The organism is Bradyrhizobium sp. cir1 (genome assembly GCF_014198245.1).
Taxonomy (GTDB): Bacteria; Pseudomonadota; Alphaproteobacteria; order Rhizobiales; family Xanthobacteraceae; genus Bradyrhizobium.
This window is the reverse complement of sequence record NZ_JACIHE010000008.1, coordinates 1-57,671: the sequence shown is the minus strand read 5'-3', so window position 1 is coordinate 57,671 and position 57,671 is coordinate 1. Positions and strand designations below refer to the sequence as shown.

The window sequence follows — 57,671 nt, the reverse complement described above, 5'->3', positions numbered from 1 at the left end:
ATTCCCGGCCCCGGCATTTTCTACGTGGCGGCGCGAACCTTGTCGGAAGGACGCGCGAGCGGCTTTGCCTCGACCGCGGGCACGGCGCTGGGCGGGATGGTCCATGTCGTGGCCGGCAGTCTCGGTATCTCCGCGATCATCCTGGCCAGCGCGGAACTGTTCACCGTGGTCAAATTTGTCGGCGCGCTTTATCTGGTCTGGCTCGGCATCAAGACGTTCCGCGGCGCCGGCCGCGCGCTGTCGCTGGAGAGCGACGCCGTCGGCGACAAGCGCGCGTTTCGCGACGGCGTGCTGGTCGAGGCGCTGAACCCGAAGACTGCGGCGTTCTTCCTCGCCTTCATTCCGCAGTTCCTCGATCCCGCGGGATCGAACCCGACGCTGCAATTCATCATGCTGGGTGCAATCTCGGTGGCCCTGAACACGCTCGCCGATGTCGTCGTGGTGCTGATGGCCTCCGCGACGCGCACGCAGCTGATCGGACGGCCGCAGCTGATGCGGCGCCTCACGCAAGGCTCGGGCGTCTTCATTGCCGGCCTCGGCCTCTCGCTCGCCCTGGCGCGGCGGCCGGCCAATGGCTAGCGCCCCGCAAGACCGCTTCTATGAATCGCACGGCCTGCGGCTGCATTATGCCGATTGGGGCAACGAGGGCGCGCCGCCCCTCATCCTGGTCCATGGCGGCCGCGATCATTGCCGCAGCTGGGACGCTATCGCGCGCTCGCTGCAGCCGCATTTCCACGTGATCGCGCCGGATCTGCGCGGTCACGGCGATTCCGACTGGACCAAAGGCGGCAGCTACGCGCTGACCGAATATGTCTACGATCTGGTCCAGCTCGTCCGCACCATCGCAGCGCCTCAAGTGACTCTCATCGGCCATTCCATGGGCGGCATGGTGAGCCTGATCTTCTCGGGATCGTTCCCGGAGCTGGTCTCGAAGCTAGTCGTGCTCGACGGCGTCACCATGCTGCCGGATGCGCCGAAGCCGCCGGCGCACGAGCGCATCAGTAAATGGGTCAGCCAGCTCGACAGACTGCACGACCGCACGCCGCGCCGCTATGCGACCCTCGAGGATGCGGCCGCACAGATGGTGCTGCACAACAAGCGCCTCGCCCGCGATCTCGCACTGCATCTTGCCACGCACGGCGCGCGGCAGAACGAGGACGGCACCTACAGCTGGAAGTTCGATCCCTATCAGCGCGCCAGTGCGCCGCACCGGCTCTGGGCGGATGATCACGTCGCACTGTGGTCGCGCATCGCGTGCCCGACGCTGCTGCTCAATGCCGGCGAAAGCTTTCTGGCCGGCGCCAGGGCGGCGGGCCTAGAGCGCTATTTCCAGGACGCGCGCATCGAGACCATCGCCGAGGCGGGACACTGGCTGCAGCACGACAAGCCGCAGGAGGTGCTGGGCGAGATCCGAAAGTTTCTCGGACTGACCGAGCAAGGCGGATTAGCCCCGCTGCCGTAGGGTGGGCAAAGCGAAGCGTGCCCACGCTTCTGTCGCCCTAGCGGAAAGATGGTGGGCACGGCGCAAAGGCGCCTTTGCCCACCCTGTACCTGTCTTTGAGGAGATACCTAGCTCAACGTCCCCGCATGCACCCACCAGCCGGGATGGTCGCGCCGGATCTTCTCGGCCGCGGCATGCGCATCACTGGGCGCGCCATAGATCGCAAAGCACGTCGCCCCCGAGCCGGACATGCGGGCGAGCTTGACGCCGGCGGAGGAGCGCAAGGCGTCCAGCACCTCGCCAATCACAGGCTCGATCCGCAGCGCGGGCGCCTCGAGATCGTTGGCGACGGTTTCGAGAACCTCGACCCAATCGGCGATCGACCCGCCCTCCTCCGGCCAGGCCGGAGCTTCGAGAACCGAGGTGGCGCCAACCAGGAGCTCGCCGTTGCGCAGGCCCAGCGCCTGGAACACGTCCTTGGTCGCGACCGGCACGCGCGGATTGACCATCACGCAAGGCATGCTCGGCAAGGCGAGCGGCAGCAGCTGCTCGCCGACGCCGGTCATGTCGCAGGCGCGCGAGAACAGGCACACCGGCACGTCGGCACCGGTCGCGAGCGCGACCTTCTGCAAGCGGGGATCGTCGAGCGAGAGATTGTTGAGGCGCGCCAAGAGGCGCAGCGCCGCCGCTGCATCGGCCGAGCCGCCGCCGATGCCGGCGGCCACAGGAAGCACCTTGTCGAGCGCGAAGGCGCCGAGCTTCAGGCCCGGCACGGCCTCGGCCAGAAGCTTGGCCGCCTTGAACACGAGATTATCGGCGGTATCGCCGCAGGCGGCTGCGAGTGGCCCGGTGGTGGTGAGCTTCAGCTCGCCGCCGGGCTCCAGCGTGAGCCGGTCGGCGCAATCGGCGAACGCGACCACGCTCTCGAGATCATGATAGCCGTCAGCACGACGGCCGACGACGCGAAGGCTCAAATTGACCTTCGCCCGCCCTTCTTCAATCAACGCCGACATTGGCGATCAGCCCCCAAACGCTCTCTTAGCCGCCCTTGCCGTCGTCCTTCTTCTTCTCGGCCTGGGCCGCGGAAGAGTTGGAATTGTCCTCGGTCAAACCGTTGGCGATCTTGGCCTCGATCTTCGGAAGATCATCCGGCTCGGGCTTGAGATCGCGCGCATGCGACCACTGGAATTTGGCTTCCAGCGTGCGGCCGACGCGCCAATAGGCATCGCCGAGGTGATCGTTGATGGTGGGATCTTCCGGCTTGAGATCGATCGCGCGCTCGAGGTTCTTCACCGCCTCCTCGTAATTGCCGATGCGGTAATAGGCCCAGCCGAGGGAATCGACGATGTAGCCGTCGTCGGGACGCTGCTCGACGGCGCGCTTGATCATCTTCATGCCATCGTCGAGGTTCACGCCCTGGTCGATCCAGGAATAGCCGAGATAGTTGAGGACATGCGGCTGGTCGGGCTGCAGCTCGAGCGCCTTCTTCATGTCGGCTTCGGCCTTGGCCCACTGCTTGGAGCGCTCCTCGCAGATGCCACGATAATAGTACCAGACGCTGTTGGCTTTGTCGTTGCCGGCCGGCAGCACCTCGACGCCTTGCGAATAGGTCGCGCCGCAGTCGCCGAACCGCTTGCGGCCGCGCTCGATGTTGCCGAGCGCCATGATGGCCTCGAGATCCTTGGCATCCTCCGAGGTGACGCCCTTGAGGATCTTGATCGCCTCGTCGGTGCGGTCGGCCGAATCGAGGTCGATGGCGAGCTGGATCTGCGCGTTGCGCTTCAGCGGCGAGGTCGCGGGCACGCGCTCGTAGACCTTGATCGCCATCTGCGGCCGCTTCACCGATTCATAGAGATCGGCGAGCGAGAGCAGTGCCAGCGGATGGGTCGGCTGGAGGTAGAGCGAGAGCTGGAGGTAGACCAGCGCCAGATCCTCGCCGCCGCGACGGGTCAGCGTGGCGCCGATGCCGTAGAGCGCCTCGGCGGCGCCGGCCTGCGCGGAATCGACCAGCGGCGGCAGCTTCTTGCCGGCCTTGGTGTCGCGCAAACCTTCCACGATCAGCGGATGGCGGGCGAGCTTCTTGTCGAAGGCCTGATAGACATTGGTCGCCGCGGCCGAATCCTTGTTGCGCGACAGCCAGCGCGCATAGGCTTCGGTGACGCGCAGCATGGAATCGTCGAGCTTGTAGGCGCGCTCGAAGCGGGTGCCGGCATCCTTCTCCTTGCCGGCGAGCTCGAGGATCATGCCGGCGTGGAGATCCTTGAACAGCGGATACCACTCGGGACCTGCGAGCTTGTCGATGGTGGCGACGCCGCCCTTGGCATCGCCGGCGCCATAGGCGGCCCAGCCCGACAGCAGCGTGGCGACAAGATCGGTGATCGGACCGCGGATCGACTGGTTGATGTTGCTCTGCGCGGTCGCATACTTCTTGAACTTCAGATCGTGCACGCCGACGACGAGACGCGCGACGCGGTTGGTCTTGTCGATGGTGAGGATGCGCTCGGCGAGCTTGACGGCCTCGTCGATGTCGCCGTCGGCGACCGAGGAGATGAAGGCGCGGTCGAGCAGCTCGTTGTTCTTGGGATCGGAGCGCAGCGCCGAGCGGTAGAAGGCGGCGGCCGAGGCCGCATCGCGCTCGACGCTGGCGTGGCGGGCGGCAAGATAGCTGCCGGAGGTGGTGAGCGATTTCAGATCGTTCCGGGTCGGAAACTGCGCCGCCGTATCGGCCGGGTGATCCGGCGTCTGCGCCAGGACCGCGCCGGGGACCACCGCAATCGCTGTGCCCATGAGGGCGATGGCGGCAACAGTCCAGCGGTTGAAACGATTTGAGAACATCAGGGCTCGCCTTGAGTTGGTAGTGCCTGGGTTTGCAGCAGAAGGCCGTCTCGCATGCGAACGCGGCCGGTGGCATCGGGACCCGGAACCGTCGGGCCGACAATGCCGCTTTTGGCGGTTCACCGCAAGGATTCGGACCGGGCGATCCCCTCCGCACGCCCCAAATCGGCCAACTGACCGGTCAAGAGCGCCCCAAGACGCCGCTACTATGGCCTTATCGTGACCGCGACAGGTAGCCGCGGCCCGGTTCTCACGCGAACGTGCGCCGGATCACCCTATGCGACCAGTTCTTACATCGCCTCGTAGTTCGGGCCGCCGCCACCTTCCGGTGGAACCCAGGTGATGTTGCCGTTGGGGTCCTTCACGTCGCAGGTTTTGCAGTGGACGCAGTTCTGGGCGTTGATCTGGAAGCGCGGACCCGAACCCTCCTCGATCCACTCATAGACGCCGGCCGGGCAATAGCGATTCGAGGGGCCGGCGAAGACGTCGTGCTCGGACGTCTTCTGGAGGTTCATGTCCGTAACCTTGAGATGGACCGGCTGGTCCTCTTCATGATTGGTGTTGGACAGGAATACCGAGGACAGCTTGTCGAACGAGATCTTGCCGTCCGGCTTCGGGTAGTTCTTCGGGGCGTGCTGCTTGGCCGGATCGAGCGTGGCGCGATCGGGCTTGGCGTGCGCCTGGGTGCCGAACAGCGAAGCGCCGAACAGCGTGTTGCACCACATGTCGAAGCCGCCCAGCGCAACGCCGAGCACGGTGCCGAACTTCGACCACAGCGGCTTGACGTTGCGGACCAGGAACAGATCCTTGCCGACCGACGAGGAGCGCCAGGCGTTCTCGTAGTCGACAAGCTCGTCATTGGCGCGATCGGCGGCGAGCGCGGCCGCAACATGTTCAGCAGCCAGCATGCCGGTGCCCATCGCATTGTGCACGCCCTTGATGCGCGGCACGTTGACGAAGCCGGCCGCGCAGCCGATCAGCGCGCCGCCGGGGAAGCTGAGCTTCGGTACCGACTGATAGCCGCCCTCGGTGATCGCACGCGCGCCATAAGCGAGCCGCTTGGCCCCTTCGAAGGTCCCGCGGATCGAGGGATGGGTCTTGAAGCGCTGGAATTCGTCGAACGGTGACAGATACGGATCGTCGTAATTGAGATGCACGACGAAGCCGACGGCGACGAGATTATCGTCGTAGTGATAAAGGAACGAGCCGCCGCCGGTCTTGAGGTCAAGCGGCCAGCCGAACGAATGCTGGATCATGCCCTTCTGGTGCTTGGCGGGATCGATCTGCCAGACTTCCTTCAGCCCGATGCCGAACTTCGGCGGCTCGCTCTTGGCATCGAGCGCGAACTTGTTGATGAGCTGCTTGGTCAGGCTGCCGCGCGCGCCTTCGGCGAACAGCGTGTACTTGCCGAGCAATTCCATGCCGCGCGTGAAGGAATCCTTCGGCTTGCCGTCGCGGCCGATGCCCATGTCGCCGGTGGCGATGCCCTTGACCTTGCCTTCCTCGTCGTAGAGCACCTCGGCCGCGGCGAACCCCGGATAGATCTCGACGCCCAGCGCCTCCGCTTTCCGCGCCAGCCAGCGGCAGACATTGCCGAGCGAGCCGATATAGCAGTGATGGTTATCCATCAGCGGCGGCATCACGAAGTTCGGCAGCTTGATCGCGCCGCCGCCGGTCATCCAGTAGAAGCGGTCGTCCTTCACCTGCGTCTTCAGCGGGCAGTCGGCATCCTCGCGCCAGTCCGGAACGAGCTTGTCGAGCCCGGCCGGGTCGATCACGGCGCCCGAAAGAATGTGCGCGCCGACCTCGGAGCCCTTCTCCACCACGACGACGTTGAGATCGGCGTTGAGCTGCTTCAGCCGGATCGCGGCCGACAGGCCCGACGGGCCGGCGCCGACGATGACGACGTCGAATTCCATGGATTCGCGCGGGGGAAGTTCTTCGGTGCTCATCTGATCTCAGCCCTTGAGACGGTCCTTGGTCGTTTGCGCCCTCTTGTTTCCGATTTTTCCGGGTAGGACAACCTCGGAATCACATTTCGCCGGGATGCAAGGCGCCCCGGAATGATATAAAAGTCAGACTTTCCCATGATACCCGAACCCGCACCCACCGTCCGCGAGCTGCTTGCCTTCTATCTGGAGGCCGGAGTCGACTGCGCGCTCGCGGAGGAACCGATAGACCGCCTGGCGGAAATCGATGCGCCACCGCCGCCCCCGCGCGCGGCGCCGGTCGAGGCGCCGCGGCCGGTTGCGGCGCCCGCGGTGATGCGCGGCGAGGCCGCGCCTGCACCCGACGTCGCCATCGCTTCGGCGCGCGAGGCCGCGCGCACCGCGCCGACGCTGGAGGCGCTGCGCGAGCTGATGCAGAATTTCGAGGGCTGCGCGTTGAAGCACACGGCGACTCGGCTGGTGTTCGCCGACGGCAACCCGCAGGCGCGCATCATGTTCGTCGGCGAGGCGCCGGGCCGCGACGAGGACATCGAGGGGCTGCCCTTTGTCGGGCGCAGCGGCAAGCTGCTCGACCTCATGATCGGCGCGATCGGGCTCAACCGCACCACCGCCTACATCGCCAACGTGATCCCGTGGCGGCCGCCCGGCAACCGCACGCCGACGCCGCAGGAGACGCAGGTGTGCCTGCCCTTCATCCAGCGCCAGATCGAGCTGGTAAACCCGGATGTGCTGGTGACGCTCGGCAATCCCTCGACGCAGACGCTGCTGTCGACGCGCGAAGGCATCATGCGCACCCGCGGGCGCTGGTTCGACTACGACACCGGCCAGCGCACCATCCGCGCGCTGCCGACGTTCCATCCGGCCTATCTGTTGCGCTCGCCGTCCTACAAGCGGCTGGCCTGGCAGGACCTGCGGGCGATCGCGAAGGTGCTGGCGGGATAGCGAGGGGCAGAACGCTCTCTCCCCGTCATTGAGAGCGCAGGCGAAGCAATCCAGAATCTTTCCGGAGAGGGACTCTGGATTGCTTCGTCGCAAGAGCTCCTCGCAATGACGACGAAGAGAGCGCGTCACGTCCCCTTCGGCCGCACGATGGCCCAGCCGATGCGCAGCAGCTGCTGGCGGCCATTTACGAGCCATTCGAAGGCGCGCGGCACTTCCGGCACGATGCCGGGGAAGCGCTTGAGAATCTCGGGCGGCGGGGTGCCGGCGGTGTCGGAGGCACGCCAGACCACGACGCCGCCGGTCTCGCTGAACCTGGTCTGGCTCATCCACGGCGTGCGCGCGGGGTCGGCGTCGATGAAGAGATGCGGCCGGCCGGAATGCAGCGTGATCAGGCTGGCGAGCTGGGTCTCGCCGGCAACCGCGCGCAGGCGATGGTTGGTGCGGCGGGCGAAGCTCTCGTCGAAGAAATCCGAGATCGCGCGCGCCGGCATCGAGGTCGCAATCTCGCCAGTGCCGGTCCAGGGCAGGAACAGCACGGCGAGCACCACGCCGGCGGCGGGCGCGACGACAGCGGCAGCCCATACCATGCGCAGCATCCGCGCACGGCGCATCGCGATGAGGTCGCCGGCCGCGACGACCACGGCAAGCCCCGACATAACCAGCACGGCACCGGAGCCGCCGACGACGGAGTCGAGGCCGAGCAGGCCAGAGATCAGCACCGCGCCGAGCGCCGGCGCCAGCGCGAAGAAATAGACGAAGTTGCGCGCGAGCGGCTCGACCGGCGGCCGGTAGATGATCGGCGCCTCCTCGCCCTTGGCGACGAACAGGCGGGTGTTGAGGAAGGTCAGCGCCGGGATCGCGGCAGCCCCGAGCACGAGCCCTCCGAGCAGCCAGGCTGCGTGGATCGCACGGGCGCTCAGCTCGGTCACCTGCGGCAGGGCCGGCAGCACCAGCGTCTGGGCCCGCATTAGCCAGACGGCATAGGGCAGCGCCAGCACGGCGACGACGATCAGGGCGAACAGCGGATCGAGCGCGCGCAGCGTGCGGCGGCCGCCGGCGGTCGAGACCGCGAAGACGACGAGCAGGAGCAACAGGAAGACCGCAGCAGGCGTCGTCAGCAGCAACAGGCCCGCCTCGATCGACCAGGCGAACCAGGCATTGCCGCGGCGCTGGCCGATGATCTGCCAGGAGTGCAGCAGCAGCAGCGCCCAGAGGGGGCGGGCCAGCACGAGCGGGCCGAAATCGAGCGCGGCCGAGGAGAACGCCAGCACCGTCATGGTCAGGAGCACGGCGAGCACCGCCTGCTGCGAGCCGACCACGGCGCGGGAGAGATGATAGAGCGCGATGAAGGTCGCGATCTCGCAGAGCTCGGCGAGCACATAGACGCCGAACATGTGGCCGCCCGCGAGGCGATAGGCGATGTCGGCGAGCCAGATCGGCAGGGGCGGGCCGAGATCGGTGCCGACTTGGTATTCCCTGCCGAACGCCAGCAGCGTCGCCAGCGAGCCGGGCGGGCTGCGGTAAAACACCAGCGCCACGAACAACCACATCGCAGCCTGCAGCAGGACGGCGATCCACACGATCAGCCGCGGCCGGGCGCGAATGAGCTCGATGACCAGGGAGGTAAACCGCATGCAACGTCCGAAAGATGCAGCCAACCCGTCCAGCCGGCCCTATTCGCTCGCATCTGTTTTGATAAAGGGCGTCGCGCGTCGTGGCAACTTCGGTCTGCTCCCTCTCCCCTGCGCTCTCTCCTCTTCCTCTCCCCGCTTGCGGGGGCACGACGAGCTTCGCTCGCGCTGGGAGAGTTGGGGGGAGTGTCCGCAAGGACGGTAGCAGTGAGACTCGCGGAGGCTCCCTCACCCGCAGGCGGGGAGAGGCGAAAGAGCGCCGCAGCGACAGATGAATGCTTAAAGGCCCGTAGACGCGCCGATCTCAGCGCCCGCTTCCACCTGCACCTCGACTTCGGCGACCTCGAACAGGTCCTGTACCGGCTCGACGGTCCAGGGCATGTGCTTGGCGCGGGCGGCGGCGACGGGGGCGAAGAAGCTGCGGTGATGGACGGTCGGGCCGAGGCGGTCGAGGGCATCGAGATGCTCGGGGACGGCATAGCCCTTGTGCTGCTCGAAACCGTAGCCGGGGCAGTCCTGCGCCAGCGCGCACATCAGCCGGTCGCGCGTCACCTTGGCGACGATCGAGGCCGCCGCGATCGACAGCACGATGCCATCGCCGCCGATCACGGCCTCGCAGTCGCAAGGCGTGTCGAGGCGGTCGCGGCCGTCGACGAAGACATGCTGCGGCGGCTGAGGCAATGCCACCACGGCGCGCTTCAAGGCCCATAGCGAGGCGCGCAGGATGTTGTCGCGGTCGATTCGCGCGGTCGAGGCGACGGCGACCGAGACCTGCGCGGTGGCGCAGATCTTGTCGAAAAGCTTCTCGCGCTCCTCGGCGGTCAGGCGCTTGGAATCGTCGATGCCGCGCGGAATGCGGTCGGGGTCGAGAATCACCGCGGCCGCCACCACGGGACCAGCCAGCGGACCGCGGCCGGCCTCGTCGCAGCCCGCGACCGGCCAGATGCCACGCTTGATCAGCGCACGCTCGCGGCGGAAGCTCGGCGGCGCAATCGCGATAATGCCTTTCTTGCCGGCCGGAACTCTGGCCGCCTTGGCAGGCGCTGCCTGCTTCGCAGCATCCTCTTGTGGCGCGCCTTTGGCCGGCTTCCTGGCGGACTTGTCCCGAATCATGGCCGGGATCGTGCGCAAGCAGCCCAGCCGGCGCAACCGGGAACCACGGATAATTCCCGTTATTCAGGCTTGATCCAGGCTTGCCGCCCTACTCCGCCAGATGCACCCGCCGGTCCTCGCCGACCTCGATACCGGGCGCCACCACGGCCTCCCAGACGTGACCATCGGGATCGGCAAAATAGCCGCAATAGCCGCCGTAATCGGTCTCGCACCCGGCTTTCAGCAGCCTTGCTCCCTTGCTGACGGCGAAAGTCAGCACCGCATCGACCTCATCGCGCGTGCGGCAGTTCCAGGCGAGCGTCGTGCCGCGGAAGGCCGCCGGCCTCGGCTGGTCCGGCAAGGTCGCGTCCGCCGCGAGTTGATCCCAGGGATACAGCGCCAGCACCGGACCGCCGGTGTCATAGAACGCGACCGCCTCGCCGGTCGCCTTCAGCCGGCGCGAGAAGCCGAGGGCGTCGTAGAAGGCGATGCTGGCGCGGATGTCGCCGACGCCGAGCGTGATCACGGTCAGCCGCGGCACCGGGGCCGTGAGTTCCTTGCTCATGCTGTGCCTCTTCCACTTTCCCGATCAGAACTTGCCCGGTCAGAACAGGCTGAGCTGATCGCCGTTCCGCTTCGGCCGCGCAAAGTGATCCGTGGTCAGCTTGGAGCGGCGCTTGTTGAGCCCGAGCCGGTCGCAGGCGATCTCGAAGCGGCGGCCGATGGTCCAGGCCATCGGTCCGGTGCCCTTCATCCGCTCGCCCCATTTGGCGTCGTAGTCGCGGCCGCCGCGCATATCGCGGATCAGCGTGAAGACGTGGCGGTAGCGGTCCGGGTAATTTGCCATCAGCCATTCGCGGAAGAGATCGCGCACCTCCAGCGGCAGCCGCAGCAGCACATAGGAGGCTTCCTTGACGCCGGCATGGGCGGCAGCATCGAGGATGCGCTCGATCTCGGAATCGTTCAGCGCGGGGATCACGGGCGCGACCATCACGGTGGTGGGAATACCGGCCTCCGAGAGCTGCTTCAGCGCCTCCAGCCGCTTCGGCGGCGTCGAGGCGCGCGGCTCCATGGTCCTCGCCAGCTTCGGATCGAGCGAGGTGACGGAGATCGCGACCTTGGCGAGGTTGCGCTTGGCCATGCGCTGGAGAATGTCGATGTCGCGCACGACCAGCGCCGATTTGGTGACGATGCCGACGGGATGCCCGGTGCGCTCCAGCACCTCCAGAATGCCGCGCATGATTTTGCGCTCGCGCTCGATCGGCTGGTAGGGATCGGTGTTGGTGCCGATCGCGATCATCCGCGGCTCGTAGCCGGGGGCGGCGAGTTCCTTTTCCAGCAGTGAAGGCGCCTCGGGCTTCACGAACAGTTTCGACTCGAAGTCGAGCCCCGGCGACAGGCCGAGATAGGCGTGGGTCGGCCGCGCGAAGCAATAGACGCAACCGTGCTCGCAGCCGCGATAGGGATTGATCGAGCGGTCGAAGCCGATGTCGGGGGAATCGTTGCGGGTGATCACCTTGCGCGAGGTGTCGACACCGACACTTGTCTTGAACGGCGGCAGCTCTTCCAGGCTCTGCCAGCCGTCATCGAAAGCGACGCGCGCCTCGGCCTCATAGCGGCCGCTCGCGTTGGACTGCGCGCCCCGGCCTCGCCTGCGTGCACGGTCGATGGCGACGCCAAGCTCGGGAAAATCAGAGTCCGCACCCGCCGGCTCGGAGGGCGCCTTGACCGGCGGGTGCTTGAGAGCATGAGAGGATGCTGCTGGACTCATGAAGCCAAGATAGCACGCATGAGGAACAAATCAAGAACACAAACAAAAAACTCGAAAACAACCCCATGCACAGTAGAGCTGCCCAAACTTCGCGCGCCCGCCTTTGACCTCACGCAACACCGGTGTCACGACCATCCCGTTTCATGACCGACGGATCGATCACGCCGGAACCGGGTTGGTGACGATCGCTGTGTGAAGGTCGGCAAGAACATGACAATCCAACAAAAAACAGCCGCCGCGAGCGGCGACCTTGATCTCCTCGATCGCTACTGGCGCGCTGCCAACTACCTCTCGGTCGGGCAAATCTACCTGCTCGACAACCCGCTGCTGCGGGAGCAGTTGCGGGCCGAGCACATCAAGCCGCGTCTGCTCGGCCATTGGGGCACGACGCCCGGTCTGAACTTCATCTATGCCCATCTCAACCGCGTCATCCACGCGCTGGATCTCAACGTGCTCTATGTCTGCGGCCCCGGCCATGGCGGGCCGGGCATGGTCGCCAACACCTATCTCGAAGGCAGCTACAGCGAGATCTATCCGGATATCGCGCGCAATGCGGACGGATTGCGGAAGCTGTTCAGGCAGTTCTCCTTCCCCGGCGGCATTCCGAGCCACGCGGCGCCCGAGACTCCCGGCTCGATCCACGAGGGCGGCGAGCTCGGTTATGCACTGGTGCACGCCTATGGCGCGGCGTTCGACAACCCTGATTTGATCGTCGCCTGCGTCGTCGGCGACGGTGAAGCCGAGACCGGACCGCTCGCGGCGTCCTGGCACTCCAACAAGTTCCTGAGCCCGGCCCATGACGGCGCGGTGCTGCCGATCCTGCATCTCAACGGCTACAAGATCGCCAACCCGACCGTGCTCGGGCGGATGCCCGACAGCGAGATCCGCGATCTGTTCCGTGGGCTAGGCCACGAGCCGCTGTTCGTCGAGGGCGACGATCCCAAATTGATGCACCAGACCATGGCGGACGCGCTCGATGTTGCGTTCGCCAGCATCCGCTCGATCCAGCAGCACGCCCGCGACGGACGCAAGACGGTCGAGCGGCCGCGCTGGCCGATGATCGTGCTGCGCAGCCCGAAGGGCTGGACCGGTCCGAAGGAGGTCGACGGCAAGAAGGTCGAAGATTTTTGGCGCGCGCATCAGGTGCCCGTTGCCAGCTGCCGCGAGAACCCGGCGCATCTGAAGATCCTCGAAGACTGGATGCGCAGCTACGAGCCGGAAAAACTGTTCGACGCGAGCGGCGCGCTCGTCCCCGAGCTTCAGGCGCTCGCGCCTGAAGGTAACAGGCGCATGGGCGCCAATCCGCATGCCAATGGCGGCCTCCTCAGGAAGGAGCTGAAGCTGCCGGACTTCCGCAGCTTTGCCGTGGACGTGCCGCAGCCTGGCGGCGTGATCGGAGAAGCGACGCGCGAGCTCGGCAAATTCCTGCGCGACGTCATTCGCCTCAATGCCGAGGCTCGCAACTTCCGCATCATGGGTCCGGACGAGACCGCGTCAAACCGGCTCGATGCCGTGTTCGACGCGACCGAACGCGTCTGGATGGAGCCGACGGAGCCTTACGACGTGCATCTCGCACAGGACGGGCGCGTGATGGAGGTGTTGAGCGAGCATCTCTGCCAGGGCTGGCTCGAAGGCTACCTGCTCACCGGACGCCACGGCTTCTTCTCCTGCTACGAGGCCTTCATCCACATCGTGGATTCCATGTTCAACCAGCACGCCAAATGGCTGAAGGTGACGCGGCATCTGCCGTGGCGGCGTCCGATCGCCTCGCTGAACTACCTCTTGACCTCGCATGTCTGGCGCCAGGACCACAACGGCTTCAGCCACCAGGATCCCGGCTTCGTCGATCTCGTCGCCAACAAGAAGGCCGACATTGTCCGCATCTATTTCCCGCCGGATGCCAACACGCTGCTGTGGATCGCCGACCACTGCCTGCGCACCTACAACCGCATCAACGTCATCGTCGCCGGCAAGCAGCCGGCGCCGCAATGGCTGTCGATGCAGCAGGCCGCGACGCATTGCGATGCCGGCATCGGCATCTGGACCTGGGCCGGCAACGAGGACACGAACGCCGAGCCCGACGTGGTGATGGCCTGTGCCGGCGACGTGCCGACGCTGGAGACGCTCGCCGCCGTCGATCTCCTGCGCAAGGCACTGCCCGATCTGAAGATCCGCGTCGTCAACGTCGTCGACCTCATGACGCTGCAGCCGAGGGATCAGCATCCGCACGGACTGTCCGACCGCGACTTCGACAGCCTGTTCACGCGCGACAAGCCCGTCATCTTCGCCTATCACGGCTATCCCTATCTGATCCACCGGCTGACCTACAACCGCACCAACCATGCCGGCCTGCATGTGCGCGGCTTTGCCGAGGAAGGCACCACGACGACGCCGTTCGACATGGTCGTTCTCAATGAGCTCGACCGCTATCATCTCGCGATCGAGGCGATCGAGCGCGTTCCGGGCCTGGCGACCAGGGCCGCGCCGGTGAAGCAGCGGTTCCGCGACAAGCTGATCGAGCATGCGCGTTATGTGCGCGAGCACGGCGAGGACATGCCTGACGTCCGCGACTGGGTCTGGCCCAACAACTCCGGCGGCCATACGCCGCGCGAAGCCGGCGATTGACGGCAAGTCATGTCGGATACGGTCCTCGTCCTCAATTCGGGATCGTCGAGCATCAAGTTCGGCCTGTTCGAGATTGCGGCGGCCGACCCCATCCTGCTGTGCAAGGGCCAGCTCGACGAGCACGAGGCAAAACCTGGGCTCGTCGTGAAGAGCGCCGCGGGCGAGGACCTGTTCGAGACGCGGAAAGACGCGTCGGATGCCGGCGGCGGTCATCTGTTCGCCGAGGTGCTCGCCTTCATCGAGGACCGGTTCGGTCAAGGCCGCTTGCGCGCGGTCGGCCATCGCATCGTTCATGGCGGTCCGGATCATTCGGGTCCGATCATGTTGACGGACGAGGTCACGATGAGGCTGGAGGCGCTGACGCCGCTGGCGCCGCTGCACCAGCCGCGCTGCCTCGCGCCGGTCCACACCATCTCGGCGATCCGGCCCGCGCTGACGCAGATCGCCTGTTTCGACACCGCCTACCACCACAGCCTCGCGCCGGCGGTTAGCCGTTTCGCCATTCCGAGGCGCTTCGAGGCGCGTGGCATCCGGCGCTACGGCTTTCATGGCCTCTCCTTCGAATACGTCGCGCGCCGCCTCGCCGAGATCGCGCCCGAGCTTGCGTCCAAACGCACCATCATCGCCCATCTCGGCAATGGCGCTAGCCTCTGCGCGTTGCGCGACGGCCGCAGCGTCGACACCACGATGGGACTGACGCCGCTCGACGGCCTCGTGATGGGGACGCGATGCGGCGCGATCGATCCCGGCGTGCTGCTCTATCTGCAACAGCACGAGAAGATGTCGGTCGAGGATGTCCAGCACCTGCTCTATCACCAGTCGGGCCTGCTCGGCGTCTCCGGCCTCTCCGCCGACATGCGTACGCTGCTCGCGAGCCGCGAGCCAGCGGCGCGCGAGGCGGTCGATCTTTTTGTCTTTCGTGCGGCGCAGGAGATCGCGCTGATGGCGACCACGCTTGAAGGGCTCGATTGTCTGGTCTTCACCGGCGGCATCGGCGAGCACGCGAAAGAGATCCGCAGCGCGATCGGCGAGCGTCTCGCCTGGCTCGGCGTGCGTATCGATGCACAGGCGAACGATGCCACGCGCGAGCGCATCAGCGACAGCGATAGCTCGGTTGATGTCTTCGTCATTCCCACCAATGAAGAGATGACGATCGCGCGCCATTGCGCGGCGCTGCTCCGCGAGCAACACGCCGCATGACGATTTTATGAATGATCTGGCGCAATGCCGCCACCGCTACTTCGCGGCATAGAGACGGCATCAATCCTCGTGCGGACAGATCATGAAAACCCAGATCATCGAAGAGCTCGGACAAGGCGACATCCTGTTGCCCACGCTGGTGGCGGAAGGGCTTGCCGCCAACGACCGCATCAAGGTGCGGATGAGCGCACTCCAGGCGGCAGCTCAGCATGCGCGAGACCCTGGTCACCCGGCCAGCGAGCTCGCGGTCGAAAGTCATGCCGCCGGGATTGCGCCTGCCGCGATCGCAACGCTCATCGGCGGCGCCCATTTGATCGGACCGTCCCGCCTCGCGGCGCCGAACCTCGCCAAGCTGATGAAAGAGATTCAGGACGATGCCGCGACGATGATCCGCGCCGTCGGCGCCGGCGCGCCTTCCGAAGGCGAGAAAGCCAACGCGCGGCTGACGGCCGTCCGAAGCGAGGGCCTGCTCGATGCCACCAACGAAATCGATCTCTCCCGCATTGCCCGTCTGACCGGTGTCGCCGAGGCCGCCGGCGACAGCCTCCACCGCCTGGTGATGGATCTCCACAAGGCGATGAACAAGCTCGCGGCGAGCTGTTCCGAGGAGACGCTCGATGGCGCTCATGTGTTCGGCCTGCATGGCGAAGATCGCAGTGCAGTGGAAGCCTTCATGAAGGGGCTCAACCAGACGCGCGGGCTGAAGTTCAACCACCCCGGCCTCGACACCATGGCGACCCGCTCGGGCGGCCGGCTCCTGATCCAGAATGACATCGGCACCACCGACGCGCATGTCGTGGTGATCGCGGTCAAGAAGAACGCGGTTACCGTCACCTACACCGACGTGCATCTGGCACGGGCAAAATTCTTCATCTCGCTGTTCGACAAGTTTGACGCGACCTGGAGCGGGCTCGACCGGCACACCGCCGCTGGGCTTGGCGAAGACAATTCATTCTATCTCGTCACCGGCCAGTTCCAGACCGGTCACGCCGTGGATCGCAACGAATTCCTCGCGGCGGTGGGCGCCGGACTGGTGTTCCTGATCGACTGGAACAAGGCGCGCAAGCTGCTGCGGACCTGGGTCGCCAAGGACGACGCCACACGAATCCTCGAATGGGCGGCGCGGCAGCGGATCGGCCACCGCGGCTTTCTCGAGCTCGGCGGCAACGAGCTGCTGGGGTCTGCGGTCAGGAACGCGGCACCCGCGCGCATCGGCTTCGGCGAGCGACTCGACCAGGCACTCGGCCGCACCGCCGCGATCGATTTCCTGAAGGCATCGATGCGCGTCTCCACCGAGGCGCTGCTCGAAGGTCACTCCGTCAGGATGGTGCGGGACCAGATCGAGGCCGATCTGGTGCGGCACCTCGAGCGTGTCGACGGCGCCCTGCTCGCCGCCGTGCTGCGTCAGATCGGACTTGCCCATGATCTCGTCGCGGCAATCTCCCGGCATATTGCGGCGTTGCGCGCCGGCCAGCCCGCCGACCGCAAGCTGCTCGCGCAACGCTGCGGCGCGATCGAGCAGAAGGCTGACCGTATCGCGCTCGAAACCCGCAAGGAAATCGCCCGGCTCAACGCCCGGCCGACGATCGGGCAGTTGATTGACCGCGCCGAAGAAGCCATCGACGAGCTGGAGCAGGCGGCCTTCATCGCCTCGCTGATGCCGGAGCGAACCGACCCGTCATTGCTGGCTGCGCTCGCCGAGCTTTGCGCGGTGGCGATGACCACGACCGAGGTTGCGGCCAGCGGCATCGCCGCGGCAACCGACGTGCCGGACGGGCGACGCGCGGATTCGGAAGATGCGCTGACGGCCGTGACCCGCCTGATCGATGCCGAACATGCCGCAGATAGCCAGGAGCGGGCGACGACTGCGCTGGTCTTCGGCGGCGGCTTCGACATCGCGACCTCGCTCTCGGTGCTTGAGCTCGCCCGCGCCATCGAGCGCGCCACCGACCGCTTCGCCGGATTCGGGCATCTGTTGCGCCGGCACATCATGATCGATCTCGCAGCCTAGAGGAAAGCGCCATGCATATCGTGCGTATCGGCACTGAGGCGACCGAATTGCGCTCCGCCGAGGAGATCGGCGCCAAGGCTGCCAACCTCGCCCGGATGGCGGCGCTGGGCCTGCCGGTGCCGCCGGCTTTCGTGCTGCCGGTCGAGCTCTGTGCCGACATCATCGCAGGGCACGCACATGCCGAGCGCCATCTGCGCGACGGCTTGCAGGAAGGAATTGCTTTCCTGGAAAGCGCGACCGGAAAGCGCTTCGGCGACCGCCGGCTGCCGCTGCTGGTCTCGGTGCGCTCGGGCGCGGCGCGATCGATGCCGGGCATGCTCGACACCGTTCTCAATGTCGGCTGCACGTCGGATGCCGTGCACGGCCTGATCCGTGCGACCGGCCGGCCGCGGCTCGCCTGGGACTGCCGGCGTCGCTTCCTGGAGAGTTTTGGCGAGACCGTGCTGGGACTCGATGCCGCTGCATTCGCGGCGCGCATCTCGGAACTGGTCACAGCCGAGGGCGCCGACAGCGATCGCGAACTCGACAGCGAGGCGCTGGAGCGGCTTGCCGGCGACGAACAGGTGCTGGTCGAGGATCGCGCCGATGACTGGCTCGAGGATGCCGTCGCGCAGCTCGAAGCCGCCTCGCGAGCCGTCTACCAATCCTGGACGAGCGACCGGGCCCGGACCTATCGGAAACTCCAGCAGCTCGAAGCACTCCAGGGCACCGCCGTCACCGTGCAGGCGATGGTTTTCGGCAATGGCGGGCTGGCGTCCGGCGCCGGCGTCGCATTCTCGCGCGATCCATCGACGGGTGCTCCGCGCCCGATGATCGATCTCGTGCTCGATGCACAGGGCGAGGACGTCGTGTCCGGGCGCCGGACCCCCGATGCCGAAGACGCGATCGCGCGCGCGCTGCCGCGGACCGAGGTCGAGCTGGGCGATATCCTGAAGCGGCTCGAGCGTGAATTTGGCGACGTGCAGGATGTCGAGTTCACCGTCGAGGATGGCCGGCTCTGGATCCTCCAGACGCGCTCGGCCAAGCGGACGCCGCGTGCCGCGGTCCGGATCGCGATCGACCTCGTGCATGAGGGTCTGATCACGACGGACGAGGCGCTGATACGGATCGCCGAAATCGACCTCGCTTCCCTCACTGCGACATCGCTGGTTGCTCCCGGCAAGCCGGCAACGACCGGCATCGGCGCCTCCGGCGGCATCGGGATCGGACGCGCGGCCTTCGATTCCGAAAGCGCCGGCCGCCTGTCGGCCGCAGGCGAGCCGGTCATCCTGCTGCGTCCCGACACCAGCACCGCCGACGTCGCCGGCTTTGCGGTGGCGGCCGGCATCGTCACGGCAGTCGGTGCGCGCACCTCGCACGCGGCATTGGTGGCGCGGCAGATGGGCAAGCCTTGCGTGGTCGGCTGTCGCCAGTTGAAGATCGATCCCGTTACGCGGCAGGCGCAGCTTGCGGGCGCGGTGCTCCGCGAAGACGAATGGGTCACGATCGATGGCGATACCGGAGAGCTCTATCTCGGGCGCTGCGAGACCGTCGAGACACGGCCGGAGGCCGAGCTCGCCGAGATCGCCGCGTGGCAATCGCCGGCCGAGCGCTCCGCACCGCACGCTGCGGCTCAGTGAGTCCCCGACAGGATCTGGACGCAGCCGATCACGACCTCGATCACGATCAGCACCACGACCGCGATTTCGAGGCGAAGCGAGCGCTGGGTGTCGATGATGTCGGTCAAGGCGTTGGCGGTCTCCGACACGGCGGTGAGCTTGCGCTCGAGCGTGTCGAGGCGCTCCTTCAGCTCGTACTCGTCCTCGAGGCGGGCATAGAGCCGGTCGAGCTCGGGCTTCTCCCAGAGCACGTCGGGCTTCTCGGCCACCGCAACACGGCCGGCAACGCGCTGCTGCACCAGCAGCGCGTTGCCGATCAGCTGCAGGATGCCCTTGCGGCGGCGCGGCGTGCGGCCGTACTCGGCGAGCTCGCGCGCGAAAGGCTCGATGACGTCGAACACGGCAGCGACCCGCCGCTCGTCGCGGGCCAGCGACGTGCTCTTGGCGAGCGCGTCCGCGACCAGCAGCAATCGCTCATCGGAGAATTTGGCGAGGCAGATCGGGCCGCCCGGCTGGATCGCTTCAGCGCTTTCATCCTTGCACAGCTGCGCCTGCGCGATCTCCTCCTCGTAGGGGCTGAGCTCGCCGATCACGCGAGACTTGAGGCTGTCGATCAGCACCTTCTCCTCCGAAGGGAGCAGGCCGATCAGCACCACGACGCCGTAGCGGAAGATCACCGCGAGGCCGGCGTGAACGCGGAAGGCGGCCGGCGTCGACGACACCAGCGTGCCGATCTCGAGGCCGGACGCATTGATGCGGTCCCCCAGCATCAGCGCCCGGATCCGCAAGCTCGGCGCGGCGTCCGGCCGCGGGGATGTCGGGGGCGCGCTAACGGCGGCTTGATCAGCGTTCATGCGGGGCTCTCGTCAGCGCTATGGTTGCAGGCTTTTACCGTTCCCGGGTGTTGGTCCGCCCGCATCCTCCACATGCAGGATTGCGGTGGCCTGCATGTTGCGCAAAGATTGCAGCGAAACTCCGGGATAACACCGTCACCGCGAATTCGCGCCGAAATATTCGGAAACATTGCCACCCCGCACGGGACATATTTGGATGCGATGGCTTTGGCAGTTTACCATCGAACAGCGAAGGCCCGCCGAAAAGTTGCGCTCGGCAATGCCGCGTGTTTATGACAACATTATAATGAGTTACGCTTCACTCGAAGCGCGGACACTGAAGCTTCAATCATGCTGAGCGTCATCATTCCGACCGAAGGCGTCGAGCAGACGGCGGTCGCAACCCTGGCCGCGTTGGTGCCCGGCGCCGCCGCCGGCGTCATCCGGGAAGTGCTGCTGGTCGACGGCACCCGCAACGGGGTCATCGAGCGCGTCGCCGACGTCGCAGGCTGCCGTTTCATCGGCGTCGAGGGTTCCTCGCAGGGCGCGGCGCTCGCCGCCGGCGCGCTTCAGGCGCGTTCGTCCTGGCTGATGTTCCTGCCCGCAGGCGCGGTGCTGGAAACCGGCTGGATCGAGGAGACCACCCAGTTCATCCAGACCGTCGCGACCAGCGGCCGGGACCGGGCGGCGGTGTTCCGCTATGCACGCACGCCTTACGCCGATACCCGATTCCGCGACGTCCTCCGGGCCGTGGCGCGCAAGCTGGTCGGCCCGTTCGGCGATCAGGGCCTTTTGATCGCGCGTGATCATTACGACCGGATCGGCGGTTATCCGCCCCAGGCCCGCCGTTCCGAGGCGCGACTGCTGCGACGGCTCGGCCGCTCGTCCCGGACCATGCTGCGCAGCCGGATCGTCATGGTCGGCTGAGGCCATCTGATACGCGTGATACGCGCTCTTGATACTTGCCAAAGTCAATCAATTATTTGACAATGGCAAGTATCGAGGTGGGCCATGTCATTCAACGGTACCGAAGACCACATCGCAGCAGTCCGCGCCTTCAACCGCTTCTATACCCGCAGGCTTGGCGTGCTCGACCAGCACCTTGGAAAAACCCCGTTTTCGCTCAGCGAGGCCCGGGTGCTCTATGAACTCGCGCATCGCGACGACCTTGCGGCCAAGGAGATCGGAAACGAGCTTGGTCTCGACCCCGGCTATCTCAGCCGCATCGTGCAAAGCTTCGACGAAAAGGGGCTGATCACGCGAAGGCCCCTGCCCGCAGATCGCAGGCAATACCAGCTCAGCCTGACCGCCAAGGGCCGCCAGACCTTCGCCAAGCTGAACCTGAGCTCGCAGAACGAGGTCGCCGCAATGCTGGCTCGGCTTTCGACCGGCGATGCAACGCGGCTCACGCAGGCCATGGCGACCATCGAGGCCGTGCTGGAGCAGCGCCGAAGCCAGCCCGTTTCTTTCATGTTGCGCAGCCATCGCGTCGGCGACATGGGCTGGGTCATCTCCCGGCAGGCCGCCGCCTATGCCGCGGACTACAACTGGGACATCAGCTACGAGGCGCTGGTCGCCGAGATCTGCGCGCAGTTCATCAGGAACTACGACGCCGCGCGCGAGCACTGCTGGATCGCGGAAGCGGGTGGCGAGCCGGTCGGCTCGATCTTCCTGGTCAAGGCCACGGACGAGATCGCCAAGCTGCGCCTGTTGCAGGTGGAGAAGAAAGCGCGCGGGCTCGGCGTCGGCCGCGCGCTGGTCGAGCAATGCATCCAGGGCGCCCGCGAGAGGGGCTACAGCAGGATGACGCTGTGGACGCAGAGCATCCTGGTTGCCGCGCGCGGCATCTATCAAAGTGCAGGGTTCAGGCTCGTGAAGGAAGAGAAGCACCACAGCTTCGGTGCCGACCTGGTCGGGGAGACCTGGGAGCTGGATCTCTGATCCTGCTTCAGGCGCGATGCGCGTTGTTGTGCCCTCTCCCCTCATGTCCGCCGAAGCCTTGGTGAAGGCGGATGCGGGAGCGGCCTGCGACGCCGGCAGACGCAAACTCGCTTGAGGGACGAGTCTCTCTCTCTCCACGAGTCCGGAATCGTAGGGTGGGCAAAGGCGCACTTGCGCCATGCCCACCTGTCCAGCATTGCGACAGAAGTCGTGGGCACGCCTTCGCTCTTCGAGCTTCGGCGGACAAGTCGCTTTGCCCACCCTACGATACCTTGTGCTTGGCTTACGAATGATGCTCGCGCACCAGCGCGCCGCTACACCGTCGCGCCTTGCGCCTTCGGCCGGCGCAGATGCTCATCCAGCCTTGGCATGATCTCGACGAAGTTGCAGGGGCGCGTGCGGTAGTCAAGCTGGGCGGCGAGGATGCCGTCCCAGCCGTCGCGGCAGGCGCCGGGCGAGCCCGGCAGGCAGAAGATGTAGGTCGCGCCCGCGACGCCTGCGGTGGCGCGGCTCTGGATTGTCGACGTCCCGATCTTGGCGTGGCTCAGCAGGTGGAACGCGATCGAGAAACCGTCCATGCGCTTCTCGAACAGCGGCTCGATCGCCTCCGGCGTGACGTCGCGTCCCGTAAAACCGGTGCCGCCGGTGGTGATGACGACGTCGACGCCGGCATCTGCAATCCAGCGGCGGATCACCGCGCGGATCGCCTCGACATCGTCGGTGACGATCTCGCGCGCGGCGAGATGATGGCCCGCCGCGGTGAGGCGATCGGCCAGCGTCTGGCCGGACTTGTCGTCCGCAAGTGCGCGCGTGTCGGACACGGTGAGCACCGCGATGTTGAGCGGGATGAACTGTTTTGTTTCGTCGATGGAAGCCACGACTTCACTCCTGTTTCCCGCCCACCGCCGTCATCCTGAGGTGCGCGTGCGGTGCAAGCGCACCGCAGGGCGAGCCTCGAAGGATGACGCCATTGATAGCTTACAACGCCCCGCCGCCGAAGGTGTTGCAGGCCTGGACCGTGCCCTGCTGGTAGCCGGTCATGAACCATTGCTTGCGCTGCGCGGCGGAACCGTGGGTGAAGGAATCGGGCACGACGCGGCCGGTGGCCTGGCGCTGCAGCGTGTCGTCGCCGATGGCGCTCGCCGTGGTCAGCGCGGCGTCGATGTCGCCCGCCTCCAGGAAGTTCGGACGCTTCTTCGCCTCGCGATTGACCCAGACGCCGGACAGGCAGTCGGCCTGCAACTCCACCTTCACCTGGAGCGCGTTGGCCTCGGCCTTGCTGCCGGCCTGCTGCTGCAGCCGCGTTACGCGCGGAATGATGCCGAGCAGGTTCTGGATGTGGTGGCCGGCCTCGTGCGCGATGATGTAGGCGGTGGTGAAATTGCACGCCGACTTGCCGGAGCAGCCGCGGAAGCGCGTCTCCACCTCGCGGAAGAAGCCGGTGTCGAGGAAGATGGTGCGGTCCGGCGGACAGTAGAACGGGCCCATCGCCGACTGCGCCATGCCGCAGCGGCCGCCATTGGTGGCGTTGCGGAACAGCACGACCTTCGGACCGGTATAGTTCTGGCCGCTGGCCTGGAAGATCTCGCTCCAGCGATCGTCGATCTCGCCGAGGATGCCGGCGATCATGCTGCCGACCTCGTCGGTCGGCGCGCCGCGCTTGCCCGAGGACGACTGGCGATCGGTCTGGTAGCTCGGCGCCTGGCCACCGCCGGTGAGGATCTCGGCGCCGCCGATCAGGATGCGCGGGTCGATGCCGAAGGCATAGCCGATCAGGCCGAGCACGATGATGGTGCCGATGCCGAGCCCGCCGCCGCCCATCGGCAGGCCGAACCCGCCGCCTCCGCCGCCGAATCCACCGCCACCCTCGTCGCGACGATCCTCGATGTCGTCGCTGCGGCGGAAATCATCGTAGCGCATGGCGGGCTTTCCCTTAAATCCTCGATTGGCATCATTTGGGCGCAGAAGCGCGAAAGCTCAACGCGCCACACACGTAAAATTTCCGTTGCCTTTATCAATATCGTGCTCGGCAAAAATTGCCTAGTGCGACAGCATGCGCCTGCCAGCAATTTTTTCCGAGGAACGTGCAATTTTTTCCGAGAGAAATTTGGAGTCTTTTTGCCGCCGTCGCCGCTCCCGCAACGCGAAGAAACGCGAAATACACTGTAAAACACGGTGAATGCGAACAGGGGGCGGCACGCGGCGCGCGATGCGCGGCCTGCTCACAAAAGCAGCGGGTTAAGTCGATTTTTACTTTGCCGCTTCAATGTACGGTCAGTCGGTTGTTTGGTCCCGCGTCGCCGACAGCGTCGCCTGAGTCAGAGTTCTTGAGTCATGGTAGTGTCGCGTCGCGGGGCGTCTGCAAGGGCGCCCCGCACAAACTTTGAGTCTCCGTCGCATCGTATCATCCTCGGTGATTGCGTCGCCGAGATGTCGAAGCTTCAGGCAGGTAGCGTCGATCTGGTGTTCGCAGATCCGCCCTACAATCTTCAGCTCAAGGGCGATCTCAAGCGCCCTGACGAATCCCATGTCGACGCCGTCGACGACGACTGGGACAAGTTCGATTCATTCTCCGCCTATGACGATTTCACCCGCGCCTGGCTGCTTGCCGCCCGCCGCGCGATGAAGCCGTCGGCGACGATCTGGGTGATCGGCTCCTATCACAACATCTTCCGCGTCGGCGCGATCATGCAGGACCTCGGCTTCTGGCTCCTGAACGACATCGTCTGGCGCAAGACCAACCCGATGCCGAATTTCCGCGGCCGCCGCTTCACCAACGCGCACGAGACCATGATCTGGGCCGCGCGTGACGAAAAAGCCAAGGGCTACACGTTCAACTACGAAACGCTGAAGGCCGCCAACGAGGACGTGCAGGCACGCTCCGACTGGCTGATCCCGCTCTGCACCGGCGAGGAACGCCTCAAGGGCGCCGACGGCAAGAAAGTGCATCCGACGCAGAAGCCGGAGGGCCTGCTCGCGCGCGTGCTGTTGTCCTCGTCCAAGCCCGGCGATCTCGTGATCGACCCCTTCAACGGCACCGGCACGACCGGCGCCGTCGCCAAGCGCCTCGGCCGCTCCTATATCGGCTTCGAGCGCGACAAGACCTATGCCAAGGCGGCCGAAGCGCGCATCGCGGCGGTCGAACCGCTGCCGGAAGAAAGTCTCGCCCCGTTCATGACCGCGCGCGAAGCCCCGCGCGTCGCGTTCTCGGAGCTGATCGAGCGCGGCATGATCATGCCCGGCACGAAGCTGTTCGACGCCAAGAAAAAACTTGGCGCGCTGGTCCGTGCCGACGGCGCCATCATGCTGGGCGACAAGGTCGGCTCGATCCACCGCATCGGCGCCGTGGCGCAAGGCGCGCAAGCCTGCAACGGCTGGACCTTCTGGCATGTCGAGACCAAGAAAGGTCTCAAGCTGATCGACGAGCTGCGTGCCGAGATCCGCGCCGGCATGGCGGCGGAGTAATCCGACTGTGATCTCGGTGGGTGGGCAAACGCGCTCTTGCGCCGTGCCCACCATCTCTCCCGGCGACACAGATTTGGTGGGCACGCTTCCGCCTCCGCTCTTCGAGCTACGGCGGACAAGTCGCTTTGCCCACCCACCGGCGTCTTGAATGAGGCGGCAGCCAGGACTAGATTCGCCCGATCAGCCCCGTCCTGACCGGTTGGGCCCATGCGACGACAGTCCGAGACATTGCTGCTGGTGCCGCTGCTGCCGATCTTCCTGCTCGGCATGTTTCCGATGTTCCTGATCGCCCTGCTCGGATTTTTCGGCCTCGCGCTGTTCGGCGTGCTGGTGGTCTGCGTCGGGCTCGCCAGCAGCAACGAGGCCCACGACAATTTCAATCACGACGTCATCGTGCACGGCTATTCACGCGGATCGGAGCGCGCGGCGCGCGCCTCCGACATGCATCTTGCCACAAGGCTCGGGCTGCGCCTGGAAGCGGTCGGCGCGGCGATGGTCATTACGGCGGCGATCGGCCTTTGTTACGCCGGCTGATCTGCGTGGCACGCAGATGCCGCCCGGCAAACTCGCCGGTTGCTCTCTCGGACAAGGTTCAGGCAAGAGAAATTCGCCTGGCGGCAACCACGCTGCGTTCGCTCTCGGCAACAGACACTGGAGAGATGTGTGATGCTCAAATTCTATTTCAACGGCTCGCCGAACCCGACCAAGGTCGCGCTCTATCTCGAAGAATCCGGCCTTCCTTTCGAGCCGGTGAAGATCGACACCCGCAAGGGCGAGCAGTTCACGCCGGAGTTCCTCAAGATCAATCCGAACGGCAAGGTGCCGGCAATCGACGACAATGGAACGATCGTATTCGACTCGAACGCCATCCTGCTCTATCTCGCCGAGAAGACCGGCAAGTTCCTGCCCGCCGCCGGCGTGCGCGGCGAGACGCTGTCATGGCTGATGTTCATCGCCACCGGCGTCGGGCCGTATTCGGGCCAGGCCGTGCACTTCAAGCATTTCGCGCCGAAGGACCAGAACCACGACTACGCCCATAACCGCTACCAGTACGAGACCGATCGCCACTACAAGATTCTCGACGCACGCCTCGCAGGCCGCCCCTACATGGTCGGCGACAGCTATTCGATCGTCGACATGGCGCTGTGGGGTTGGGCGCGGATGGTGCCGTTCAAGCTCGGCGACGACGCCTTTGCGCGCTACCCGAACGTCAAGCGGCTGGTGGACGAGATCTCGGCGCGCCCGGCGGCCGCGCGCGCGATCGCGCTGAAGGACAAGTTCACCTTCAAGGCCGAGATGGACAACGAGGCGCGCAGCAACATGTTCAAGCACATGACGACCAAGGTCGCCTGATCGCGCCACGCTTTGAATTCAGGTCCACGCGCGCATGCGCGTGGACCTTTGTTTTTGAGATGTCAGGCGGCGTGCACCGAACTCAGGAAGTTCGCGACTTCCTGCTTCAGCCGGTTGCTGTCCGCCGACAGCGAGCGCGCCGCCGACAGCACCTGCGAGGAAGCCGAGCCGGTCTCGGACGCGCCGCGCTGCACGTCACCGATATTGGTCGAGACGCGCTGGGTGCCATGGGCCGCCTGCTGGACGTTGCGGGAGATCTCCTGCGTCGCCGCGCCCTGCTGCTCCACGGCGGCCGCGACCGTCGACGAGATCTCCGACAGCCGCTCGATGGTGCCGCTGATTTCCCTGATGGCGCCGACCGATTGCTCGGTGGCGGCCTGGATGTTGGAAATCTGCTGGCCGATCTCACCGGTCGCTTTCGCGGTCTGCTCGGCGAGCGCCTTCACCTCGGAGGCGACCACCGCAAAACCGCGGCCGGCCTCGCCCGCGCGCGCGGCCTCGATGGTCGCATTCAGCGCGAGCAGATTGGTCTGGCCCGCGATGGTGTTGATCAACTCGACCACGTCGCCGATGCGGGCGGCCGCCTTGGACAACTCGCCGACGCGGTCGTTGGTCCGGCTCGCTTGGCCTACGGCTTCGCTGGCGATGCGGGCGGATTCCTGCACCTGGCGGGCGATCTCGCTGACCGAGGAAGAGAGCTCTTCGGTGGCCGAGGCAACGGCCTGAACATTGGCCGAGGCCTCCTGCGAGGCGCTGGCGACCTCGGTTGACAGATCCTGGGCGTGCGCGGCAGTCATGGTCAGCGTGCCGGCAGATGCTTCGAGCTCGTTCGAAGCCGACGAGACGGTGTTCACGATCTCGCCCACGGCCTGCTCGAACTGGTCCGCGAGCCGGACCATGTCCGCCTTGCGGCTCTCGGCCTGCCGGGCCTCGACTTCGACCTGCTCGTGGCGCAGGCGCTCGGTCTCGACCATGCTGTCCTTGAACACCTCGATCGCCTTGGCCATGTCGCCGATCTCGTCGCGATTGCCACGGCCGGGGATTTCGACCTTGAGATCGCCGCCGGCCAGCAGCCCCATCGCCCGGGTCATCGTGGACAGCGGACCGACGATGCTGCGGGCGATCAGGAAGGCGACAATGCCGCCGAACAGGATCGCAAGACCGCCGGCGACTTCCTGAATCCAGGTCGTATTGGCAACGACGCCATCGGCGATCGCGCGTGACTTCTGGTTATCGGCCTTCAATCCGGTCTCGGCCACCTTGAGCTTGTCGACGCTTTCGTTGATCAGGGGCGCGATATCGTTGCGGTAGATTTCATCGGCCTGGAGGATTGCGGCGGAGGTCGTCTCGAAGGCCGCCTTGTAGGCCGAAAGCGAGCTCTTGATCGGCCCGAACGCGGCCTTGACCTCGTCCGGCAGACCAGCCCCCTCCAGTGACTTGAGCGCTTGCTGCGCCCGATCGACATTGGTCCTGAAGGTCGCCGGCCCCTTTGCGTCCCGGACGGCGAGAAAGCGCCAGTTTGCGACACGAACCAGCAGGATCTTGGATTCAAGATCGGCGACGGGAGCGCTCACGCTGGTATCGCCGGTTTCACGCGCGGCGTCGACCAGCTTGCCGGTGTTGGCGGTCAGTTCGTCGCCTCCGGCAAGCAGAACGGCCTTGCCCTTGGTGGTCTCGTTGACGGCACCACCCATGCGCTCGCGCAGGAACTTCAACTTTTCCATGTCGCTGGCGAGGCCGTTATAGATCTTGAGCCGTTCCTCGGAGATGGTCGATTTGGCCGCGGCCTTCAGCAGCTCGACCGTCGCCGTCTCCCGCTCCGCGGCTTCCTTGAAGGCCGGCGCGTTGGCGTCATAGATGTAGCTCAGATTGGCACGCCGGAGCGCCTGGAGGTTGATCGAGATTTCCTGAACGCGCGCGGTGTTGTCCGACAGGGCGGACAGGCGCGCCATCTGGGCCTGAACCGCCCACAAATTCCAAACGGCGACCGCGGCCATTACCAGGCCAAGGGCCACGAGAACCGAAAACCCGGCGTACAGACGCCCCCGGATTCCCAAACGCAAGCTCGGCATCACTGTCCACCCATAGCAGGAAGAAAAGAGAAGCAGCCGACGACCTTCTCGCGATTGCAACGGCAACTCGTTGCATCCACGGCCCCGAGGAATCGGGCTGCACTGCCGTACATTGCGGAACAATTGTTAATTGAGGCTATATTTTACCGGTGCCGAATACGGAGAAGCCGACGAAGACATCGCCGTCCTCTGCTCGGATGAGCAAGAGTTGGGCACGGCAGCACACGGGATTGGTGGCCTGATCACGCCAAAGCGTCGCTTCAGGTCCACGCGCATGCGCGTGGACCTTTGTTTTTGAGACGTCAGGCGGCGTGCACCGAACTCAGGAAGTTCGCGACTTCCTGCTTCAGCCGGTTGCTGTCCGCCGATAGCGAGCGCGCCGCCGACAGCACCTGCGAGGAAGCCGAGCCGGTCTCGGACGCGCCGCGCTGCACGTCACCGATATTGGTCGAGACGCGCTGGGTGCCATGGGCCGCCTGCTGGACGTTGCGGGAGATCTCCTGCGTCGCCGCGCCCTGCTGCTCCACGGCGGCCGCGACCGTCGACGATATCTCCGACAGCCGCTCGATGGTGCCGCTGATTTCCCTGATGGCGCCGACCGATTGCTCGGTGGCGGCCTGGATGTTGGAAATCTGCTGGCCGATCTCACCGGTCGCTTTCGCGGTCTGCTCGGCGAGCGCCTTCACCTCGGAGGCGACCACCGCAAAACCGCGGCCGGCCTCGCCCGCGCGCGCGGCCTCGATGGTCGCATTCAGCGCGAGCAGATTGGTCTGGCCCGCGATGGTGTTGATCAGCTCGACCACATCGCCGATGCGGGCGGCCGCCTTGGACAATTCGCCGACGCGGTCGTTGGTCCGGCTCGCCTGACCGACGGCTTCGCTGGCGATGCGGGCGGATTCCTGCACCTGGCGGGCGATCTCGCTGACCGAGGAGGAGAGCTCTTCGGTGGCCGAGGCGACGGCCTGAACATTGGCCGAGGCTTCCTGGGAGGCGGACGCCACTTCGGTGGAGATATCCTGGGCGCGCGAGGCGGTCGCCGTCAGCGTCCCGGCAGAGGCTTCGAGCTCGTTCGAGGCCGACGACACGGTGTTCACGATCTCGCCCACGGCCTGCTCGAACTGGTCGGCGAGCCTGACCATATCCGCCTTGCGGCTCTCGGCCTGCCGGGCCTCGACTTCGACCTGCTCGTGGCGCAGGCGCTCGGTCTCGACCATGTTGTCCTTGAACACCTCGATTGCCTTGGCCATGTCGCCGATCTCATCTGTCTTGCCGCGGCCGGGGATCTCGACCGCGAGATTGCCGCCGGCAAGCAGCCCCATTGCACGCGTCATCGAGGTCAATGGACCGACGATGCTACGGGCAATCAGGAAGGCGACGATCAGTCCGAACAGGACGGCGAGGCCGCCCGCGATCATCTGCACGGACGTCGTGCCCGCGATCACGGCCTCGGCGGCGGAGCGCGATTCCTTGTAATCCTTCTTCAATGTGGTTTCCGCGACCTTTAGCTTGCCGATGCTCTCGACGATGAGCGGGGCGAGGTTCTTGTGGTAGATCTCGTCGGCCTGCAGCATCGCCGCGGAGGTCGTCTCGAACGCGGATTTGTAGATCCCGAGCGAGGTCTTCACCGGCGCGAGCACGGTTCGCAACTCCGTCGCCTGCGGGCTCTTTTCGAGCGCCGACAGGCGCTGCATCGCCCTGTCCACATTGGTCCTGAAGTTGGCGGGGCCCTTGGTGTCGCGCAGCGCCAGGAAACGCCAGTTGGCGATTTGAACCTGAAGAAGCCTGGATTCGAGGTCCGCAACGAGCGCCGCGGTGTCTTCATCGACGGCAGCGCGGGCCATATCGACCAGCTTGCCGACCTTGACGGTCAATTCGTCACCGCTCGGCAGCAGCGTCGCCTTGCCGGTTCGCGCCTCGTTGACGGCGTCCCCGAGATTGTCACGCAGGCTCCGCATCCTGGCGATGTCGGTGATGAGATCTTCGTAAAGCTTGCGCCGCTCCTCGGAGGCCGTGCCCTGCGCCCCGACCTTCAACAGCTCGGTCGCCGCGGCTTCCCGTTCCGAAGCCTCCTTCATCGCAGGTTCGCTGGCGTCGTAGATGTAGCGTAGATTGGCCCGCTGGATCGCCTGGAGGTGGGTCGATATCTCCAGCACCCGCGCTGTGCTGTCCGACAGCGCCGATTGCTTTGCGACCTGATCCTGCACGGCCTGCAAATTCCAGATGGCAACCACCGCCATCACGACACCAACCGCCACCAGGGCCATGAAGCCTGCGTACAGGCGTCCCCTGATCCGCAAACGAAACTTCGGCATTCCCACTGTCCACCAGATGCATGCGACTTCGAGCGGCCGAACCCGTTCGACGATCGTCACCGGCCACCCCGGCAGCCGCGCGTCGCGTCTTTGCGACCCACGCTGCACCGCGACACAATGGAGGACACTCGTTAATTGAACCTTCCAATTTTTCGCGCAGACTCTTGGCGACGCGCACAACATCTGCTGATTTTATAGCCAGTTGCGCAAGGCTTTAGCGCGTGGCCCTGCAGCCGCATGCAGATCGTCGCATCGGGCGCGCCGATGGACGTTGGTTTGGCGCGCCCCGCGTCACTTTGCCGGGCGCGCTCACGACCACCCCCAGCCTGTTGGGGCGCGAGCGCGCCGATGCCGGCTCGACCGGGACCGGCGCACGCTCGGCTCTTCATTTTCGCCGGCGGAACTTATGCAGCTCGTAGGCAATCTCCGACCGGGTCAGGCCGCAGTCCTGCAGCTCCCGTTCGGTCATGGCCGCGAGCTGTCATCGGGCCCGGGACCGCTCCCGCCTGATACGCATCAGGTCCACCAGCGTCCGCCAAAGCCGCACGACCATCACCGGCCGTAGCGGACGGGACCGGCCGGTGGACGCGACGTCGTCCAATCCGGTCAGCTTGCAGGCCTCACCGGTGCTTGCGGAAACGGGCCCAGCGCCTTCTCGGTCAGGATCGAGTCGCAGTACTCGCGGATTTCCTTGATCTTGCCGTCCTCCAACTGGAACACGAGACAATAGTCATTGTCGTAGCGCACGCCCTCGGGCGTGACGTTGTCGCCCTTGGCTTCCACCACGACGATGTCGCCATCGGCGATGAAGCGGTGGGCCACGGTGCGCGTCCGGTCGCGCAGGCGGGTGCGGACATAGCCGTGCAGATCGTTGAGGATCGCCTCCTTGCCGGCGAAGGTGCGCGACCAGGAATACTGGCCGGTGACGACCCATCTGGCATCGTCGGCCAGGCTTGCGGTGAACAGGGCGCGGTCGCGCGCGGCCGGATCGGGGTTTGCGGCGGCGGCGAAAATGTCCTGCATCAGTTTCTTGTTGGCGGCGGCGCTCATGGCGGCATCTCCGTGTGGTGGCTACACGGAGATCATCGTCGGGCGATCATCATTCTTCAAATCGATAGAGAATATGATATCTATTCTTCTGATGAATTTGAATTCGCTCGACCTCAACCTATTGACCGCACTCGATGCGCTGCTGCGCGAAGCCAATGTCAGCCGCGCGGCCATGAGGATCGGCCTGTCACAGCCGGCGACGAGCCACGCGCTGCAACGCTTGCGCGACATCTTCGGCGATCCGCTGCTGGTGCGGACCGGTGCACGGATGGAGCTGACGCCGCGGGCGCAGGCGCTACGCGCGCCACTGGCACAGGCGCTCGATCAAGTGCGCGGGCTGTTCGTGCCTGATGACTTCGACGCCGCGCGCAGCGAGCGGCAATTCCGTCTGATGATGCCGGACCTCGCGGTCGAGCTGTTGATGCCGCCTTTGATGGAGAGGGTCACACGCCTTGCGCCCAACGTCCGCATCGACGTGGTGCCGTGGCGGGGACCGGCGATCTTCCACGCCGAATTCGCCCGCACCATCGACCTCGTGATCTCGATCGGCAACGCCTTCAAGGGCTTTCACCGCCAATTGCTCTACACCGACACCGACGCGCTGGCGGTGCGGCGCGGCCATCCGCAGCTTACAAAGCTGAAGCGGCGCGAGGCGTTCCTGGCCGCGCGCCACGTCGGCGTCATCATCCGCGGCAATGCTGAGGATCTCATCGACACCTGGCTGCGCGCCAAGGGTATCGAGCGGCACATCGCGCTGGTCGTGCCAGGCTATCTCGAAGCGCTGCACGTAGCCGCCCGCACCGATCTCGTCGCCTTCGTGCCGCGCCGGCTGATCGCGGCACTGTCGAAGCAACTCGGCCTCGTCACGGTGACGCCGCCGCTCGACCCCGGCATCGATGAGCAGTTCATGTTCCATCCGACCCGGGCCCAGATGGACCCGGGCTCGATCTGGCTGCGCCGGCTGATGCTGGAGACGGGACGGGAATTGGAGAAGCGGAAGGCGTCGTAGCTATCGTAGGGTGGGTTAGATCTGCGGCTGCGCGAAGCGCAGTGCGCAGTGCGTAACCCACCACTTCTGTCTCCGCGGAAATTAAAGAGGTGGGTTACGCCGTGCAGATACGCTTCGCGCATCTGCACGGCTAACCCACCCTACGAGACCTCACGCCTTCTGCGCGTCCACCACCTTGCGGATCGCGGGGCGGTCCGACATCCGCTTGAAATGATCGGCGATCCTGGGCGTGGCGTTGATGTCGACGCTGTCGCCTTCAAGCCAGAGCGAGAGCGTGTGGAGATAGGGATCGCAGATCGTGAACTGATCGCCCATCACCCAGGGACCTTTGAACATCTTCTGCTCGATCAGCTTGAAGCAGGCGGCCATGGTCTTGGGCACCATCGCCTTCATGTCGGCGAACGAGCTCTCTTGCGTCGCCCAGCGCGCGCCGCGCATCTTGTGGGCATGGTTGATGTGCACGGTCGAGCAGAGATAGGAGTTGAACGACTGCACCTGGGCGAAGTCGAAGGGGTCGTCCACCGGCGCGAGCTTCGCCTTGGGGAAGGTCTGCGCGATATAGGCCAGCATCGCCGGCGTCTCGGTCAGGACGCCGCGGTCGGTCACCAGGGCAGGCACCCGGCCCTTCGGGTTGATGGCGAGATAGTCCGGGCTGTTCTGCTGGTTGTCCTTGAAGCTCAGCCGTTCGGCCGTGTAGTCGGCACCGGCCTCCTCCAGGGTCATGTAGGTGGCGAGCGCGCAGGTGCCGGTGGCGTAGTAGAGCTTGAGCATGTCTGACCTCATGGGAAAGCCGGAAATTAACGACTGTCGTCCCTAAGGTCTATAGCACGACTTTCTCTTCGCAGTTGCCCACCGCCGCCCGGCTGTGCCAAGACGCCTTCAATCGGAGGGGGTTTGTCATGACGGTACTCATCGCCGGCGGCGGCATCGGCGGGCTGACGCTTGCGCTCAGCCTGCATCAAATCGGCGTTCCCGTGAAAGTGTTCGAGAGCGTCGCGGAACTGAAGCCGCTCGGCGTCGGCATCAACGTGCTGCCGCATGCGGTGCGCGAGCTGATCGAGCTCGGGCTGATGGACAAGCTGGATGCCAGCGGCGTGCGCACGCGCGAGCTCGCCTATTTCTCCAAGCACGGCAAGCCGATCTGGAGCGAGCCGCGGGGGCTGGAAGCCGGCTACAAATGGCCGCAATTCTCGATCCATCGCGGCACGCTGCAGCAGCTGCTGCTCGACACCGCGGTCGAGCGGCTCGGCCGCGACAACATCCTCACCAGCCATCATCTGACCGGCTGGAGCGAGACGGCCGGCGGCGTGCGCGCCGATTTCGTCGACAAGGCGACCGGCAAGGCCGCCGGCACTTACGAAGGCGCAATCCTGATCGCCGCCGACGGCATCCATTCCGCCGCGCGCGAAAAGCTCTATCCCAATGAAGGCCCGCCGATCTGGAACGGCCGCATCCTCTGGCGCGGTGTCACGCCGGCAAAAGCCTTCCTCACCGGCCGCACCATGATCATGGCCGGACACGAGATCCTGAAATTCGTCTGCTATCCGATCTCGAAGCAGCCGGATGCGGCAGGCAACCACCTGATCAACTGGGTCGCCGAACGCCATATGCCGCCGACCTATCAGTGGCGGCGCGAGGACTATAACCGCACCGCGCGGCTCGAAGAGTTCCTGCCCTGGTTCGAGGGCTGGACATTCGACTGGCTCGACGTGCCCGGCCTGATCAGGAACTGCCCGCACGCCTATGAATACCCGCTGGTCGACCGCGATCCCGTCTCGCAATGGACCTTCGGCCGCGTCACGCTGATGGGCGACGCCGCGCATCCGATGTACCCGATCGGCTCGAACGGCGCCTCGCAGGCGATCCTCGATGCCCGCGTCATTACCCGCGAGATCCTGGCGCACGGCCCGACGCAAGCCGCGCTGCTCGCCTATGAAGCCGAGCGCCGGCCCGCGACCACCGACCTCGTTCTGCTCAACCGCAAGAACGGCCCGGAGCAGGTGATGCAGCTCGTCGAGGAGCGCGCGCCGGATGGTTACACGGTCGTCACCGACGTGCTGTCACAGCAGGAGCTGGAAGACATCGCCGCGAACTACAAGCGCGTCGCGGGCTTCCAGGTCGAAGCGCTGAATGCGAAGCCGCCGATCGTGAGCAAGGATGCGCGCGCGGGAGCGTGACGCTTCCAAGCGAGATGCGCATTGATGCGCCCTCTCCCCTTGCGGGAGAGGGCAGCGACGCCAGTAGATGCAGACTCGCTTGGGTGAGGGGTTTGTCTCACCGAGCCCAATCGGCAATAGAATCCATCGAGAGATACCCCTCATCCGGCGCTTCGCGCCACCTTCTCCCGCAAGGGGAGAAGGAGTACCGCATGCGCAGCCAAATTACTTTACTTCACCACCCTCGCCGCCTCCAGCAGCCGCTCGCTGGCGCTTGCCGTCGCGAGCACCGTCCCGTCCTCCGCCATCAGCCTGGCTTCGACGAACGCGATCGTCCTGCCGAGTTGCGTCACCCTAGCCTCGCCGATGATCGGGCCGGGCTTTGCGGGCGCCAGAAAATTCACCGTCATGCTGATGGTGGTGGTGTAGAGCCGCCCCTCGCTCATCACCAGCACAGCCGGGCCCATGGTGTCGTCGAGCATGGCCGAGAGCATGCCGCCCTGGATGAAGCCCGCCGGATTGCAGAACTCCGGCTTGCCGTCGAAGCCCAGCCTGATCCAGCCTTCCTCCGGGCGGGCATCGAGCAGGCGCGAGCCGAGCAGCTCGGCGCAGGGGGGCCTCGGAAAATCGTCGAGCGCGGTCTTGACCATTGGCAGCCTCCGTGTCGCGCCCTGATAGCTTAGCGCTGCTGCCAGCATGCTGTCAGGAGGATGGACCCGAAAGATCCAGCGCGTGCGCGATCACCTTGCGCATGACGTTGGGCAGCGCTTCGTCGGCAAGAGTGGCGATCGGCACCCAGCGCATGCCAGCGGGCGCGCGGGTGCGGGCCTCGGCCTTTGCCGTGTAAACCACCAGCTGCAGCGGAAAATGCGTGAAGACGTGGGTGACGACGCCCACCTTGCGCTGCCAGCGCGACAGCCCCTTCAATACCGGTGCCTGCTGCTTCGCCGCCCCGTCCTCTTGGCCGGCGAGCCAGTCCGAGCCCGGCACTTCCGTCATGCCGCCGAGCAGGCCCTTCTCGGGCCGCGAGCGAACCAGCAATTCGCCGCCGCGCGTGACCACGAAAGCGGCGCCGTGCCTGAGCGCTCCGCTCTTCTTCAGCGCCTTGCGCGGGAACGTCTCCTGGCTGCCTTGCGCGCGCGCCGTGCAGTCCTCATTGAGCGGGCACAGCGAGCAGGCCGGCTTCTTCGGCGTGCAGATCGAGGCGCCGAGGTCCATCAAGGCCTGCGCGCTATCGCCGGCGCGGGAGTCCGCCAGCAGCGTCGCCGCCAGTTGCTGGATCAAAGGCTTTGCCTGCGGGAGTTCTTCTTCAACTGCAAAGAGCCGCGACACCACGCGCTCGATATTGCCGTCGACCGGCATGGTGCGGTGGTCGAAGGCGATCGCCGCGATCGCCGCCGCCGTGTAGGGCCCGATCCCCGGCAGCGCGCGCAGCCCCTCCTCCGTATCGGGAAAGACGCCGCCATGCTCGCGCGTCACCGCGACCGCGCAGGCGTAGAGATTGCGTGCGCGCGAATAATAGCCGAGCCCCGCCCACATCCGCAGCACGTCATCCAGCGAAGCCCGGCCGAGCGCCGTGACGTCGGGCCAGCGCGCGACGAATTTTTCGAAATAGGGGCCGACCGCCTTCACCGTGGTCTGCTGGAGCATGATCTCCGAGAGCCAGACGCGGTAGGGGTCCGATGCCTCACCGGGCGCGGCGCGCCAGGGCAGCCGGCGACGGTGGCGGTCGTACCACTGGAGGAGCAGCATCGGACGCGATGAGGTCTCCGGTAGAACTGGTTCCGATTTCACGTTCAGGGCGGATCTGCGGCTCATGCGTTCACTGTAGCGGCCCCAAGACGATCTCTCCACGTCATGCCCGCGCCGGTCGCGGACATCCACGTCTTTCTTCGTGGTGGCCCGTCCGCAGTGCTATAAAGCCCCCATGTCCAAATCCGATCCCATCTTCAAGCCCGGTCCCATCAGCGCAAAACCGCTCGGGATCCTGCTCAACGACGTCTTTGCCGAGGCCTACGCCAAGCAGGGCTTTGCGGCGCGCGAGCTGGTGACACGATGGGCGCAGATTGCAGGGCCCGAGATCGCCGCCCATGCCGAGCCGCTGAAGATGCAGTGGCCGCGGCCGGTGGAGGGCCAGCCGCAGGAGCCGGCGACGCTGGTGCTGCGGGTCGAGGGGCCGATGGCGCTGGAGATCCAGCATTCCGCCGACGTGATCCTGGAGCGGGTCAACCGCTTCTTCGGCTGGAGCGCGGTCGGCAAGCTGGCCTTCCGCCAGGCCCCTCTGTCCCGGCCCCGGGCCCGGAAGCGGCCCGCCCCGCCGGACCCCAAGGTGGTCGCCAAGGTGGCGGAGAGCCTGACCGACATCGAAGATGAACAATTGAAGACGGCGCTGGCGCGGCTCGGGGCCGCCATCAAGCGAAATTGAGCCCTATTTCGCGACCAAACTGGACCCGTCCTTGCGGCCCGCCATTGCCTCAATCGACGTTTCAAGCTAGCGACAGGCCGCCCGGGCGGAACCCGGGCGAGACACGCCAATCCGGGAGCCGACCTTGATCATCACCCGCCGCGCCTTCACCACGATGCTGTCGCTGACCGGGCTTGCTGCGGTCGCCGGGCTCTCGCCGCTGCGGTTCATCTCCGAGGCGATGGCCCAGGCCGCCGGCGATGTCGCCAAGCCCGTGTCGCTGCCGGACATGGCGCTCGGCCCGAAGGACGCCGCCGTCACCATCACCGAATTCGCCTCGATGACCTGCCCGCACTGCGCGGCCTTCAACGAGCAGGTGTTCCCGAAGATCAAGTCGGAATACATCGACACCGGCAAGGTGCGTTATATCTTCCGCGAGTTCCCGCTCGACATCAAAGCCGCCGCCGGCTCGATGCTGTCGCGCTGCATCGCCAATGGCGACGCGCCGAAATACTTCGCCGTCACCGACATGCTGTTCCGCCAGCAGAGCGACTGGGTGATGAAGAACACCACCGAGACGCTGACGCGGATCGGCAAGCAGGCCGGCCTCACCCAGCAGCAGGTCGAAGCCTGCCTGAAGGACCAGGCGCTGCTCGACAAGATCGCCGCCGACCAGAAATATGCCAGCGACGTGCTGAAGGTGGATTCGACGCCGACCTTCTTCATCAATGGCGAGAAGATCAAGGGCGAGGCTTCGTTCGAGGAGTTCGCCAAGAAGATCAATCCGCTGCTGAAGAGCTGATTCGCTCGTCAAGATCCTGATTCGCATCTCGAAAGCCGTATCTTTCCCGGCATAAATCCCTTGGGAAAAGCGGCTTTCGCCGGTTGCCCTCGCGGCGCGCCGCGGCCATTGTCCAGCCGCATGAGGCGCCTCGCGCGACTCGCCCGGATAGCGACATTGCCTTCCATGGTATTGTCCCGGCAGGGGGATTCGCGCCTGCCAACAGAGATGCGTGCTTATGAAAATCACCCGCCTGCGCCTTCACGGCTTCAAGTCCTTCGTTGAGCCCACGGACTTCGTCATCGAGCCCGGCCTGACCGGCGTGGTCGGACCCAACGGCTGCGGCAAGTCGAATCTCGTCGAAGCGCTGCGCTGGGCGATGGGCGAGACGTCGTACAAGTCGCTGCGCGCCGCCGACATGGACGCGGTGATCTTCGCCGGCTCCGGCAACCGTCCCGCGCGCAACCATGCCGAAGTGACGATGACGATCGACAACGCCGATCGCACCGCGCCGGCGGCGATGAACGACAGCCAGTTGCTGGAGATCTCTCGCCGCATCGAGCGCGAGGCCGGCTCGGTCTATCGCATCAACGGCCGCGATGTGCGCGCCCGCGACGTGCAGATCCTGTTCGCCGATGCTGCCACCGGCGCGCGCTCGCCCGCCCTCGTCCACCAGGGCAAGATCGGCGAGATCATTCAGGCCAAGCCCGAGCAGCGCCGCCGCGTGCTGGAAGATGCCGCCGGCGTCGCCGGCCTGCACGCCCGCCGCCACGAGGCCGAGCTGCGGCTGAAGGCGGCCGAAACCAACCTCACCCGCGTCGAGGACGTGATCGGCCAGCTCTCCGGCCAGATGGAGGGCCTGAAGAAGCAGGCCCGCCAGGCCGTGCGCTACCGCGAGGTAGCGGCCAAGGTCCGCAAGGCCGAAGCCACCCTGTTCCACCTGCGCTGGATCGGCGCCCATGCCGACGTCAACGAGTCCGGCCAGACCCATGACCTCGCCGTCCGCGAGATGGCCGAGCGCACCCAGCACCAGGCCGAAGCCGCCCGCATCCAGGCGATCCGCGCCGCCGAAATGCCGGCGCTGCGCGATGCCGAAGCGCGCGCAGCCGCCGGGCTGCAGCGCCTGACCAATGCCCGCGAGCTGCTCGACCGCGAGGAGGAGCGCGCCAAGGAGCGCGTCGCCGAGCTCGAACGCCGCCTCGCCCAGTTCGAAGGCGACATTTCCCGTGCTCAGCAACAAACCATGGACGCCGACGTCGCGCTGCAGCGACTAGACACCGAAGACGCCGAGCTGAAGGAAGAGATCAAGTCGCGCGTCGAGAAGCGCTCCGGCGTCGACGAGCGCGTCGGCGAAGCCGAGGCGGTGCTGACCGAAACCGAGCAGCAATTCGCCGAGCTCACCACTGCACTCGCCGACCTCACCGCCAAGCGCAACCAGCTCGAAGCCAATGTCCGCACCCACCGCGACAAGCTCGCCCGGCTCGACCAGGAGATTTCGAACGTCACCGCCGAAGAGCAGAAGCTCACTGAGGCGACCGGCGGCTTCGGCGATCTCGACGAGCTGACCGCTCTGGTCGAGACCACGGAGCAGACGCTGGCCGCTTCCGAAGCCGCGGCGCAGGCCAGCGAAGCCGCGCATGTCGCCGCCCGCCAGACGCTGGAATCCTCGCGCTCGCCGCTGGTCGAGGCCGACAAGCGCGTGCAGCGTCTGGAGACCGAAGCGCGTACGATCTCCAAGATCGTCAACGGCGAGACCAAGAATCTGTGGCCGCCGATCATCGACGGCATCACCGTCGACAAGGGTTTTGAAAAGGCGATCGGCGCCGCCCTCGGCGACGATCTCGACGCGCCGATCGATCCGTCGGCGCCGATGCGCTGGACCAATGTCGGACACACCGAGGGCGATCCGGAGCTGCCCGAAGGCGCCGTGCCGCTCTCGAACCATGTGCAGGCGCCGGCCGAGCTGGCCCGCCGCCTGGCGCAGATCGGCGTCGTGCCGCGCGAGCGCGGCGCCGAGCTGGTCTCGCAGCTCAAGACCGGCCAGCGGCTGGTCTCGCCCGAGGGCGACGTCTGGCGCTGGGACGGCTTCGTCGCCGCGGCGCATGCCCCGACCGGCGCCGCACGCCGCCTTGCCGAGCGCGCCCGCCTCGTCGACATCGAGAACGAGCTGGAGCAGGCCCGCATCGACGCGCAGATCAAGCGCCAGGCGCTGGAGGATGCCGAGTCCGAATTGCAGATGGCCGCCAGCACTGAAGGCGCCAGCCGCGAAGCCTGGCGCGCCGCGCAGCGCGAGCTCAACACCGCGCGCGAGCGTCATGCCACCGCCGAGCGCGAGATCAGCCGCCATGCCGCCCGCAAGGCGACGCTGTCGGAAGCGCACAGCCGCCTCGCCGCCGACCGCGCCGAGGCCGAGGCTGCGCATGAATACGCTGCCGCCGGCATCTCCGAGCTGCCGTCCAGCGAGGACACCGAGACCCGTCTCGCCGCCGTCCGCAGCGACATCGAGGCCCACCGCCGCATGGCCGCCCAGGTTCGCGCCGAAGCGCAGGCGCTGGCACGCGAGGCCGAGCTTGCCGACCGCCGCGTGCAGGCGATCCTCGCCGAGCGCACCGAGTGGCAGAACCGCAAGGAGAGCGCGGCCTCGCATATCGACACCATCCAGGCCCGTATCGCCGAACTCACGATCGAGCGCAGCGAGCTCGAAAACGCGCCGCAAGTGTTCGCCGAGAAGCGCAGCGCGCTGATCACCGAGATCGAATACGCCGAGAACGACCGCCGCATGGCCGCCGACGCGCTCGCCACGGCGGAAAGTGCGATGGCGGAGACCGACCGCGTCGCCAAGCTGACCCTCGAGGCGCTCTCCAGCGCCCGCGAGGCCACCGCCCGCGCCGAGGAGCGCATGGAAGGCGCCCGGCGCCGGCTCGAGGACATCGAGCGCGAGATCCGCGACATGCTGGAGGTCGAGCCGCAGGCCGTCGCCGGCCTCGCCGAGATCGAGCCCGGCACCGAGCTGCCGCCGCTGCACGACATCGAGGAAGACCTCGAAAAGATGCGCCGCGACCGCGAGCGCCTCGGCGCCGTCAATTTGCGCGCCGAGGAAGAGCTGCGCGAGGTCGAGACCCAGCACACCGGTCTCGTCACCGAGCGCGACGACCTCGTCGAAGCCATCAAGCGGCTGCGCCAGGGCATCCAGAGCCTCAACAAGGAAGCGCGCGAGCGGCTGTTGACCTCGTTCGAGATCGTCAACAATCACTTCAAGCGCCTGTTCGTCGAGCTGTTCGGCGGCGGTGAAGCCGCGCTGCATCTGATCGAGAGCGACGACCCGCTCGAAGCCGGTCTCGAGATCATCGCAAAACCGCCGGGCAAGAAGCCGCAGACGCTGTCGCTGCTCTCGGGCGGCGAGCAGGCGCTGACCGCGATGGCGCTGATCTTCGCGGTGTTCCTCACCAACCCCTCGCCGATCTGCGTGCTGGACGAAGTCGACGCGCCGCTCGACGACCACAACGTCGAGCGGTACTGCAACCTGCTGCACGAGATGACCGGCTCGACCGACACGCGCTTCATCATCATCACGCACAATCCGATCACGATGGCGCGGATGAACCGCCTGTTCGGCGTCACCATGGCCGAGCGCGGCGTGTCGCAGCTGGTGTCGGTGAGCCTCGCCGAGGCCGTGGACATTCTCGACCAGAACGTGGCGTGATAGCTCGGTCGCGCCACACCCATTGACGTCATCATCCGCGAAGGCGGATGATCCAGTACGCCGCAGCTTCTCGGTTGACGGCACTGTCACGGAGTACTGGATGCCCCGCCTTCGCGGGGCATGACTGCGGATGATGATAACCCCCACCCTCCCCACCGAATTGAAAGCCGCCCTCGACGGCAAGCTGCAGGGCTTCTCCCGCACCGACGCGGCACAGCGATCTCAGAAAATCTCGACCACCTATCGCGCCGGCGGCGGCTCCGGCACGATCAAGTCCGAGGCCGACGCCCTCGCCTATGCGCTGGCGCGCATGCCGGCGACCTACGCTGCCGTGGCGGCCAGCCTGAATGCGCTCACCGAGATCGCACCGAACCTTGCGCCTGAGACGCTGCTCGACGTCGGCGCAGGCCCGGGCACCGCGAGCTGGGCCGCCGCGGAGGCGTTTCCCTCGCTGCAGGACTTTACGCTGCTCGACGCCAACGCCACGCTGAGCCGCCTTGCGCTCGAACTCGCTCGCGACAGCACGCGTCTGGCCGATTGCCGCTATCTGCCCGGCGATGCCGGCGGCAACCTCGCGGAGGTCTCGCAAGCCGATCTCGTCATTGCCAGCTACATCATCGGCGAGCTCGGCGAGAGCGAGCAGCGCAAGCTCGCGGAAGCGATGTGGGCGAAAGCGCGCCATGCGCTGGTCGTGATCGAGCCCGGCACACCCGCCGGCTACGCCCGCATCCTCGCGCTGCGCCAGCAGCTGATCGCAGCTGGTGCCTTCGTCGCCGCGCCCTGCCCGCACGAAAAACCCTGCCCGCTCACCGCGCCCGACTGGTGCCATTTCTCCCAGCGCCTGCCGCGCTCGCAGGCCCACCGGCAGATCAAGGGCGCCGAGGTGCCGTTCGAAGACGAGCGCTTCATCTACGTCGCCCTGACCCGCACGCCACCGGCAACGCGCGCCGCGCGCGTGCTGGCGCCGCCGGATGTCGGCAAGGCCGAGATCACGGCAAAGCTCTGCACCGAGGACGGCGTCGAGCTGACGAAGGTGCCCCGCCGCGACAAGGCCGCCTATGCAAGCGCCCGGCGCTGGCGCTGGGGCGATGCCGTCATTGCCGAAAGTTAACCTCGATCAGGGCTTTTGCCTTGAACTCGGACGGTTCCTGACCCGACCAAGCCTTACCTTCCCCCCACGCCGGGGCTCTCGCTCCGCGCCAATTTGGTCTACCCTAGCGCCCGCCTGCTTCCCCCTTCAGGAGTTCTCCATGTCGACCGGCTGGATCGTTCTCGGCGTCATCGTCGTCCTCGTGTTCCTGGCCTTCAGTGCCTACAACCGCCTGGTGGCGCTGAGCCAGCGCGTCGGCCAGGCCTTTGCCGATATCGACGTGCAGCTCAAGCAGCGCCACGACCTGGTCCCGAACCTGGTCGAGACCGTGAAGGGCTATGCCTCGCACGAGCGCGGCACGCTCGACGACGTCATCAAGGCACGCAACTCGGCGATGTCGGCGCAGGGTCCGGCGCAGGTGTCCGCGGCCGAGAATCAGCTCTCCGGCGCGCTCGGCCGGCTGATCGCGCTGTCGGAGGCCTATCCGGACCTCAAGGCCAACGCCAATTTCCAGCAGCTCGCGAGCGAGCTGTCGGACCTCGAGAACAAGATCGCGGCCAGCCGCCGCTTCTTCAACAACGCGGTCCAAGAATACAACACCGGCATCCAACAGATGCCCGCGGCGCTGTTCGCCGGCATGTTCGGCTTCACCAGGAAGGACTTCTTCGATCTCGGCTCCAGCCGCACCGAGGTCGAGGCGGCGCCTCAGGTGAAGTTCTGATTGCCTAACATGTCCATTGTTTTTCTCCGTCATTCCGGGGCGTCGCGAAGCGACGAACCCGGAATCTCGAGGTTCCGGGTTCACGCCTTCGGCGCGCCCCGGAACGACAAACTTTGACGAAGAAGCGTCATGGCCGCGTATGGTCTCTACACGCACATCGCCTCGAACAAGTTTCGTTCGATGCTGCTGCTCGGCGGCCTGTTCGCGCTGGTCTACGTGCTGGTCTATGCCGGCGCGCTGGTCGCCGAAGTGCTCATCAACAGCAATGAGACCGTCGCCTACTATCTGAGGCATGCCTTCTCCGACCTGCTCAAGGCCGCGCCCTTTGCGACGATCGCGGCGGCCGTCTGGGTCGTGATTGCCTATTTCTTCCATCAGTCGATGATCGATGCGGTGACCGGCGGCCATGACGTAACCCGGCAGGAAGAGCCGCGGCTCTACAACCTGCTCGAAAACCTCTGCATCTCGCGCGGCATCACCATGCCGAAGCTGAAGATCATGGAGAGCCCGGCGCTGAACGCGTTCGCGACCGGCCTCAACCCGCGGCAATATTCGGTCACCGTCACCACCGGCCTCCTCAACGCGCTGAACGACAAGGAGATCGAGGCGGTTCTGGGTCACGAGCTGACCCATATCAAGAACGGCGACGTGCAGCTCATGGTGGTCGCCGTCATCATCGCCGGCGTGGTCGGCTTCTTCGGCGAATTGTTCTTCCGCCTGTTCACGAATTTGAGCTGGAATTCCGGCGGCTCGTGGTCCTCGGGCTCCTCCTCGTCGTCGCGCTCGTCCTCCTCGAGCAGCGACAGCAAGAACTCGGGCGGTGGTGCGGTGATCGTCATCATCATCGCGGTCGTGCTGATCGTGGTGGCCTGGCTGATGTCGCAGGTGGTGAAGCTCGCATTGTCGCGGTCGCGCGAATATCTCGCCGACGCCGGCTCGGTCGAACTGACCAAAGACCCGGATGCCATGATCTCGGCCCTGCGCAAGATCGAGAATCGCGGCGAGTTGCCGGGCGCGACCTCGGCGGTGATGGAGCTCTGCGTCGACAATCCGCGCGAGGGCTTTGCCGACCTGTTCGCGACCCACCCTTCCGTGCAGTCCCGGGTCGACGCGCTGGTCAAGTTCGCCGGCGGCCATGACCCCGGTCCGCTGCCGGACCCCACTGAAGAGACGGATCAGCCCGAAACGGAACAACCCGAGGCGCAGGATACCCCGCCACCGCTTTCGCAGGGGCCATGGGGCGATGCAGCCGGTCCGGCCAGCCCGCCGCCCGTGCCCGCACCAAGCCCCTCAGGCGCCCCGGCAGCCAATCCAATGGGACCGTGGGGCCGCCACTGAGCCATGTGACCGCCACGGTTCGTGGCGGGTTTGACACCGATCGGGAAAAACCTCGGGAATTGCCGCAACAGGGGCGCAAGGAATTGAATTCTCCCTTGTTTCTGCCATGTTCGCGCCCAACAGCAGACTTGGGACGTCTTTTGGGACATCGATTTGGGGCCCGGCCGATTGCGACCTCGCGATCGGGGGCGCGCGTTAGGGGACAGCAATGGCAAAACCGGCAGTGGTTGTGGTGGGCGCGGACAAGGGCGGGGTCGGCAAGACCACGGTGTCGCGCACCCTGCTCGATTATTTCTCAGCCAACAACGTGCCGACCCGCGCGTTCGACACGGAATCGCCACGCGGAACCCTGAAGCGCTTCCATCCTGACATCACCGAGATCGTCGACATGACGACGACGGCCGACCAGATGAAGATCTTCGACACGCTCAACGCTGTCAGCCCGTCGGTCACCGTCATCGACGTCCGCGCCGGCCTGCTCTCGCCGGCGCTGGCTTCGCTGCGCGACATCGGCTTCCTCGACGCCGCCAAGGCCGGCCAAATCACCTTCGCGGTGTTCCACATCCTCGGCCCCTCGATCGCCTCGCTGGAGGAGATCGCCGAGACCGCGGGCTTCATGACCGGCGCGAAATATTTCCTGGTGAAGAACTTCATCAACGACACCCAGTTCTTCCAGTGGGACCAGGCGACCTATAATTCCTACTTCCACCGCATCAAGGACGCCACCGAGCTCACCATCCCCAAGCTCAACGAGATGGCCTATGAGCAGGTCGAGGTGTCCTCCGTCCCGTTCCTGAAATTCGTCGCCAACAAGGGCATCAGCGACGAGGCCGCGAACTATTCGTTCGTGCTGCGCGGCTATGTCCGGCACTGGCTGGCCAATGTCTGGAGCGAATTCGACCGCATCCGCCTGACCGACATCGTCGGTTCGAAGCCGGCGACCCGCAACAGCGAAAAATAGTTGCGGACCTAGGGCGGATACGGCTGGATTGGGGCGACAAGTTCGCTCAAATAATAGCCTGCAATGTCCGCGACCCCGGTCTACATCATCTGCTCGCCCCGCCCGCAGGTCGGCAAGACCCTGCTGGCGCGGCTGTTGAGCGAATTCCTGCTGCTCAAGAACGGCAACGTCGCGGCCTTCGACGTCAACCTGAAGGAGCCGTCGCTGCTGGATTATTTGCCGAAGATCACGGAGACCGCCGACGTGATCGACACCTACGGCAAGATGCAGCTGATGGACCGCGTCATCGTCGACGACGGTCTCGCCAAGGTCATCGACCTCGGCTTCCACGCCTTCGACGAGTTCTTCAAGATGACCGAGGAGATCGGCCTGCTCAAGGAGGCGGCGCGCCGCCATGTCGCGCCCCAGATCCTGTTCATGGCGGACACCGACCGCGTCTCGGCCCGCGCCCATGAGATGCTGCGCGGGCAGATCCCGCGGATGAACCTGATCACGGTCGACAACGAATATGTCGTGCGCGGCGAGCTTCCGCCCGCGATGGCAGGTGGCCGGCTGTTCCGCCTGCCCGCGCTGCCCGGCTTCCTCAAGACCTATATCGACCGGCTCAACTTCTCCTTCACCGGCTATCTGCGCCAGGAGAAGGACCACTCCACCGAGCTGCACCAGTGGACCCGCAGGAATTACCTCGCCTTCCGGGAGCTTGAGCTCAGCCTGATCCTGCAACGGTCGTAGGGTGCTCGGCCAGCGAACTCGGTGCTCACCTCTCCCCAGCGGGGAGAGGTGGACCGAGGCCGCGGCCGGCAGCAATCCAAACAAATAGGCCAGGGCGACGTTCAACGCCCCGCTCAGTGCCCTTCGAACGTCATCAGCGTGCGTACCGGCACGTCCATGGCGCGCAGCTTGGCGGCGCCGCCGAGCTCGGGCAGGTCGATGATGAAGCAGGCGGCGACGACGTTGGCGCCGATCTGGCGCAACAGCTTCACCGCGCCCTCGGCGGTGCCGCCGGTGGCGATGAGGTCGTCGACCAGGATCACGCGCTCGCCGGGCTGGATCGCGTCGACATGCATTTCCATCTCGTCGATGCCGTATTCGAGCGAATAGGCGATGCGCACCGTGGTGTGCGGCAGCTTGCCTTTCTTTCGGATCGGCACGAAGCCGGCCGAGAGCTGATGCGCCACCGCGCCGCCGATGATGAAGCCCCGCGCCTCCATGCCGGCGACCTTGTCGATCTTGTTGCCCGCCCAGGGATTGACGAGCTCGTCGACCGCGCGGCGAAACGCGCGCGCGTCCGCGAGCAGGGTCGTGATGTCGCGGAACATGATCCCCGGCTTGGGATAGTCGGGAATGGTCCGGACGCTCGCCTTGATGTCGTGGTCAAAGGTCATGGTTATCTCGCTCTGGCTTCTCCACCGTCATTGCGAGCGAAGCGAAGCAATCCAGTTCTTCTCCGCGGCAGCAGTCTGGATTGCTTCGTCGCCAGCGCAAAATTGCTTCGCAATTTTGTCGCGGGCTCCTCGCAATGACGACACTCATTCAATTCGCCCCAGCATCCAGCCGGAACGCATTCTCGACAATACGTAACCCCACCTCGCCGCCGAGCGACATCAGCGATTCCGGGTGGAATTGCACGCCGGCGACCGGCAGGGTCTTGTGCTCCAGCGCCATGGCGACGCCGTCCTCGGTGCTGGCGGTGACGTTTAGAACTTCGGGCATGCTGTCGCGCTCGACATAGAGCGAGTGATAGCGGCCGATGACGATCTCGTTCGGCAGATTACGCATCAGGCGCCCGCCGCGCACCTGCACCCGCGAGGGCCGGCCGTGGGCGGGATGGGTGAGCTGGCCGAGCTCGCCGCCGAAATATTCGCCGATCGCCTGCACGCCGAGGCAGACGCCGAACACCGGCAGCTTCTTCTCCAGCGCCGCATCGATGGTCTTCCTGATCCCGAAGTCTTCGGGGCGGCCAGGGCCGGGCGACAGCACGAGCAGATCCCATTGCTTCTTTTTGAGCATGTCGAGCGCATGCACATAGCGGACCACGGTGACACTGGCGCCGACCTGGCGGAAATAATCGGCGAGCATGTGCACAAAACTGTCGTCATGGTCGATCAGCAGCACCTGCTTGCCCGAGCCGGTGGCATCCGGCGCGAAGGTCGAGAGCGGCTTTGGCGGATCGCCTCGCAGTGCCTGGAATAGCGCAGCGGCCTTGACCTGGCATTCGCGGTCTTCCGCGGCGGGATCGGAATCGAACAGGCAGGTGGCGCCGACGCGCACTTCGGCGAGGCCATCCTTCATGCGGATGGTGCGGATGGTGAGGCCGGTATTGATGCTGCCGTCGAAATTCACCGCGCCGATCGCACCCGCATACCAGCGCCGCGGCGAGCGCTCGTGATCCTCGACGAACTGCATCGCCCACAGCTTCGGCGCACCGGTGACGGTGACGGCCCAGGCGTGGGTGAGGAAGGCATCGAGCGCGTCGAAGCCGGGGCGCAGCATGCCCTCGACGTGATCGACGGTGTGAAACAGCTTTGAGTAAGTCTCGATCTGGCGGCGCGCCAGCACCTTGATCGTGCCGGGCACGCAGACGCGCGCCTTGTCGTTGCGGTCGACGTCGGTGCACATGTTGAGCTCGAACTCGTCCTTCTCCGAGTTCAGGAGCTGGCGGATCTGCTCGGCATCACCGATCGCATCGGTGCCGCGCGCGATCGTGCCCGAGATCGGGCAGGTCTCGACGCGGCGGCCGTCCGAGCGCACGAACATTTCGGGCGAAGCCGAGACGAGAAACTCGCCCTCGCCGAGATTCATCAGCGCGCCATAGGGCGACGGGTTGATGACGCAGAGGCGCTGGAACACTTCGGCCGGCGAACGGTCGCAGGGCTCGGCAAACAGCTGCCCCGGCACGGCCTCGAACAGATCGCCGCGGGCAAACGCCGCGCGCGCGGTCTCGACGGTGGCCTGATATTCGCCGGGCGCGTGATCGGCAAAGCCCTGGCGCGGTGTCTTGAGATATGGGCTGTCGGCGGTCTCGCGCGGCAGGCCTTCCGTCGATTTGCCCTTCCAGGCGAAGTCGTAGGAGAGCACCACGCCGCGGCCGGTGGCGCGGTCATAGGCCAGCAGGCGATCGGGCACGTACAGCACGATATCGCGCTGATCTTGCTCGCGCGGGCGCTTCTGCACGAGATCCTCGATCTGGAAGACGAGGTCGTAGGCGAAGGCGCCGAACAGGCCGAGCAGCCCGTCGTCATTGGCGGAGAAGGCGGCGACGAGGTCGCGCACCAGCGACATCACGCTGGCGCGCCGGGTGCGCTGGTCCTCCTCGATCGGCGCATCGCCGCGGATGATGTGGCCGGCAAGGCGCGTCGCCGACCTCTCGGAGATCACGACGCAGGGCTCGCGCAGCACGTCAGCGAGGAAGGCGATCAGCACCTGGCCGCGTTCGTTCAGCGCTTCCAGCTTGAAATTGACGCCCGTGGTCTCGAGCTTGAGCGGCGGATCGGAGAAGCCGAGGTCAAAGCTCTCGTAGCGGCCGGGCACGGTCGTGCCTGAGGACAGCACCACGCCACGGCGGCGGTCGAGCAGGCTGACGAGATCGTCGAGCCTGTTGGCACCGCCGGTAAACTGCTCCGCCACGCGCGTGATCGCGAGACCCGCGCGGGTCGCGTACTCACTTCTGGCCGGGAGGGCAAAGACTGTCCTGTTCATGTGATCCTCTTGGGGTCCTCTTACGAGACTTGCCGAGGGAACGCCACACAGGACAAACGATCAGGCCGCCGCGCTGTGCTGGCGACCTTCGACGATTTTGGGGAAAGAAATCGCACCGGCCACCTCGTCAGGAGGTGCGCCACCAAAGACGGACTGGGCGGACGGCGGTGCTCATGGGGCGATACTCACCATGGCAAGGGGGCGGCGTCAAGGGTGGGGCGAGGCAGTAGCCCGGATGGAGCGCAGCGCAATCCGGGGTTCGTGCCACAATGGGAAAGTCCTCGGATGGCGCTGGGCTCCATCCGGGCTACGGGCTAGAGGCCGCACCGCCTCCACAGCGCGGCCATCTCTGCATCGCTCGCAAACTCGCCTCGGTCCGCCTCGCGGAGGCCTTCGAGGACGGCTGCTCGATGATCCTCTGGGACCTTGAAGACCTTGCGCTCCAACTGCACATCGGCTTCAGATTTGTCCTTCACACCCCTACCCCAAATGCTTCCTGAAAAACTCCGTCGCCCTACCCCAGGCGAGTTCGGCAGCTTCGCGGTCGTGCACGGCCTGGCGCTGCTCGTTGACGAAGGCGTGCTCGGCGTCATAGCGGAACAGCTCCAGCGACTTGCCGGCGGCCTTCATCGCCTTTTCGAAGCCGTCGACCAGGTCCGGCGTGCACCAATCGTCCTTGTTGGCGAAATGGGCCTGGAGCGGGATCTTGACGTCGGCGGGCTTGGCCGCCTGCTCCGGCGGGATGCCGTAGAACACGACGCCGGCCGCAAGCTCCGGGATCTTGGTCGCGCCGATGATGGTGACAGCGCCGCCGAGGCAGAAGCCTGTGAGCCCGACCTTGGCGCCGTTGCGCGACAGATACTGCGTGGCGCCGCGCACGGTCTGCGTGGTGGCGTCCATGAAGTCGAGCGAGTTCATCTCCTTCCCGGCCGCGTCCATGTCGTGATAGGGCACCACCTTGCCCTTGTAGAGATCGGGCGCCAGCGCATCGAAGCCGGCCAGTGCAAAGCGGTCGCACAGGCCCTTGATCTGGTCCGACAGGCCCCACCATTCCTGGATCACGACCACGCCCGGCGCGTTGCCGCGCGCGGCATTGGCGAGATAGCCCGAGGCGTCCTTGCCATCCGGGCGCTTGAAGGTGATGGCGGTTCCCATGGTGTCCTCCGGTGAGTTTCTGGGGGGAGCGGTTGAGGGTATTTTGGCCGGTGCGGTCGTGTGAAGCAATCCACACTCTCGTCATTCCGGGGCGGTGCGCAGCACCGAACCCGGAATCTCGAGATTCTCAGGTGCGCAATCGCGCACCATAGTTCGCGCTATCGCGCGCCCCGGAATGACCGCCCAACAAAAAAGCCCCCTTGCGGGGGCTTTTCCATTTCGTCTCGTCTCGCGCCTCTCAGTGCGAGTCGGCCCAGACCTTCTTCTTGGTGAAGTACATCAGGCCGGCGAAGATGATCAGGAACACGAACACCTGGAAGCCCAGGCGCTTGCGCGCTTCCATGTGCGGCTCGGCGGTCCACATCAGGAACGTGGTGACGTCCTTGGAATATTGCGCGACCGTGGTCGGCGAGCCGTCGTCATAGGTCACCTGGCCGTCGCTGAGCGGCTTCGGCATCTTGATGGCGTGGCCGGGGAAGTACTTGTTGAAGTACGAGCCCTCCGGGATGGTGACACCCTCCGGCACGTGATCGTCAAACCCCTGGAGCACCGCCGCGACGTAGTCCGGGCCCTGCTCCTGGTACTGGGTGAAGAAGTCGAAGATGAACCAGGGGAAGCCGCGGCCGTAGGAGCGCGCCTTGGTGATCAGCGACAGGTCGGGCGGCGCCGCGCCGCCGTTCGCTGCACGCGCGGCCTGCTCGTTCGGGAACGGCGAGGGGAAGTAGTCGGCTGCCCGACCCGGGCGCTCGAACATGTCGCCCGCGTCGTTCGGACCGTCCTTGATCTTGTACTCGGAGGCAAACGCCGCCGCCTGCGCCACCGAGTAGCCGGGACCGCCGGCCTCCGCGAGGTTGCGGAAGGCGACATAGGACAGGCCGTGGCAGCTGGCGCAGACTTCCTTGTAGACCTTCAGGCCGCGCTGGAGCGCGCCGCGGTCGAACTTGCCGAAGGGACCTGAGAACGACCATTTGTTGCCCGGCGGCTTGTCGCTGCCCTCGGAGGCGCGCGCGTCCTGCAGGCTGCCGAGGAACAGCGCGCCGGCGGCAACCAGCGCGACCGCGACGGAGGCCACGGCCTTGCCGCCCTTGGCGAGGATCGCCTCCGAGATCGAGTTCGGCACCGGCCGCGGCGTCTCGATGCGCGAGAGCAGCGGCAGCACGATCAGGAAGTAGGCGAAGTAGCAGACCGTCAGGACGCGGCCGGCGACCACGTAGATGCCCTCCGGCGGCTGCGCGCCGAGATAGCCGAGCAGGATGCAGACCACGACGAAGATCCAGAAAAACTGCTTGGCCAGCGGGCGGTACTTCGACGACCTGGTCTTGGCGGCATCGAGCCAAGGCAGGAAGCACAGGATGATGATCGCCCCGAACATCGCGATGACACCCGCGAGCTTGTTCGGAATCGAGCGCAGGATCGCGTAGAACGGCAGGTAGTACCATTCCGGCACGATGTGCGGCGGCGTCACGCCCGGGTTCGCCGGGATGTAGTTGTCGGCGTCGCCGAGATAGTTCGGCATGTAGAAGATGAACCAGGCGTAGAGCAGCATGAAGCAGGCGACGCCGAACATGTCCTTGATGGTCGCGTGCGGCGTGAACGGCACCGTGTCCTTTTCCGTCTTCGGCTCGACGCCGTCAGGATTGTTCTGGCCGGCGACGTGCAGCGCCCAGACATGCAGCACGACGACGCCCGCGATCAGGAACGGCAAGAGATAGTGCAGCGAGAAGAAGCGGTTCAGCGTCGGGTTGCCGACCGAATAGCCGCCCCACAAGAGCGTCACGATGCTCTCGCCGACATAGGGAATGGCGGAGAACAAATTGGTGATGACGGTGGCGCCCCAGAAGCTCATCTGGCCCCAGGGCAGCACGTAGCCCATGAAGCCGGTTGCCATCATCAGCAGGTAGATGATGACGCCGAGGATCCACAGCACCTCGCGTGGCTCCTTGTACGACCCGTAGTAAAGGCCGCGGAACATGTGGACGTAGACGGCGACGAAGAACATCGAGGCACCGACCGCGTGCATGTTGCGCAGCAGCCAGCCGTAGTTCACGTCACGGACGATCAGCTCGACCGACTTGAAGGCGAGATCGGCATTTGGCGTGTAGTGCATCGCCAGGATCACGCCGGTCAGGATCTGCATCCCCAGCATGAAGGAGAGGATGGCGCCGAAGGTCCACCAGTAGTTCAGGTTGCGCGGGGTGGGATAGGCGACGAAGGAAGAGTGCATGAGGCCGAGGATCGGCAGGCGCCGCTCGATCCATTGCAGGGCCGGATTGCTCGGCTGGTAGTCGGATGGTCCGCTCATGATGCGATCCTGAGGAAATAACTACGACGAGACGGCGTGAAGCTTCGGACAAAGGTCCGAAGCTCAGCCGATCTGGATTTTGGTGTCGGAAACGAACTGGTACGGCGGCACCGGCAGGTTCGCGGGCGCGGGCCCCTGGCGGATGCGGCCGGACGAATCGTACTGCGAACCATGGCAGGGGCAGAAGAACCCGTCGTAATTGCCTTCGTGGGCGATCGGGATGCAGCCGAGATGGGTGCAGATGCCGATCACGACCAGCCACTGCTCGTGACCGGACTTGACCCGGGCCTCGTCGGACTGCGGATCGGGCAGGCTCGCCACGTTGACGGCGCGCGCCTCGTCGATCTGCTTCTTGGTGCGGTGGCTGATGTAGATCGGCTTGCCGCGCCAGAACACCTTGATGTCCTGGCCCTCGGCGATCGGGCTGAGATCGACCTCGATCGGCGCACCGGCGGCGATGGTCGAGGCATCAGGATTCATTTGCGAGATGAAGGGCCAGAGCGCGGCCGCGCCCCCTACTGCTGCAGCTGCCCCGGTTGCAACGAATAAGAAATCACGGCGTGTCGGATGGTCCGCCGAAGACGCTGTCGTCACGATTCCAACCCTTTCTTCTTATGCTGCCGGTGGAACCGCTCCGGGAGCCCCCCAAAGGTCCCCAGAACAGTGCTGCCGGCGCCCGCGGCCCCCCGCGGCGGCAGAACTTCGCTCGTCCCCACCAAAACAAGGCGAAAACAGCAGTCCAGAATCGTTCTATTGGCACCCTTGCCGGGCGAGCGCAAGCCCGCTAACGGCGGGGAAGCGTGCAATGCACGAATTCCCGGGCGGGCGATGTTTTATTGAGACATTTCCGGCCCGCAACCAACCCGCCGCCGCCCATGCAGATAGCGCTTTTCCAGCCCGACATCCCCCAGAACACCGGCACGATTCTCCGGCTGTGCGCCTGCCTGGGGATGGCCGCCCATATCATCGAACCGGCGGGGTTCCCGGTCTCCGACCGTGCGTTCCGCCGGGCGGGAATGGATTACCTCGCCCATGTCAGCGTGACCCGTCACGACTCCTGGGCGAAATTCGAGGACTGGCGCGCAGGCCAAGGCTACCGCCTGCTGCTGTTCACCACCAGGGCCGCCACCGACTACCGCGATTTTCGTTACCAGACGTCGGACATCCTGCTATTCGGGCGCGAGAGCGCCGGCGTCACCGACGCGGTGGTCGAGGCCGCCGATGCGCGGCTGGTGATCCCGATCAATGCGGGGCTGCGATCGCTCAATGTCGCCATGACCGCCGCGATGGCCGCAGGCGAGGCGCTGCGGCAGGTCCGGAACCCGAGCGGTCCACAGGATTGCGGCCCACAGGATTGAGGAGAGACGAGTGAGTTACGCGGTCAAGGAGATCTTCCTGACCCTGCAAGGCGAAGGCGCCCAGGCCGGGCGCGCGTCGGTGTTCTGCCGCTTTGCCGGCTGCAACCTCTGGAGCGGCCGCGAAGCCGACCGGCAGTCAGCGACCTGCAAGTTCTGCGACACGGATTTCGTTGGCACCGACGGCACGCTCGGCGGCCGTTACGCCTCGGCTGCGGACCTCGCCGACACCATCGCTGCGCAATGGACCGCCAGCGCCGAGAACCGCTACGTGGTGCTGACCGGCGGCGAGCCACTGCTCCAGGTCGACGACGCCCTGATCGCGGCGCTCCATGCGCGCGGCTTCGAGATCGGCGTCGAGACCAACGGCACGATCGAGCCGCCCGCGGGGCTCGACTGGATCTGCGTCAGCCCCAAGGGCGGCAGCGAGCTCGTGCTGCGCCGCGGCCACGAGTTGAAGCTGGTCTACCCCCAGCCGCTCGCCTTGCCCGAGACCTTCGAAGGCCTCGCCTTCGAGCGCTTCTCGCTGCAGCCGATGGATGGGCCGGAGGTCGCCGAAAACACCGCACGGGCGATCGACTACTGCCTGCATCATCCGCAATGGCGGCTCAGCGTGCAGACGCATAAATCGCTCGGCATCAGATAGGATCGGTTTACCTATTACGGTCCGCAGGGGTAGTTACGATCTCGGTCTCGTAGGTGGGCAAAGCGTAGCGTGCCCACCAATCAGGATCACAACAAGACAAGGTGGGCACGGCGCAAGGGCGCCTTTGCCCACCCTACGGCAGCTCGATTCGGGAATTGGATATGGACGCCTCAATAATCGAAGACCGCAAGGCCCGCGCCCGCGCCTGGTTCGAGACCTTGCGCGACGACATCTGCGCGAGCTTCGAGCGCCTCGAGGATGATGCGCCACAAGCGCTCTATCCCGGCGCGGCCGGCCGCTTCGAGCGCACGCCCTGGCAGCGCACCGACCACACCGGCGCGGCCGGCGGTGGCGGCGTGATGTCGATGATGCATGGCCGGCTGTTCGAGAAGGTCGGCGTGCATTGCTCGACCGTGCACGGCGAATTCGCCCCCGAGTTTCGCGCGCAGATCCCCGGCGCCGCGGAGGATCCAAAATTCTGGGCGTCCGGCATCTCGCTGATCGCGCACATGCGCAATCCGAACGTCCCGGCCGTGCACATGAACACGCGCTTCGTCGTCACCACCAAAGCCTGGTTCGGCGGCGGCGCGGACCTGACGCCTGTGCTCGAGCGCCGGCGCACGCAGGAGGATGCCGACAGCATCGCCTTCCATGCCGCGATGAAGGAAGCCTGCAACCAGCCGAACGGCGTTGCCGACTACGACAAGTACAAGACATGGTGCGACGAGTATTTCTACCTGCCGCACCGGAAAGAGGCGCGCGGCATCGGCGGCATCTTCTACGACTGGCACGACAGCGGCGACTGGGACGCCGACCTCGCCTTCACCCAGGATGTCGGCCGCGCCTTCCTGAAGATCTATCCCGACATCGTCCGGCGCAATTTCGCGAGCGCCTGGACCGCTGCGGACCGCGAGGAGCAATTGATCCGGCGCGGCCGCTATGTCGAGTTCAACCTGCTCTACGACCGCGGCACCATCTTCGGGCTCAAGACCGGCGGCAATGTGGACTCGATCCTGTCGTCGCTGCCGCCGGAGGTGAAGTGGCCATGACGACGATGAAGCCCGCTGTGAGGCCGCTGCCGCGCGCCATGCTGATCGACATGGACGACACCATCCTGTCGGCCTATGGCCGGCCCGAGATCGCCTGGAACACGATCGCGAACGAGTTCGCCGAGGAGCTTGCGCCGCTGCCGCCGGCGCAGGTCGCAACCGCCGTGCTGGCTTTCGCGCGAAACTTCTGGGCGAATGCGGAAGCCGCGTGGCGGATGAAGCTCGCCGAGGCGCGGCACCTCACGGTCAAGGGCGGCTTTGCCGCGCTTGCGGCGGCCGGCCATCGCGCCCTGCCCGACGACCTCGCCATCCGCCTCGCCGACCGCTTCACCGCCTATCGCGAGGAGGAGATGTTCGTCTTCCCCGGCGCGCATGAGGCGATCGACAGGCTGAAGGCGCTCGGCATCAAGCTGGCGCTGGTGACCAACGGCGCCGCCGACATGCAGCGCGCCAAGGTCGAGCGTTTCGAGCTGGCGCACCGCTTCCATCACATCCAGATCGAGGGCGAACACGGCTTCGGCAAGCCCGAGGAGCGCGCCTATCTGCACGCGATGGAGGCGCTCGGCGTCACCGCCAAAGACACCTGGATGATCGGCGATAACCTCGAATGGGAAGTCGTGACGCCGCAGCGACTCGGCATCTATGCGATCTGGATGGACGTGCATGGCGATGGCCTGCCCGAAGGCTCGACCGTCAAGCCCGACCGCATCATCCGCTCGCTGACCGAGTTGGTGCCGGAGCAGCCGTAACCGGGCGCGACAACAAACTGCAAAAACAACCCCATGCACAGTAGCCGGCTGCTGCAAAATCAAGGTCTTGCGGATTTCTCGAATTTCCTTTGACCCGTCGGGCAAAACAGGGGCATAGTGCCATCGTCGGGATGCGCGCGATGGAGATATTTTCCGCGTGAGCCGTCCCCGGCATTCGAGCGGTTCGCGCATAGACTGGCGCGGGCCATCGCCCCTCGCCCGTTTTCCCCCCGGGGCTATCGCTATGACTCGTTGCGGCGGCCTGCGCGCACGCCTCGTCCTTCGAGACGGCGCTTACGCTCCTCCTCAGAGCGTGAGATTCTTTTGGTAGGGATCAGTATTTGCCACGGCGGCGATGCTGTGATTCGCTGGAGTTGCGCGCGAAGCAGGGGCTGACGATGGCTGACGAGCAATTGTTCGAGGGGTTGCCCG

General features: G+C 65.8%; 47 protein-coding genes and 1 pseudogene (1 of these 48 running past the window's edge). 26 read left to right on the top strand and 22 right to left on the bottom strand.

Features of this window, described 5'->3' with window-relative positions:
• On the top strand, positions 1-579 hold the 3' portion of the coding sequence (locus GGD63_RS18065; RefSeq protein WP_183244338.1) for a LysE family translocator. The gene continues 54 nt to the left of window position 1, outside the view; the window shows 579 of its 633 coding nt (coding positions 55-633); its start codon lies off the left edge, out of view; it ends in the stop codon at positions 577-579.
• The gene (locus GGD63_RS18060) at positions 572-1,462 is read left to right on the top strand and encodes an alpha/beta fold hydrolase (RefSeq protein ID WP_183244336.1); all 891 of its coding nucleotides are present in this window, start codon (positions 572-574) and stop codon (positions 1,460-1,462) included. The genes GGD63_RS18065 and GGD63_RS18060 overlap by 8 nt, the downstream gene beginning before the upstream one ends.
• 107 nt (positions 1,463-1,569) lie before the next feature.
• On the opposite strand, the gene GGD63_RS18055 is transcribed toward GGD63_RS18060, so the two are convergent.
• The 3 genes from GGD63_RS18055 to GGD63_RS18045 form a co-directional block, all read right to left on the bottom strand.
• The gene (locus tag GGD63_RS18055; RefSeq protein WP_183244334.1) at positions 1,570-2,454 is read right to left on the bottom strand and encodes a 4-(cytidine 5'-diphospho)-2-C-methyl-D-erythritol kinase; all 885 of its coding nucleotides are present in this window, start codon (positions 2,452-2,454) and stop codon (positions 1,570-1,572) included.
• 25 nt (positions 2,455-2,479) lie between these two features.
• Positions 2,480-4,276, bottom strand: coding sequence for a tetratricopeptide repeat protein (locus GGD63_RS18050; protein ID WP_183244332.1), 1,797 nt, complete (start codon positions 4,274-4,276; stop codon positions 2,480-2,482).
• Between the two features lie 290 nt (positions 4,277-4,566).
• Positions 4,567-6,228 (bottom strand): electron transfer flavoprotein-ubiquinone oxidoreductase, encoded by a 1,662-nt coding sequence (locus tag GGD63_RS18045; protein ID WP_183244329.1) that lies wholly within the window; start codon positions 6,226-6,228, stop codon positions 4,567-4,569.
• Between the two features lie 135 nt (positions 6,229-6,363).
• Here GGD63_RS18045 and GGD63_RS18040 point away from each other — a divergent pair, with 135 nt between their 5' ends.
• Entirely contained in the window at positions 6,364-7,167 is an 804-nt protein-coding gene (locus GGD63_RS18040) for a uracil-DNA glycosylase family protein (RefSeq protein WP_183244327.1), read from the top strand.
• Between the two features lie 125 nt (positions 7,168-7,292).
• On the opposite strand, the gene GGD63_RS18035 is transcribed toward GGD63_RS18040, so the two are convergent.
• The 4 genes from GGD63_RS18035 to GGD63_RS18020 form a co-directional block, all read right to left on the bottom strand.
• Positions 7,293-8,801 carry a glycosyltransferase family 39 protein gene (locus GGD63_RS18035; protein WP_183244325.1) on the bottom strand — a complete coding sequence of 503 codons (1,509 nt, stop codon included), beginning with the start codon at positions 8,799-8,801 and terminating at the stop codon, positions 7,293-7,295.
• A 276-nt stretch (positions 8,802-9,077) separates the two neighbouring features.
• Entirely contained in the window at positions 9,078-9,911 is an 834-nt protein-coding gene (locus GGD63_RS18030; RefSeq protein ID WP_183244323.1) for a ribonuclease HII, read from the bottom strand.
• Positions 9,912-9,999: 88 nt separating this feature from the next.
• Positions 10,000-10,455 carry a VOC family protein gene (locus GGD63_RS18025; protein ID WP_183244321.1) on the bottom strand — a complete coding sequence of 152 codons (456 nt, stop codon included), beginning with the start codon at positions 10,453-10,455 and terminating at the stop codon, positions 10,000-10,002.
• Between the two features lie 39 nt (positions 10,456-10,494).
• Positions 10,495-11,661, bottom strand: coding sequence for a PA0069 family radical SAM protein (locus GGD63_RS18020; RefSeq protein WP_183244319.1), 1,167 nt, complete (start codon positions 11,659-11,661; stop codon positions 10,495-10,497).
• Positions 11,662-11,871: 210 nt separating this feature from the next.
• Between GGD63_RS18020 and GGD63_RS18015 the strand changes: the two genes are divergently transcribed.
• From GGD63_RS18015 to GGD63_RS18000, 4 genes are all read left to right on the top strand, one after another.
• Complete coding sequence (locus GGD63_RS18015) at positions 11,872-14,286, top strand: phosphoketolase (protein WP_183244317.1); 2,415 nt, start codon at positions 11,872-11,874, stop codon at positions 14,284-14,286.
• 9 nt (positions 14,287-14,295) lie between these two features.
• On the top strand, positions 14,296-15,486 hold the full coding sequence (locus tag GGD63_RS18010) for an acetate/propionate family kinase (RefSeq protein WP_183244315.1): 1,191 nt from the start codon (positions 14,296-14,298) through the stop codon (positions 15,484-15,486).
• Between the two features lie 82 nt (positions 15,487-15,568).
• Positions 15,569-17,497 (top strand): hypothetical protein, encoded by a 1,929-nt coding sequence (locus GGD63_RS18005; protein ID WP_183244313.1) that lies wholly within the window; start codon positions 15,569-15,571, stop codon positions 17,495-17,497.
• Positions 17,498-17,508: 11 nt separating this feature from the next.
• Complete coding sequence (locus GGD63_RS18000) at positions 17,509-19,116, top strand: PEP/pyruvate-binding domain-containing protein (RefSeq protein WP_183244311.1); 1,608 nt, start codon at positions 17,509-17,511, stop codon at positions 19,114-19,116.
• Here GGD63_RS18000 and GGD63_RS17995 read toward each other — a convergent pair.
• Positions 19,110-19,949 carry an RMD1 family protein gene (locus GGD63_RS17995; RefSeq protein WP_183244309.1) on the bottom strand — a complete coding sequence of 280 codons (840 nt, stop codon included), beginning with the start codon at positions 19,947-19,949 and terminating at the stop codon, positions 19,110-19,112. The two genes, GGD63_RS18000 and GGD63_RS17995, sit on opposite strands and share 7 nt — an antisense overlap.
• A 330-nt stretch (positions 19,950-20,279) precedes the next feature.
• On the opposite strand from GGD63_RS17995, the gene GGD63_RS17990 reads away from it, so the two are divergent.
• Complete coding sequence (locus GGD63_RS17990; RefSeq protein ID WP_183244307.1) at positions 20,280-20,855, top strand: glycosyl transferase; 576 nt, start codon at positions 20,280-20,282, stop codon at positions 20,853-20,855.
• 84 nt (positions 20,856-20,939) lie between these two features.
• A complete protein-coding gene (locus tag GGD63_RS17985) occupies positions 20,940-21,869 on the top strand; it encodes a helix-turn-helix domain-containing GNAT family N-acetyltransferase (RefSeq protein ID WP_183244305.1) in 930 nt (309 codons plus the stop codon).
• A 314-nt stretch (positions 21,870-22,183) separates the two neighbouring features.
• Here GGD63_RS17985 and moaB read toward each other — a convergent pair whose 3' ends face one another.
• Together moaB and GGD63_RS17975 are read right to left on the bottom strand one after the other, a co-directional pair.
• On the bottom strand, positions 22,184-22,747 hold the full coding sequence (moaB, locus tag GGD63_RS17980; protein ID WP_183244303.1) for a molybdenum cofactor biosynthesis protein B: 564 nt from the start codon (positions 22,745-22,747) through the stop codon (positions 22,184-22,186).
• Between the two features lie 100 nt (positions 22,748-22,847).
• A complete protein-coding gene (locus GGD63_RS17975; protein WP_183244301.1) occupies positions 22,848-23,789 on the bottom strand; it encodes a neutral zinc metallopeptidase in 942 nt (313 codons plus the stop codon).
• Between the two features lie 414 nt (positions 23,790-24,203).
• On the opposite strand from GGD63_RS17975, the gene GGD63_RS17970 reads away from it, so the two are divergent.
• From GGD63_RS17970 to GGD63_RS17960, 3 genes are all read left to right on the top strand, one after another.
• Positions 24,204-25,334: a site-specific DNA-methyltransferase gene (locus tag GGD63_RS17970; RefSeq protein ID WP_283811961.1), complete on the top strand. Its 1,131-nt coding sequence runs from the start codon at positions 24,204-24,206 to the stop codon at positions 25,332-25,334.
• Between the two features lie 207 nt (positions 25,335-25,541).
• Complete coding sequence (locus GGD63_RS17965; protein ID WP_183244298.1) at positions 25,542-25,868, top strand: hypothetical protein; 327 nt, start codon at positions 25,542-25,544, stop codon at positions 25,866-25,868.
• A 132-nt stretch (positions 25,869-26,000) separates the two neighbouring features.
• Positions 26,001-26,687: a glutathione S-transferase family protein gene (locus GGD63_RS17960; protein ID WP_183244296.1), complete on the top strand. Its 687-nt coding sequence runs from the start codon at positions 26,001-26,003 to the stop codon at positions 26,685-26,687.
• Positions 26,688-26,749: 62 nt separating this feature from the next.
• Here the strand turns inward: GGD63_RS17960 and GGD63_RS17955 are convergent, their stop codons facing one another.
• The 4 genes and pseudogenes from GGD63_RS17955 to GGD63_RS17940 all read right to left on the bottom strand — a co-directional run bounded on the left by GGD63_RS17955 (position 26,750) and on the right by GGD63_RS17940 (position 32,121).
• Positions 26,750-28,759, bottom strand: coding sequence for a methyl-accepting chemotaxis protein (locus GGD63_RS17955; RefSeq protein ID WP_183244294.1), 2,010 nt, complete (start codon positions 28,757-28,759; stop codon positions 26,750-26,752).
• 302 nt (positions 28,760-29,061) lie between these two features.
• Positions 29,062-31,071, bottom strand: coding sequence for a methyl-accepting chemotaxis protein (locus GGD63_RS17950; RefSeq protein ID WP_183244292.1), 2,010 nt, complete (start codon positions 31,069-31,071; stop codon positions 29,062-29,064).
• 385 nt (positions 31,072-31,456) lie between these two features.
• Positions 31,457-31,549, bottom strand: a pseudogene (locus GGD63_RS40185) (DUF1127 domain-containing protein); the annotation flags it as partial.
• Positions 31,550-31,677: 128 nt separating this feature from the next.
• Positions 31,678-32,121: a nuclear transport factor 2 family protein gene (locus GGD63_RS17940; RefSeq protein ID WP_183244290.1), complete on the bottom strand. Its 444-nt coding sequence runs from the start codon at positions 32,119-32,121 to the stop codon at positions 31,678-31,680.
• Between the two features lie 91 nt (positions 32,122-32,212).
• On the opposite strand from GGD63_RS17940, the gene GGD63_RS17935 reads away from it, so the two are divergent.
• Positions 32,213-33,130, top strand: coding sequence for a LysR family transcriptional regulator (locus GGD63_RS17935; RefSeq protein ID WP_183244724.1), 918 nt, complete (start codon positions 32,213-32,215; stop codon positions 33,128-33,130).
• A 150-nt stretch (positions 33,131-33,280) separates the two neighbouring features.
• On the opposite strand, the gene GGD63_RS17930 is transcribed toward GGD63_RS17935, so the two are convergent.
• Positions 33,281-33,901 (bottom strand): glutathione S-transferase family protein, encoded by a 621-nt coding sequence (locus GGD63_RS17930; protein WP_183244288.1) that lies wholly within the window; start codon positions 33,899-33,901, stop codon positions 33,281-33,283.
• A 128-nt stretch (positions 33,902-34,029) separates the two neighbouring features.
• Between GGD63_RS17930 and GGD63_RS17925 the strand changes: the two genes are divergently transcribed.
• On the top strand, positions 34,030-35,307 hold the full coding sequence (locus GGD63_RS17925; RefSeq protein ID WP_183244286.1) for a flavin-dependent oxidoreductase: 1,278 nt from the start codon (positions 34,030-34,032) through the stop codon (positions 35,305-35,307).
• A gap of 209 nt (positions 35,308-35,516) precedes the next feature.
• On the opposite strand, the gene GGD63_RS17920 is transcribed toward GGD63_RS17925, so the two are convergent.
• Both GGD63_RS17920 and mutY read right to left on the bottom strand, forming a co-directional pair.
• On the bottom strand, positions 35,517-35,936 hold the full coding sequence (locus GGD63_RS17920; protein ID WP_183244283.1) for a PaaI family thioesterase: 420 nt from the start codon (positions 35,934-35,936) through the stop codon (positions 35,517-35,519).
• 52 nt (positions 35,937-35,988) lie between these two features.
• Positions 35,989-37,104, bottom strand: a complete 1,116-nt coding sequence (mutY, locus tag GGD63_RS17915) for an A/G-specific adenine glycosylase (RefSeq protein WP_183244281.1) — start codon at positions 37,102-37,104, stop codon at positions 35,989-35,991.
• Positions 37,105-37,213: 109 nt separating this feature from the next.
• Between mutY and GGD63_RS17910 the strand changes: the two genes are divergently transcribed.
• From GGD63_RS17910 to GGD63_RS17875, 8 genes are all read left to right on the top strand, one after another.
• Complete coding sequence (locus GGD63_RS17910) at positions 37,214-37,711, top strand: DUF721 domain-containing protein (RefSeq protein ID WP_183244279.1); 498 nt, start codon at positions 37,214-37,216, stop codon at positions 37,709-37,711.
• Between the two features lie 124 nt (positions 37,712-37,835).
• The gene (locus tag GGD63_RS17905; RefSeq protein ID WP_183244278.1) at positions 37,836-38,492 is read left to right on the top strand and encodes a DsbA family protein; all 657 of its coding nucleotides are present in this window, start codon (positions 37,836-37,838) and stop codon (positions 38,490-38,492) included.
• A 217-nt stretch (positions 38,493-38,709) separates the two neighbouring features.
• The gene (smc, locus tag GGD63_RS17900; protein WP_183244276.1) at positions 38,710-42,174 is read left to right on the top strand and encodes a chromosome segregation protein SMC; all 3,465 of its coding nucleotides are present in this window, start codon (positions 38,710-38,712) and stop codon (positions 42,172-42,174) included.
• A 130-nt stretch (positions 42,175-42,304) separates the two neighbouring features.
• On the top strand, positions 42,305-43,285 hold the full coding sequence (locus tag GGD63_RS17895) for a small ribosomal subunit Rsm22 family protein (protein ID WP_183244273.1): 981 nt from the start codon (positions 42,305-42,307) through the stop codon (positions 43,283-43,285).
• Between the two features lie 139 nt (positions 43,286-43,424).
• Complete coding sequence (locus GGD63_RS17890) at positions 43,425-43,985, top strand: LemA family protein (RefSeq protein WP_183244271.1); 561 nt, start codon at positions 43,425-43,427, stop codon at positions 43,983-43,985.
• Between the two features lie 129 nt (positions 43,986-44,114).
• Positions 44,115-45,323 carry a M48 family metallopeptidase gene (locus tag GGD63_RS17885; RefSeq protein WP_183244269.1) on the top strand — a complete coding sequence of 403 codons (1,209 nt, stop codon included), beginning with the start codon at positions 44,115-44,117 and terminating at the stop codon, positions 45,321-45,323.
• 208 nt (positions 45,324-45,531) lie between these two features.
• A complete protein-coding gene (locus GGD63_RS17880; protein ID WP_183244267.1) occupies positions 45,532-46,284 on the top strand; it encodes a hypothetical protein in 753 nt (250 codons plus the stop codon).
• Between the two features lie 63 nt (positions 46,285-46,347).
• Entirely contained in the window at positions 46,348-47,016 is a 669-nt protein-coding gene (locus tag GGD63_RS17875) for a hypothetical protein (RefSeq protein WP_183244265.1), read from the top strand.
• 113 nt (positions 47,017-47,129) lie between these two features.
• Here the strand turns inward: GGD63_RS17875 and GGD63_RS17870 are convergent, their stop codons facing one another.
• From GGD63_RS17870 to petA, 5 genes are all read right to left on the bottom strand, one after another.
• Positions 47,130-47,669, bottom strand: a complete 540-nt coding sequence (locus GGD63_RS17870) for an adenine phosphoribosyltransferase (protein ID WP_018323310.1) — start codon at positions 47,667-47,669, stop codon at positions 47,130-47,132.
• Positions 47,670-47,817: 148 nt separating this feature from the next.
• The gene (locus GGD63_RS17865; protein ID WP_183244263.1) at positions 47,818-49,983 is read right to left on the bottom strand and encodes an anthranilate synthase component I; all 2,166 of its coding nucleotides are present in this window, start codon (positions 49,981-49,983) and stop codon (positions 47,818-47,820) included.
• 480 nt (positions 49,984-50,463) lie between these two features.
• On the bottom strand, positions 50,464-51,138 hold the full coding sequence (locus tag GGD63_RS17860) for a dienelactone hydrolase family protein (RefSeq protein WP_183244261.1): 675 nt from the start codon (positions 51,136-51,138) through the stop codon (positions 50,464-50,466).
• A gap of 238 nt (positions 51,139-51,376) precedes the next feature.
• Positions 51,377-53,440 carry a cytochrome b/c1 gene (gene fbcH / locus GGD63_RS17855; protein WP_183244259.1) on the bottom strand — a complete coding sequence of 688 codons (2,064 nt, stop codon included), beginning with the start codon at positions 53,438-53,440 and terminating at the stop codon, positions 51,377-51,379.
• A 63-nt stretch (positions 53,441-53,503) separates the two neighbouring features.
• Positions 53,504-54,034, bottom strand: coding sequence for a ubiquinol-cytochrome c reductase iron-sulfur subunit (gene petA, locus GGD63_RS17850; RefSeq protein WP_011085272.1), 531 nt, complete (start codon positions 54,032-54,034; stop codon positions 53,504-53,506).
• Positions 54,035-54,315: 281 nt separating this feature from the next.
• On the opposite strand from petA, the gene GGD63_RS17845 reads away from it, so the two are divergent.
• The 4 genes from GGD63_RS17845 to GGD63_RS17830 all read left to right on the top strand — a co-directional run bounded on the left by GGD63_RS17845 (position 54,316) and on the right by GGD63_RS17830 (position 57,239).
• A complete protein-coding gene (locus GGD63_RS17845) occupies positions 54,316-54,798 on the top strand; it encodes a tRNA (cytidine(34)-2'-O)-methyltransferase (RefSeq protein ID WP_183244257.1) in 483 nt (160 codons plus the stop codon).
• 10 nt (positions 54,799-54,808) lie between these two features.
• Positions 54,809-55,441 carry a 7-carboxy-7-deazaguanine synthase gene (gene queE / locus GGD63_RS17840; protein WP_183244255.1) on the top strand — a complete coding sequence of 211 codons (633 nt, stop codon included), beginning with the start codon at positions 54,809-54,811 and terminating at the stop codon, positions 55,439-55,441.
• Between the two features lie 161 nt (positions 55,442-55,602).
• Positions 55,603-56,490 (top strand): oxygen-dependent coproporphyrinogen oxidase, encoded by an 888-nt coding sequence (gene hemF / locus GGD63_RS17835; protein WP_183244253.1) that lies wholly within the window; start codon positions 55,603-55,605, stop codon positions 56,488-56,490.
• The gene (locus tag GGD63_RS17830; RefSeq protein WP_183244251.1) at positions 56,487-57,239 is read left to right on the top strand and encodes an HAD family hydrolase; all 753 of its coding nucleotides are present in this window, start codon (positions 56,487-56,489) and stop codon (positions 57,237-57,239) included. The genes hemF and GGD63_RS17830 overlap by 4 nt, the downstream gene beginning before the upstream one ends.
• Positions 57,240-57,671: the final 432 nt, after the last annotated feature.

Coding starts and splice junctions, on each gene's coding strand:
- GGD63_RS17985 (WP_183244305.1), top strand. CDS start 20,940: ATGTCATTCAACGGTACCGAAGACCACATCGCAGCAGTCCGCGCCTTC.
- GGD63_RS18045 (WP_183244329.1), bottom strand. CDS start 6,228: ATGAGCACCGAAGAACTTCCCCCGCGCGAATCCATGGAATTCGACGTC.
- GGD63_RS17910 (WP_183244279.1), top strand. CDS start 37,214: ATGTCCAAATCCGATCCCATCTTCAAGCCCGGTCCCATCAGCGCAAAA.
- GGD63_RS17955 (WP_183244294.1), bottom strand. CDS start 28,759: ATGCCGAGCTTGCGTTTGGGAATCCGGGGGCGTCTGTACGCCGGGTTT.
- GGD63_RS17880 (WP_183244267.1), top strand. CDS start 45,532: ATGGCAAAACCGGCAGTGGTTGTGGTGGGCGCGGACAAGGGCGGGGTC.
- fbcH (WP_183244259.1), bottom strand. CDS start 53,440: ATGAGCGGACCATCCGACTACCAGCCGAGCAATCCGGCCCTGCAATGG.
- GGD63_RS17965 (WP_183244298.1), top strand. CDS start 25,542: ATGCGACGACAGTCCGAGACATTGCTGCTGGTGCCGCTGCTGCCGATC.
- smc (WP_183244276.1), top strand. CDS start 38,710: ATGAAAATCACCCGCCTGCGCCTTCACGGCTTCAAGTCCTTCGTTGAG.
- GGD63_RS17860 (WP_183244261.1), bottom strand. CDS start 51,138: ATGGGAACCGCCATCACCTTCAAGCGCCCGGATGGCAAGGACGCCTCG.
- GGD63_RS17870 (WP_018323310.1), bottom strand. CDS start 47,669: ATGACCTTTGACCACGACATCAAGGCGAGCGTCCGGACCATTCCCGAC.
- GGD63_RS18050 (WP_183244332.1), bottom strand. CDS start 4,276: ATGTTCTCAAATCGTTTCAACCGCTGGACTGTTGCCGCCATCGCCCTC.
- GGD63_RS18040 (WP_183244327.1), top strand. CDS start 6,364: ATGATACCCGAACCCGCACCCACCGTCCGCGAGCTGCTTGCCTTCTAT.
- mutY (WP_183244281.1), bottom strand. CDS start 37,104: ATGAGCCGCAGATCCGCCCTGAACGTGAAATCGGAACCAGTTCTACCG.
- GGD63_RS17995 (WP_183244309.1), bottom strand. CDS start 19,949: ATGAACGCTGATCAAGCCGCCGTTAGCGCGCCCCCGACATCCCCGCGG.
- GGD63_RS18025 (WP_183244321.1), bottom strand. CDS start 10,455: ATGAGCAAGGAACTCACGGCCCCGGTGCCGCGGCTGACCGTGATCACG.
- GGD63_RS17960 (WP_183244296.1), top strand. CDS start 26,001: ATGCTCAAATTCTATTTCAACGGCTCGCCGAACCCGACCAAGGTCGCG.
- GGD63_RS17940 (WP_183244290.1), bottom strand. CDS start 32,121: ATGAGCGCCGCCGCCAACAAGAAACTGATGCAGGACATTTTCGCCGCC.
- GGD63_RS18035 (WP_183244325.1), bottom strand. CDS start 8,801: ATGCGGTTTACCTCCCTGGTCATCGAGCTCATTCGCGCCCGGCCGCGG.
- GGD63_RS17885 (WP_183244269.1), top strand. CDS start 44,115: ATGGCCGCGTATGGTCTCTACACGCACATCGCCTCGAACAAGTTTCGT.
- GGD63_RS18015 (WP_183244317.1), top strand. CDS start 11,872: ATGACAATCCAACAAAAAACAGCCGCCGCGAGCGGCGACCTTGATCTC.
- GGD63_RS18000 (WP_183244311.1), top strand. CDS start 17,509: ATGCATATCGTGCGTATCGGCACTGAGGCGACCGAATTGCGCTCCGCC.
- GGD63_RS17895 (WP_183244273.1), top strand. CDS start 42,305: ATGATGATAACCCCCACCCTCCCCACCGAATTGAAAGCCGCCCTCGAC.
- GGD63_RS17990 (WP_183244307.1), top strand. CDS start 20,280: ATGCTGAGCGTCATCATTCCGACCGAAGGCGTCGAGCAGACGGCGGTC.
- GGD63_RS18060 (WP_183244336.1), top strand. CDS start 572: ATGGCTAGCGCCCCGCAAGACCGCTTCTATGAATCGCACGGCCTGCGG.
- GGD63_RS17950 (WP_183244292.1), bottom strand. CDS start 31,071: ATGCCGAAGTTTCGTTTGCGGATCAGGGGACGCCTGTACGCAGGCTTC.
- GGD63_RS17920 (WP_183244283.1), bottom strand. CDS start 35,936: ATGGTCAAGACCGCGCTCGACGATTTTCCGAGGCCCCCCTGCGCCGAG.
- GGD63_RS17875 (WP_183244265.1), top strand. CDS start 46,348: ATGTCCGCGACCCCGGTCTACATCATCTGCTCGCCCCGCCCGCAGGTC.
- GGD63_RS18010 (WP_183244315.1), top strand. CDS start 14,296: ATGTCGGATACGGTCCTCGTCCTCAATTCGGGATCGTCGAGCATCAAG.
- GGD63_RS18030 (WP_183244323.1), bottom strand. CDS start 9,911: ATGATTCGGGACAAGTCCGCCAGGAAGCCGGCCAAAGGCGCGCCACAA.
- GGD63_RS17930 (WP_183244288.1), bottom strand. CDS start 33,901: ATGCTCAAGCTCTACTACGCCACCGGCACCTGCGCGCTCGCCACCTAC.
- GGD63_RS17845 (WP_183244257.1), top strand. CDS start 54,316: ATGCAGATAGCGCTTTTCCAGCCCGACATCCCCCAGAACACCGGCACG.
- GGD63_RS17890 (WP_183244271.1), top strand. CDS start 43,425: ATGTCGACCGGCTGGATCGTTCTCGGCGTCATCGTCGTCCTCGTGTTC.
- hemF (WP_183244253.1), top strand. CDS start 55,603: ATGGACGCCTCAATAATCGAAGACCGCAAGGCCCGCGCCCGCGCCTGG.
- GGD63_RS18005 (WP_183244313.1), top strand. CDS start 15,569: ATGAAAACCCAGATCATCGAAGAGCTCGGACAAGGCGACATCCTGTTG.
- GGD63_RS18055 (WP_183244334.1), bottom strand. CDS start 2,454: ATGTCGGCGTTGATTGAAGAAGGGCGGGCGAAGGTCAATTTGAGCCTT.
- GGD63_RS17925 (WP_183244286.1), top strand. CDS start 34,030: ATGACGGTACTCATCGCCGGCGGCGGCATCGGCGGGCTGACGCTTGCG.
- GGD63_RS17975 (WP_183244301.1), bottom strand. CDS start 23,789: ATGCGCTACGATGATTTCCGCCGCAGCGACGACATCGAGGATCGTCGC.
- GGD63_RS17830 (WP_183244251.1), top strand. CDS start 56,487: ATGACGACGATGAAGCCCGCTGTGAGGCCGCTGCCGCGCGCCATGCTG.
- GGD63_RS17970 (WP_283811961.1), top strand. CDS start 24,204: ATGGTAGTGTCGCGTCGCGGGGCGTCTGCAAGGGCGCCCCGCACAAAC.
- GGD63_RS18020 (WP_183244319.1), bottom strand. CDS start 11,661: ATGAGTCCAGCAGCATCCTCTCATGCTCTCAAGCACCCGCCGGTCAAG.
- GGD63_RS17935 (WP_183244724.1), top strand. CDS start 32,213: ATGAATTTGAATTCGCTCGACCTCAACCTATTGACCGCACTCGATGCG.
- GGD63_RS17865 (WP_183244263.1), bottom strand. CDS start 49,983: ATGAACAGGACAGTCTTTGCCCTCCCGGCCAGAAGTGAGTACGCGACC.